Below are 57671 nucleotides of genomic sequence, written 5' to 3' on the forward strand. Positions count from 1 at the left end.
CTCAAGAGCCAAATCAAAAGCCAGAGCCAGAGTCAGAGTCAGAGCCAGCCTATGGATATCGCGGGCAAGCCCGTTCCCGCATTTTAAGAACCGTCTTAATCCAATCCCGGCTTGTCATCGCTACGCTGGCCTTCCCCATCCGTACGCTGACAGGTAGTGCCCATGATCGACAAACAGCTGCGCATTCTTATCGTGGACGCGTTGCATGCCCACGTCCTGCAGATTGAAAAGATGCTCAACCGCATGGGTTATTTCGCGATCGCCACCGCCGGCAGTGCCACCGAAGCGGCTAAGCTGAGCCGTGCCGGGAGGGCACCGTTTGATGTGTTGCTGGCGGCTGATCATCTGGTGCGACGGCCTGAAACGGGGGGTTCCTGGTTTGAGGTCTACGGCATCGAAAACGCGTTTATCTACAGCCGCCCGGCGGACAGCCAGGACGTGCACTTTGTACGCCACGGCGAGCATTACTGGCGCTATGGCTTACCGGAATACCTGATGCTGGAATGGTTTATGGCCCGTTCAAAGCGCAGGGTGCCCGAGGCATTTACAGGTGGCCCGGCGGCGCCTTGCTACTTTGCTTTACCGGTCGATCACTGTGGCAGGGGGCTAGCCCCCGATAGCGGCGCGTCCGTTAATTAATTTAGTGACTGACACACTGCCATCGGGAGCAAGCCCCCTCCCACATTTTGAGCGGTGTTCATCCGATAAAGCTCAGTCGTTTGATAGGCCGTCTTCGCGAGCAAGCCCGCTCCCGCAGTGGAAGGTGGCACAACGGTTATTGCCAGCCACCGCCCATGACTTTGTACAAGGTCACGCGGTTGCTTTGTTCGGCCAGGCGCAAGGTAATCAAGTCCTGCTGGGCGCTGTACAGCGAACGTTGTGAATCCAGGGCTTCGAGATAGCTTTGGTAGCCCCCACGGTAAAGCGCATCCGACAGTTCAAAGCTCTTTTGGCTGGCATCGGTCAACGCCTGCTGCGCCGCCAACCGCTGGTCCAACGTGCTACGCACTGCCAACGCGTCCGCCACTTCCTTGAATGCGGTTTGCAGGGTCTGCTGATAGGTCTGCACCTGAATCTCCTTCTCCACCTTCGCCGCATCCAACGTGGCGCGGTTACTGCCGGCGTCGAAGATCGGCAGGCTGATGCTCGGCGCAAACGTCCACGCCCCACTGCCGGCCTTGAACAAACTGGAGAGCGCCGAACTGGCCGAGCCTGCATTCGCCGTCAAACTGATGCTGGGAAAGAACGCCGCACGGGCCGCGCCGATGTCGATATTGGCCGATTTGAGGCTGTGTTCTGCTGCCAATACATCCGGACGCCGCTGCAACAAACTCGAGGGCAATTCGGCCGGCACCTGCACCAGTGCGGCGGCCGATTGCAGGCGCGTGCCCGGCAGCAAGGCATCGGGAATGTCACTGCCCACCAACAGGCGCAAGGCGTTGCGGTCTTGCAGGATCTGGCTTTGATACTCCGCCACATCAACCCGCGCCGACTCCACGGTGGTTTTCGCCTGGGCCACGGCCAGGGCCGCCGAACCGCCCAGGGCATGGCTGCGCTGGGTCAGCTCATAGGTGGCTTGCTGGCTGGCCAGGGTGTCTTCGGCCAATTGCAGGTGCTCGTTGTCGGCGGCCAGGGTCAACCACGCAGTGCCCACTTCGGCCACCAGGCTGATCTGGGTGCTGCGCTTGGTTTCGGTGAGGGCCAGGTAGGCTTCCAGGGCTTCGTCTTGCAGGTTTTGCACCCGACCGAACACGTCCACTTCATAGCTGCTAAGCCCCAACTGGGCGCTGTAGTCGTGGGTGGTGCCGGTGCTGGCGGTGCGTGTGTGGGTACCGCTGACGCCTGCATCAATTGTCGGAAACGCCGCCGCACGCTGGATGCGGTATTGGGCCTGGGCCTTCTCGATATTCAGGCTGGCCAGGCGCAGGTCGCGGTTGTTAGCCAGGGCCAGGGTTTGCAGCTGCGCAAGGCGGCTGTCGGTGAAGAACTGCTTCCACTGGATATCGGCCGCCACGTCGCCGCTTGCTGTGGCTTGCCATTCAGTCGGCACCGGGGCTTCGGGCTGCTGGTAGTCCGGTGCCAGGTTGATACAGCCACTCAGGGCCAATGCGGCCAGGATCGGCCAGGTAAACCTCATCATGCGTCACCTTTCTGGACGGTTGGGGTGGCGGTGCTTACGCGGCCAAAACGGCGGCGGATCAGCACAAAGAACAGCGGAACAAAGAAGATCCCCAACACCGTTGCGCTGAACATGCCGCCCAGTACGCCGGTTCCAATGGCACGCCGGCCAGCGGAACCTGCGCCGCTGCTGATGGCCAGGGGCAGTACACCAAACATGAACGCCAGGGAGGTCATCAGGATCGGCCGCAGGCGTTGGCGCACAGCGGTGAGTGTGGCGTCCCGTAGGCTGGCGCCCTGCTCTTGCAGGTGCTTGGCGAACTCCACGATCAGGATCGCGTTTTTCGCCGCCAGCCCCACGGTGGTCAACAGCCCGACCTGGAAGTACACATCATTGCTCAGGCCGGTGAAGCGCGTGGCCAAGACCGCACCAACAACCCCCAGCGGCACCACCAGGATCACCGAGAACGGCACCGACCAACTCTCGTACAACGCCGCCAGGCACAGGAACACGAACAGCACCGACACCCCGTACAACAACGGTGCTTGGGAGCCGGACAAACGCAGTTGGTAGGACTGCCCGGTCCACTCATAACCAATGCCCTGGGGCAGTTGCTTGGCGATGGCTTCTACCGCATCCATGGCATCGCCGGAACTCACGCCGGGGGCCGGGTCGCCCACCACTTCCAGGGAGGCGCTGCCGTTGTAGCGTTCCAGCAACGGCGAGCCATAGCTCCACGAACTGCTGGCGAAGGACGAAAACGGCACCATCTCGTCATTGCTGTTGCGCACAAACCAATGGTCCAGGTCGGCCGCCTGCATGCGCGAATCGGCGGCGCCCTGCACGTACACCTTCTTCACCCGGCCCTGGTTGAGGAAGTCATTCACATAACTGCCGCCCAAGGCCGTGGACAAGGTGGTGTTGATGTCGCTGGTGGTGAGGCTCAGGGCACCGGCCTTGCGGTCGTCGATAGTTACCTTCAGTTGCGGCGTATCGTCCAGGCCATTGCTGCGCACGCCCAGCAGGCGCGGGTCTTGTTTGGCCAGTTCGATAAATTGCTCGCGGGCCGCCACCAAGGCGTCATGGCCCAGGCCGCCGAGGTCCTTGAGTTGCAAGTCGAAGCCGGAGCTTTGCCCCAGGCCACGCACTGCCGGTGGCTGCATGACGAACACATCGGCATCGCCAACGCTTTTCAGCGCCAGGGTGGCACGCTGGGCAATCGACGCCGCGTCCTGGCCGCTGGCGGAACGCTCGCTCCAGTCCTTGAGACGGATAAACGCCCGTGCGGTGTTCTGGCTGTTACCGCCCATGCCCAAGCCGGTGATGCTGATCATCGCCTCGACTTCGGGCTGCTTGAGCATGTAGTCCTCGAACTGCGCCATCACCGCCTGGGTGCGGCTGTCGGTGGTACCCACTGGCAGTTGGATTTGGGCCATGAGGATGCCCTGGTCTTCATCCGGCAAAAACGAGGTGGGCAGGCTGGCGTAACCGGCCGCCATGGCCAAGGCCACCAACGCGTACACCAACAGGCTGCGGCGACCGCGTTGCAATACCGCGCCGACCAGACCTTCGTAGCGCGCCGAGCACCGTTCAAAACTGCGGTTGAACCAGCCAAAGAAGCCGCGTTGGGTGCCGTGGGCGTCCGAAGGTTTGAGCAGCGTGGCGCACAACGCCGGTGTCAGGGTCATGGCCACCAGCACCGAGAGCACCATGGCCGAAACGATAGTCACGGAAAACTGCCGGTAGATGATCCCAGTGGAGCCGCCGAAAAACGCCATGGGGATAAACACTGCGCTGAGCACCAAGGCGATGCCGATCAGCGCGCTGGTGATTTCCGCCATGGATTTACGCGTGGCCTCAAGGGCTGGCAGGCCCTCCTCGCTCATCACCCGTTCGACGTTTTCCACCACCACGATGGCATCGTCCACCAGCAAGCCAATGGCAAGCACCATGGCGAACATGGTCAGGGTGTTGATCGAATACCCAAACAGCGCCAGCACCCCGAAGGTGCCCAGCAATACCACCGGCACGGTAATCGCCGGAATCAGCGTAGCCCGCAGGTTTTGCAGGAACAGGAACATGATCAGCACTACCAGCACGATGGCCTCGCCCAAGGACTTGACCACTTCCTCGATGGACAGGCTTACGAACGGCGTGGTGTCGTAGGCGATTACGTTTTTGAGCTGCATTTCAGTGGGGTAGTACGGTTGCATTTCCTTGAGCTTGGCCTTGACTGCCTCGCCCACGTCCAGCGCGTTGGCGCCCGCCGCCAGTTGCACGCCCATGGCAGCGGCCGGTTTGCCGTTGAGGGCTGAGTTGACGTCGTAGCTCTCGCTGCCCAGCTCTACGGTCGCCACATCCCCCAACAGCACCACCGCGCCGTCGCTGGTGGACTTGACCACCACTTGGCGAAATTCCTCGGCGGTTTGCAGTTTGCTGCGAGCGGTGATGGTGGCGTTGAGTTGCTGGCCCTTGGCGGCCGGTAACGCGCCAAGCTGGCCGGCGGAGACTTCGGTGTTTTGCGCTTCCAGGGCGGTACTCACGTCCGAGGGCATCAGCGCGTACTTTTCCAGCAACCCTGGGTCGAGCCAGATGCGCATGGCATAGCCGGAGCCCAGGGTTTTGACTTCGCCTACGCCGTCAATACGGCTGATGGAGTCGAGCAAGGTACTGGAGATGTAGTCACCGATCTGGGTGCCGGTAACGCTGGGATTGTCCGAGGCCAACGCGGCGATCATCAAAAAATCCGAACCGCCCTTGGTCACCGTCAGGCCTTCGCTCTGCACCGATTGGGGCAGGCGTGATTCGGCCTGTTGCAGTTTGTTTTGCACCTGCATCTGCGCCACGTCCGGGTCGGTGCCGGCGCCAAAGGTCAGGTTGATACTGGCGCTGCCCGCCGAGCTGCTGGAGGACGACATGTAGGTGAGGTTGTCCAGGCCGGTGAGCGCCTGCTCGATGACCTGGGTTACCGAGTCTTCCACGGTCTTGGCCGACGCACCGGTGTAGGTGGCCGAGATGCGCACGGTAGGCGGTGCGATATCCGGGTACTGCTCAAGCGGCAATTGGCTGATGGACAACGCGCCGCCGAGCATGATCACGATGGCGATCACCCAGGCAAAAATCGGTCGATCAATAAAGAAACGCGCCATGTTCAACCCTCCTTCGCCAATGCACCGGCATCCACCGCCTGGGTTTGCACCACGGCGCCCACCCTAACTTTCTGCCCGCCTTCGACGATCACTTGTTCACCGGCCTGCAAACCGGCGGTGACCCACCATTGGTTGCCGATGGTGCGGTTGACGGTAATCACGCGTTGTTCAACCTTGCCATCGACCACCAGCAATACCGAGGTCACGCCGCTGGCGCTGCGGGTCACGGCTTTTTGCGGGACCAGGATGGCCTGGTCGTCGCGGGCCTGTTCCAGCTCGCCACGCACGTACATGCCCGGCAGCAACAGGTGATCAGGGTTGGCAAATACCGCACGCAGGGTCACGGTGCCGGTGCTTTGGTTGACGCTGACGCCGCTGAATTTGAGGCGACCTTCCTGGTTGTAGGTGCTGCCGTCATCCAGCTTGAGGCTGATGCGCGCTTCGCCGTCGCTGTTGGCCTGCAACACGCCGCTGGCCAGGTCGCGTTTGAGGCCGAGCAATTCGCTGGTGGATTGGGTCACGTCAACGTAGATCGGGTCGAGCTGCTGCACGGTGGTCAGCGCGGTGTCCTGGTCGGCCACCACCAGGGCGCCGGGGGTGACGGTGGAGATTTCGATGCGCCCGGCCACTGGCGAGCTGATGCGGGTGTAGGCCAGGTTGATGCGAGCGGTCTCCACATCGGCCTGGGCCACTTGCACGTCGGCGGTGGCCGTCAGCAAGGTGGCCTGGGAATCTTCGAAGGTCTGCTGGCTGATGGCGTCGATCTTTACCAGTTGCGCGTTACGCGTGGCGGTGGTCTGCGCCGATTTCAGCGTGGCGCGGGATTTACTCAACGTCGCCTCGGCCTGGGCCAGTGCCGCTTTATAAGGGGCAGCGTCCAGTTGGTAGAGGGCCTGGCCGACCTTGACCTCGGCACCTTCTTCAAACAGGCGCTGCTGCACAATGCCGCCGACCTGGGGGCGGATCTCGGCGACCATAAAGGCCTGGGTGCGCCCCGCCAGTTCGGTGGTGAGCACCTGGCTTTTCGGTTGCACGGTCAATACCGTCACCTTGGGTGTGGCGACCTCGGGGGCCGGATCGCCGGCCGAACAGCCGCCGAGCACGGCCAGGATGATCACGGAAAGCAAAACCGCGGCGGTTACCAGGTATTTGGCGAAGAATTTGGTCGACATATCTGCCTCTGCAAGACGGGGTGGCGCAAGCCTTACCCTTATGCTGCGAGGCAAATGTGCAGGAAAATTGAAGATTGCCCGGCTGGGTTGAATCTTTCGCGCCTGGGGGCCTAAATGGGCGGGTCCACTTATTACGGCCTGTGTGTTCATGAAGCTGAGTATTTCCACCAAGTTGTTTGTTGCCGTGCTGGCCGGTGTGTTGCTGGTCATCCTCAGCATGGGGCTGGCTACCAGTTGGAGTTTTGGCCGGGGGTTCCTGGGCTATATCAACGAGCAGGCGCTGGAGCGCATGGCGCCGGTATTGCCGCGGCTGGCCAGCGTTTACGAGCGTGAAGGCAGTTGGGAGTATTTTCGCAACCAGCCCGACCGCTGGTTTGAAGTGATGCGCCCGGAGCCTGGCGAGCAACAGGCGGTGCGCGACTTGCGCACGCCACAGATTTCCGACCTGACCGGGGCACTGTTCCGTATCGCCCTGCTCGATAAGGACAAGCAACGTGTCACCGGCTACCCCGCCATCAGCGACGACGCCTTGGCCCTGCCGATTGAGGTCGCAGGTGAAACTGTCGGCTGGTTGGCTGTGACGCCGTTCCAAAGCGTGACCGAGGCCGGTGGCGAGCGTTTCCAGCAGTACCAGTTGCGCACCAGCCTGGTGATGGGCGTGTTCTCCCTGCTGCTGGCGATGCTGATTGCGTGGTGGGTCGCCCGCACCTTGCTCGGACCGGTCAAGCGCGTGGCCGCAGCCACTCACCGGTTGGCCAGTGGCGACTACAGCAGCCGGGTGGCGGTGGCGTCCAACGACGAAGTGGGCCAATTGGCCCGCGACTTCAACCAGTTGGCCTACACGCTGGAACGCAACGAGAAAATGCGCCGCGAATTCATGGCCGACGTGTCCCATGAACTGCGTACACCGCTGTCGGTGCTGCGCGGTGAATTGGAGGCAATCGAGGATGGCGTGCGTACCCTCGACCAGAACGCCATGAAGTCGCTGCAAGGCGAAGTCAGCATGCTCAGCCAGTTGGTGGATGATTTGTATGAATTGAGCCTGGCCGACATCGGCGCCCTCACCTACCGCAAAACCCCATGCGAGCTGACTGACTTGCTGGAAAACAGCGTGGCGATGTACCAGGAACGCTTCAGCGCACGGCAATTGCAGGTGCATCTGGATCTGCCCCCTCAGCCCGTGGCAGTGCTGGCAGATGCCAACCGCCTGCAACAACTGTTCTCCAACCTGCTGGAAAATGCCGTGCGTTACACCGATGTGGGCGGCACCTTGCGCATTAACGTTGGGCTGGAGCGGGACGCGGTGCGTATCGACTTTCTCGATTCCGGCCCCGGTGTCTCGGCCAGTCAGTTACCGAAACTGTTCGAACGTTTCTACCGTGGCGAGTCCTCTCGCAATCGCGAGAGCGGCGGCGCGGGCCTGGGCCTGGCGATCTGTCGCAGCATCGCCCTCGCCCACGACGGCAGCCTGCAAGCCGACCACTCACCCCTGGGTGGCCTGTGGCTGTCCCTGCGCCTGCCCCGGAGCCTGTAAGCCATGCACGACGAACGTCCGATCCTGATCGTCGAAGACGAACCCAAGCTGGCCGCGCTGATGCAGGACTACCTGGTCGCCGCCGGTTACACCACCCTGTGCCTGGACAACGGCCTGCAAGTGGTGCCGGCGGTACGCGCCCACGACCCCAGGCTGATCCTGCTGGACCTGATGCTGCCCGGCCGCGATGGCATGCAACTGTGCCAGGACCTGCGGGGGTTCAGCGCGGTGCCGATCATCATGATCACCGCCCGCGTTGAAGAGGTGGACCGCCTGCTGGGCCTGGAACTGGGCGCGGACGACTACATCTGCAAACCCTTCAGCCCCCGTGAAGTGGTGGCCAGGGTCAAGGCGATCCTGCGTCGCAGCCCGCAACTGCTGAGTGCGACAGCGCCGCGCCTGGTCATCGACGAGGCGCAATACCTGGCCACCCTCGACGGCATCGCCCTGGACCTGACGCCCTTGGAACTGCGCCTGCTCAACACCTTCGCTCGCAGCCCTGGCCGGGTGTTTTCCCGTGATCAATTGCTCAACCAAATCTACTCCGACCACCGCGTGGTTACCGACCGCACGGTGGACAGCCATATCCGCAACCTGCGGCGCAAGCTGGAGCAGGCATGCCCTGGGGAAACACCGATCGAGTCGTTGTATGGGGTGGGGTACCGGTTCCAGCTGTAAATACAAGAACCGCTCTAGCCCAAGCATTACAGATGACTTTACAGATGAAAGCCTTTAGGATTCGCGGCGCATAGCATCACTTCGCTATCACGCGTATCAGATCGTCAAAGGGAATTAATTGCTTGAATAAAGTCAGCGTTTTTGCAGCCGTCGCCCTCAGCGTGGCCCTGCTCAGTGGTTGCGCCGCAGCCAAGAAAGTCACCTCCAAACTCGACTACAGCACCGGCACCTATGTGAGCCAGCAGCAAGTCGATGCCTTCCAGAAAGGCAAGACCCGCCAGGCCGACGTAATTGCCGCCATCGGCAACCCGCCGCAGAAAGCCGAGATCATGGGTAAGGAAGTGTGGACCTACACCTACACCCTGATTCCGGCAATGCCGTTCCAGCCGAACAAGTTTGAAAACACCGTAGTGGAATTCGACAAGAAAGGCGTGGTGGTCAATGCCTACAAGTCCGGTGGTACGCCTGGGCAGAGCGGCAACCCGCTGATCAACGCCGCCGGCCTGTAAGACCAGCGCTGTCCCCCTGTGGGAGCGGGCTTGCTCGCGAATGCGGTGCATCAGTCACTTAATGAGTCGACTGACCCACCGTATTCGCGAGCAAGCCCGCACATTTTGACCGCGCTCGGTCACACCATTGGGGTGCTGCTAACGACGCGTAAAGCCAGCCCCTCATACGCATCCAGCGTAATCGTGAACTCGCCCTCAGCGGTTAAATCCCCCTCCACCCGTTCATTGATGATGTCCACCACCAACCCAGCGGCAATGTCGGGCAGCTGCAAGGTTTCGGTGATCGGCGTGGCACCGAAATTCAGTGCCGTGATCTGCGTGCCCTTGCCCGCAGGCAATTCATGCACCATCACCAACAGCCCTGGATGCTCAACGTCCGGCACTAAAATCTGGCGACTGGCAGCGATGTCATAGGCGCGGCGCACGGCAAGGATTTTCTGCAGTTGCGAGGCAAAAGAATCCGGGTCCTGAAGCTGGCTGTTCAGGCTGCCATACAGGGTTCGCGCGCGGGGCATCTGCCCGGCAGACAATTGGGCGTCGGGGTTTAAATCCACCAGGTCGTAGGCACCGCGATGAACCCAGCGGGTATCGCCGTCCTGCATCAAATGCTCCACCTCGTCGGCCGCCAACGGCAGCGCACCTACCAAGTCCCAACCGGACAAGGCAAACACCCCCGGCTGCATGGCGTTGTACATCACCAGCAGCAGGTGGATCTGGCGGATCTGCTGGATATCCGCTGAGGTAATCGCCTCCAGGTCACGAATCCCCAACGCTGCCGTGATGATACTGGCGGTGGTGCATGACACCCCATTGGTCACGAACTTGAGGTTGTACGGGGCATGCTCACCGGCCAGGCGCTCGTACATCTGCTCGCGAATGTGCTCGCGCAGGATATTGCCGGGGAAGGTTTGGCCCTGGTACAGGAACGTGTCATGGGCGTGCAGGGTCCAGAAGTGCACCAGTTCCAGGGTCAGTTCATCGTGGTTCTGCAACGCGTGGATCAACGACCCAGGGTCGATACCCAGGCTGTGCATCTGGCGCAGCATCAGCCGCAGGAACTCGGTATCGCCCATCAGCAACGCGTGCTGATAGGCCGGCCGAGTGATGAAGTCATAGGACAGGTCGGCACCGCCGTGGGACATGGCGGCGATGTCGTCCACCGTGAGGTTCAACTCCTGGAAACTGAAACCACCCGCTTTGCGGATCGCCCCGCCAATCAGCTGGTTGCCGGTGATCGACAGCGGATGGCTCTCCGACCAGGCCGTGCCATCGAGCTTGCGCTCCACACCCAGAAAGCCGTTGGCGTCCAGGCGCAGGATCTTCGCGCCCATCACGTCAATGGCGTGCAACGCGTCGCCGATGATCATCTGCTGCGCAGCGAAGGTGGGGTCCAACCAGTTCAAGGAGGGCTGGCCTTCCTTGAAGTAATGCAGGTACACCCAGCGCCGGGGCTTGCCGTCTACGCCGATCACGATGGGGGTGGTGCTCCAGTCGGTTTCCTTGACCCCCGGTTCGAAGAAAATCACCCGCTGCAGTTGGCCGACGATGTAGTGCTTGTCCCGCAACGCATCCACCTGCAACGGGGTGAGGTTCTGCGCGTCACGACCTTCGACAACGTCCGGCAACAATGGCCAGTCTTCTTCACGGATCTCCACCATGTGGTACAGGCCGGGGTAATCCTCGTAGGCCATCTCGGCCAGGCGAAAATCTGCGCCCTTGCCGGTGTGGGACGGGATCACATCGTCGATGATCACCGCATTGTGGGCCGCCGCCATGCGGGTCATGGCCTGCAACTGGGCTTCGGTGCCAAGTGCGGGGTCGATCTCGAAGCTGATACGGTCGAAATTGCCGTCGATGGTCGGCGTGTGCCGCGTACCGCTCAGGCCTCCGGATTTTTTCAGTGGGCCATTGTGAATGCCCTGGATGCCGATCTTCGACAGCGCATGCCACAGGCTTTCATCCCCCAGGGCCTCCAGCACCGTACCGCCGTCGCGGGTCACGATCGACGCCGGGTACGCGGTGAACCACACCGACGATAACGCCGTGGCATCCCGAGGCCGGGTCTGTGCGTAAGGCTGCTGCCACAACCGGCCCTGGCCCGAATACAGCTTGGCGCGCTGGCGTGCCGCGTGGAGCATCGATTGCTCCACCAGCCAGTTCACATGGTTGTTTTCAGCCGCCGTCATAAGCCCTGTCCCCTGGTCGTGAAAAAGTTGCTTGTAGACATATGAGGGGCGCGGGGGCTAATCGTTGCATCGCACTGCATCTGGGGTGAGAGAGCCTGCCCTCTCATCCCAGGTGAGGCAGGTCAGACTTGCTGTTGACCACCGTCAACGAACAACTCGATGCCGTTGACGAAACTTGCATCATCCGACGCCAAGAACAGCGCGGCGGCGGCGATTTCTTCGGGTTCACCCACGCGGCCCATCGGGATTTGCGACGCCAGGTAGTCGAGCAAGCCTTGCTGCTGGGCGGCGTCGGGGCCGGCCAAGTCCACCAGGCCCGGGGTGCGGGTGGCGCCGGGGCTGATGGTGTTGATGCGTACGTGGCGGTCCTTGAGGTCGAGGATCCAGTTGCGCGCAAAGGAGCGCACGGCGGCCTTGGACGCGGCGTACACGCTGAACGCTGGGGTGCCGGCACTGGCGGCGGTGGAGCCGGTGAGGATCACCGAAGCATTCTTGGCCAGCAGCGGCAGGGCTTTCTGGACGGTGAACAGCACGCTTTTGACGTTGCGGTCGAAGGTGGCGTCGAAGTGCTCTTCGCTGATCTCACCCAGGGGCAGCATCGAACCGCCACCGGCGTTGGCGAACAATACGTCGAGGTGGCCGTGGCTGCCTTGGATCTGTTCGTACAGGGCATCCAGTTGATCCAGTTGGGTCGAGTCCACTTGTACGCCGGTGGCGTTGCCGACCAGGGCGACGGCGGCGTCGAGTTCGGCGCGGCGGCGGCCGGTGATGTAGACGTGGGCGCCTTCAGCGGCGAAGCGTTGGGCGGTGGCCAGGCCGATGCCAGTGGTGCCGCCGGTAACCAGTGCGATTTTGCCTTCGAGTTTGCGAGCCATGATGGTGTCCTCTGTTTCGTTAGGTAAGTAAGTTGTTGCGGTGTGGGAGAAGCATATCGACGGCTCGCTACTTACAAAATAGAATCATCTGAAACTCATCATTGCAGATTTGAAATGAGCAAACTCCCGGATTTCGAAGGCTTGGCCATGTTTGCCAAAGTGGCAGAGGAAGGTTCGTTTGCCGCGGCGGCGCGGCTGATGGGCGTGTCGGTGCCCACCGTGTCACGGGCGGTGGCGCGTTTAGAGGAACGCCTGGGTGGGCGCCTGTTCAACCGCACTTCGCGGCAACTGGCGTTGACCGAGTTCGGCATCAGCATGGCGGCCAGGGCTGGGGAGGTGTATCGCCAGGCCGAAGAAGTGGAAAGCGCGGCCCGCGAATTGTCGGTGCAGCCACGCGGCCATGTGCGGCTGGCGGTGCCGATGGCGTTTGGCTTGCGTTGGGTGGCGCCGTTGTTGCCCAAGCTGATCCAGCAGTATCCGGAGCTGACGGTGGACCTGCACCTGTCGGACGCCTCGGTGGATTTGATCGCCGAAGGCTTCGACGCCGCGCTGCGGATCGCCACCCTGCCCGACTCGTCCCTGGTGGCGCGGCGCTTGTGTGGCGTTACCCAATACCTGGTGGCGGCACCCGCCTACCTCGATGCCAAGGGTCGCCCCACCCATCCACAGGAGTTGAGCGAGCACCCATGCCTGAGCTATGCCTACCGCGCACGTAGCCAGGTGTGGCGGTTCACCCATGACAACGGCGACGCGCAAGATGTAACGCCCAACGGCCCCCTGCGAGTGACCAACTCCGACGCCCTGCTGCCGGTGCTGCTCGAAGGCCTGGCCATCGCTGAACTGCCGGAATTCATCGCCAGTGAATACCTGGCCGATGGTCGCCTGGAAGTGCTTTTACCGGGTTGGAACATGGCCACGGGCGGCCTGTATTTCGTCACGCCATCGGCCCGCAGCCGGCCGATGAAGATCAAGGCACTCTCGGATTTCTTCGCCGAGCACCTCAGCCAGCCAACATGGCGCTGGCCGGCCCGGTGAGGTAGCCGATAAACAGCCGGAACAGTTCGGCATTGGTGGAGATGTCGAGCCGTTGGTAGATGTTGTGTTTATGCACCTTCACGGTGCCCTCGGAGATCTGCAGCACCGCCGCAATCGAGTGGCTGCTATGGCCTTGCAGGATCAACTTGGCGATGTAGCGCTGGGTTTCGGTCAGTTGCCCCTGGAGAATGTGCACGAAGGCATCCTCGGAGCGGGCATCGGAGTTTGGCGCGCTGGCATAGAAGTCGCTGTGCTTGAGCCGGCAATGCAGCTCCAGCAATGCACTGATCACCGGTACCAGGGTTTCCAGGGCCTTGATCTCGCTGGACAGAAACGCGCCATTGCTGAGGTTGCGCATCAGCGAATACACCACCGCCACGCGTGCGTGCAGGGGCACGATAAAGCCGATCTCCTCGATTTGCGTGCCATGTTCGGATGACACGCAGGGGTGCAGGTCCGGGGAAATGGCAAAGCCTGAAGAATAGAAACAGTCCGGTGCCAGGTCGCTCATGCGCCACACACCGGCGGGGTGATCGTTGATACAGGCCACATAGAACGGGTCCAACAGGTAGCCGCCACGCAGGTAGGCACACAGGGTCTTTTCCGGCACCGAGCGGTTGTAGCCGTTGTGGATCAGCAAGGGCGACTGGTTGAAGCGAAACAGGTAGCCGCAACTCATATCGAAAGCCACGGTGCTTCGAAGCGCTGTATCGATGCACGCACCCAGGCGATCGGTGCCGACGGCACCGATCAGGGTCGAGAGCATCTTCGCGTCTGCGTCTCTCATGGTTGCCACACTTCTTGTCAGGTTGGTTCGGGCGTGCCCTCGGGCAACCGCTGCTGGCGGTCTTGCTCGCCCAATTCGAGGGCCTTGGGCACAGCCAACCAGTAAGCAAGCGCCATGCCGAGCAGACCGCCGCCGAGTTTACCGATAATCAGCGGCAGAATCAGCGAGGGCTGGAAGTTGGCGGAATAGGCCAGGTGGTCACCGAAGGTGAACGCTGCGCACACCGAAAACGCGATCACCAGCACCTTGTCCTTGGGCGGCATGTCCTGCACCAATCGGAACATCGCCAGGATGTTGGCCGACGCGGCCAGCAGGCCTGCTGCACCCACCGCAGACAACCCAAGCAAGGCAGCCGCCTTTTCGATGGGCCGCGAGAGGAAACGTTTGATCAGATACACCATGGGGAAGGCCCCGCACAGCATGATGCCCACGTAACCGGCGATCTCCAGCGCGCGGAACTGGTCCTCCTTGTCGGCAATGATCGGCGCAAAGCCCCACGTCCCGAACACCGAGCTGAAGAACCCGGTGAAGTATTCAACGATGGAGGCCACCAGGACCAAGGTCACCGCGCCATACACCACTTGGCCCAGACGCAGGAAAATCTGCACCATCAGGTTGGGCAGGTAACGCAACGCAGCGGCCAGGGCGAAACAGAACAGGATCAACGGCATCAGGTTGCGCACCAGCATGGCCAGGTCGAAATGCAACGCCTGGGTCGGTGCACCAAAGGTGGCGATGTCCGGGCGTACGCCCAGCCCGAGAAACTCGATGCCCATGGCAATCATGATGATGCTGATGGGGATGCTCAGCAGCCCGGCCATGATGCCCAGGGCCATGTACTTGTGATCGGCCTTGGCCAGCATCGCCAAACCGACCGGAATCACGAAGATCACCGTGGAGCCGGACTGGAAGCCGGTGATCAAGCCGAGAATCCAGCCCTCGGGGCTTTGGGACAGCGCATGGGCCAGTTGGTAGCCGCCCAGGTCGGCCGCAATGAAGATCGGCCCGGCAATGCCCGCGTCCGAGCCCATCGCCAGGAAGATCGGCGCCAGTAGCTGGGTGATGAAACTGGTGATGAAGGGGATGGCGGCCATGATGCCCGCAACGGGCAGGAAGATCGGCCCGATGCTGTGGATGCCGGCGTTGAACTCCTTGGCAAGCTCGGATTCGGCGCTGAACACCGATGCCAGCCCGCCAATGACGGCGCACACCATGATGACGTAAATGACATACGTGCCTATATGTTCCATTGCAGCCTCTGCGTTTTAGAAAGTTATTGTTGGGCAGATGGGTGTTGCAAAAGGTGTTCTTGGTGATGGTCAGTTATCTGACTCAGAGTGCGGTGTAGCCGTTGTCGACAAACAGGTGGGTACCATTGACGAAACTGGCATCGTCACTGGCCAGAAACAGCGCGGCCTTGGCCACCTCGGACGGCTCGCACAAGCGGCCTTGCATGGCGCTGATCGCCTCGTCGGAGGCATCGACGCCCAGGCCACGCAGCAAATCCAGTTCGCGCTTGCCATGGGCCGTGGCGATAAAGCCTGGGCACAGGGCATTGCTGCGGATATTGCGATCACGGAACTCCACCGCGATGGCCCGCGCAAACATATGGCAAGCGCCTTTGGTGGTGCAGTACAGCACTTCCATCGGCGTGCCTGCCACGGCGGAGATGGACGAGGTGGAAATGATGCTGCCACCGCCCGCCTCGATCATGCCGGGCAGCACGGCTTGGGTGACCAGGAACATGCTTTTGACGTTGATGTTCATCAAGCGATCCCAGTCCGACTCGGCGGTTTCCAGGAACGGCCCGGCGGCGATGGTGCCGGCGTGGTTCATCAACACGGTGATCGCGCCTAAGCGCTGTTCGGCGAGCCTGACCGAGCGGTGCACCTGGTCGGCGATGGAGACATCGGTGGGCAGGAAGTACGCAGTGCCGCCCTCGGCGTTGATGCTGGCGGCGACGGCTTCACCGTCACTGCTGGGCAGGTCGAGAATCGCGACCTTGGCCCCTTCCTTGGCAAATAATTGCGACACCGCCAACCCGCAACCGCCTGCCCCGCCACTGACCAATGCCACTTTGCCCTGTAGTCGCCCCATGGGTCGCTCCTCGTTGATTACCTTGGTAAATCCTGAGGGGCAAAGCTAAACGAGGGGGTTGCCAATGGTCCATATACCAGGCGGTATAGAGCGGGCTGGAGGGGCGCTTGCCCCTCGCACCTTTACACAGGGATCGGTCTCACGTGGCCCGATATTGCCTCGGGGTAAACCCGGTGGAAGCCTTGAACTGGCGACTGAAGGCACTGTGGTCGGTATACCCGCACTGCAATGCCACCTCGGTAATCGGCAAGTGGTTGTGCAGCAGCCGACGAGCGTGTTCCAGGCGCACTTTCTGGATCATCTGTCGGGGCGTGAGGTGGAAGACACGCTTGCAGTAGCGCTCCAGTTGCGCCACCGAAATCCCGGCGATGCGCGTCAGTTCACTGAGCGTGATGCGGCGGTTGAAGTGGGCGCGGATGTGCGCGTCCACGGCGGCCAGGCGCTGGTACGCGGGATGGGTTTCGCTGGCCGATTGCAGATCGACTGAAATTCCCGCCAGGCCAATGATGGCGCCCGCGACGTTGTACAACGGCCACTTGTGAGTCAGGCACCAACCCGGTTCACGGGTGCCGTAGAGGTGCAGTTCCAGTTGATCTTCAAGCACCAGCCCCTGCTCCAGCACACGGCAGTCCTGCTCGGTGTAGCCGGGGCCCAGTTGCGCGGGGAAGACTTCTGCGCTGGTCTTGCCCAGCAAGGGTTGCAAGGCTTTGAGGCCGCAGCGCTGCACCAGGGTGCGGTTGGCGAGCAGGTAGCGTGCCTGGGTGTCCTTGATGAATATCGTGGCCGTGGGGATCACGTCCAGCATGGGCAATAACTGCAGCACTGCAGCCACCAATTGCTCGATGTGCTGCGGGCGATTCGCCTCGCTCCCACCGCAGAGGGTCGCAAACGCGCTGTACATCATGGCTGTGTTTCCCGTGCTGATCCCTGGACGCCAAGCAGATTGCACCATGCCCCGTGCACTGTCGAGCAGCCACAACTGTGCCGATTTCGTCATTGCTGCCCTTAAAAACCCTCAATCGCTGCGCCCTCCAGCAGCGCACTCTAGGCCCCTACATGCCTGCCCACCCGTATGGAGCGTTTTATGAAGCGACTACATGTGATCGACTCCCACACTGGCGGCGAACCCACGCGCCTGGTGCTGACCGGCTTTCCGCAATTGGCCGGCATCACCCTCGCCGAGCAACTGCACAGCCTGCGCACCGACCATGATCACTGGCGCCGCGCCTGCCTGCTGGAGCCTCGTGGCAACGATGTGTTGGTGGGCGCGCTGTATTGCGCGCCGGTTACGCCGGGGGCCACCTGCGGTGTGATCTTCTTCAACAATGCCGGTTACCTGGGCATGTGCGGCCACGGCACTATCGGGCTGGTGGCGTCCTTGTTTCATTTGGGGCGTATCGAGCCTGGCGTCCATACCCTCGACACGCCGGTTGGTGCTGTCACCGCCACCTTGCACGATGACGGCTGCGTCACGTTGGGCAACGTGCCCGCTTACCGCTATCAGCAGCAGGTCGCCGTGCAAGTGCCGGGGCACGGCGTGGCCGTTGGCGATATCGCCTGGGGCGGCAACTGGTTCTTCCTGGTGTGGGAACACGGCAAACGCCTGGAAATGGACAACGTCCATGCCCTCACCGATTACACCTGGGCCATGCTCCAGGCCCTGCAGGAGCAAGGCATCCACGGCGCCGATGGCGCGCTGATCGACCACATCGAACTGTTCGCCGACGACGCCCATGCCGACAGCCGCAATTTCGTGATGTGCCCTGGCAAGGCCTACGACCGTTCCCCCTGCGGCACCGGCACCAGCGCCAAGCTGGCCTGCCTGGCTGCCGATGGCAAGCTCAAGCCCGGTGAAACCTGGGTGCAAGCCAGCATTACCGGTAGCCAGTTCGAAGGCCGCTATGAATGGGATGGCGAACGCGTTCGGCCGTTCATCACCGGCCGCGCCTACATCACAGCCGAGAGCACCTTGCTGATCGACGAGCAGGACCCTTTTGCCTGGGGCATCTAAGCCTCTGGTTACCTGATCCTTCCTAGGAGCCAACACCATGAGTAACCCCATTTTTACCGGTTGTATCCCCGCCCTGATGACCCCCTGCACCCCGCAGCGCACGCCGGACTTTGACGCACTGGTGGCCAAGGCCCGCCAATTGATGGCGGCCGGCATGAGCGCGGTGGTGTATTGCGGCTCCATGGGCGACTGGCCGTTGCTCACCCAAGCCCAGCGTCAGGAAGGCGTGGCCCGCCTGGTGGCCGCTGGCGTGCCGACTATCGTTGGCACCGGTGCGGTCAACAGCCGTGAAGCCGTGGCCCATGCTGCCCACGCGGCGAAGGTCGGGGCCCAGGGCTTGATGGTGATTCCGCGCTTACTCTCCCGTGGCACCAGCGCCACGGCGCAAAAGGCGCACTTTTCGGCGATCCTCGACGCCGCGCCAAACCTGCCGGCGGTGATCTACAACAGCCCCTACTACGGCTTCGCCACCCGTGCCGAACTGTTCTTCGAACTGCGTCGCGAGCACCCGAACCTGATCGGTTTCAAAGAGTTTGGCGGGGGTGCCGACTTGCGCTACGCCGCCGAACACATCACCTCCCAGGACGACAACGTGAGCCTGATGGTGGGCGTAGACACCCAGGTGGTGCACGGTTTCGTCAACTGCAACGCCACGGGCGCCATCACCGGCATCGGCAACGCCCTGCCCCATGAGGTGCTGCAACTGGTGGCGCTGAGCACGCAGGCGGCCAAGGGTGACGCCAGGGCCCGTCGCCTTGCACTTGAACTGGAGGGGGCGCTGGCGGTGCTGTCGTCGTTCGATGAAGGCTGCGACCTGGTGCTGTATTACAAGCACCTGATGGTGCTCAACGGTGAGACCCAATACAGCCTGCACTTCAACGAAACCGACGTGCTCAGCCATGCCCAACGTCGTTACGCCGAAGCCCAGTACGCGCTGTTCCGCCAGTGGTACACCCACTGGTCGGCTGAACAGCGCGGCGCTTAGCCCATGTCCGAGCCCGATATCGTTGTGGTCGGCGCCGGTATTATCGGCGTGGCCTGCGCCTTGCAACTGGCCCGCCAAGGCAAGCGCGTGGTGGTGCTGGACCCACAGGCGCCGGGCATGGGCGCGTCCTATGGCAATGCCGGGCACCTGGCCACCGAGCAGGTGTTTCCCATTGCCGACGTGTCGATCCTCAAGCGCCTGCCGGCCATGCTGCTGGACCCCATGGGCCCCCTGCGCCTGGACTGGCGATACCTGCCCCGCGCCCTGCCCTGGTTTATCCGCCTGCTGTTGAACCTGCGCCCGGCGTATTACCAGCGCACGGTGAGCGGTATTCGCGCGCTCAACGAAGACAGCCTGGGTGCGTGGCAACGGCTGTTGCGCAGCATCGAGCAACCGCAGTTGCTGCGTGAGGACGGCTCACTGTTGGTGTTCGAGCGCACCGAGTCCCGCGCGGGCCTCGACGCCTTGCAACACCGTATGCGCCAACAGCAGGTGCCGGTGGACTTCTGGTCGGGGGACGCTGTGCGCCAGGCCGCGCCGCAACTGAGCAATGGTATTCAAGGGGGGCTGTTCTTTCCGGCTACCGGACACTTTCTCGATCCCCACCAGGTGGTGTGCGAACTGGTCAAGGCGGCGAAGGCCATGGGTGTGCAATTTCTACGGCACCGGGTGCTGGATGGGCGTGTCGGCGAGCAGCGCGTGTGGCTGACCACCGATCAAGGCCCCGTCCAGGCGAGCCAGGTGCTGATTGCCTGTGGCGCCCACTCGGCCAGGCTGACGGCTGCTCTGACCGGTAAAAAAGTGCCGCTGGACACCGAGCGCGGCTACCACCTGACACTACCCAATGAACACAATCGCCTGCCCTTTGCCGTCACCTCGCTGGAGCGAAAATTCATCATGACGCCCATGACCTGCGGCCTGCGCCTGGCGGGCACGGTGGAATTTGCAGGCCTTGAACAACCCGCAAACATGGCCCGCGCCTGGCAGCTGCACCGGTTGAGCCAGGGGTTGTTCCGTGAGGATTTGACGGCAGAGGGTGCAATGCCGTGGATGGGGTTCAGGCCTTCGTTGCCGGACTCGCTGCCAATCATTGATCGGGTGTGCGATGGCAAGGTGCTGCTTGCGTTCGGGCATCAGCACCTGGGGTTGACGCAGGCGGCGGTGACGGCGCAAATGGTGGCGCGCCTGGTATCCTCCGTAAGCATGCGTACGTCCGGCGAGTACTCCCTGAGCCGATTCAAATAAAACCAGAAGCGTCTTACACCTTCTGTAGGACGGTCTCTGCGAGCCCACTGGCATGCTGGTTAACGCTGTCGGCGGTAGCTCAAGTAAACATTGCGTGACGATTCCACCCGACGCCCACGAAAAGCGACCTGATAAAACCCAAGGCGGCCACTTCTGCACGAGACCGCTATCGTGAATAAACTGCCTTCTCCCCCCATCTCCGGCGCCTGGTTCTGGGTTGGCAAGCTGACTCCGCCGTTGACCTTGCTGACGTCGCTGCCCCGACCGTCGCTGCTGGAGTCCTTTCAACAGCGGCTCAAAGGTCCGTTGGTATTGATGGTGGCGCCCGCCGGTTTTGGGAAGACCACACTGATGATGCAGTGGCGGCAAACCCTGCTCTCTCAGACAACCCCAACCATTGCTGCCTGGCTTTCACTGGATGGAGCCGACAGCGACCCCAACCGTTTCCTGTCTTATTTGATCCTTACCCTGGACCACGCGGGGCTGCATCTGGGGCATTTGCCGCGCCTGGCGCAAACCCAGGCGCTGGACGCCCAACCGCAACGCACCCTCACTGCGTTGCTGCATGCACTTGCCCGGGAGAACCGTCGTGTCACGTTGTTTATTGACGACTACCACTGTGCGGCCAACCCGCAACTGGACACGCTTGTACAGGCGTTGCTGGAGCAGGCCGCGCCCTGGCTAGAATGGGTGGTGTCGACCCGTATCCGTCCGAGTTGGCCGCTGGCGCAGTGGAAAGCCAATGGGTGGGTGCACGAAATGGCTGCACACGCGCTCAAACTCACAGCGGCGCAAACCGCTGCCATCCTTGGTCCTGACCTTTTGCCTGGCGAACTCGAACACCTGTATCGAACCACAGAAGGCTGGGCAGTAGCCGTGCAGCTGGCACGTTTATGGCGGGCCAGCGGCGACGCTTCGTTGTATGGGCTCACCGCGTTTTCTGGGCGGGTCGCCGATATTGCCGATTACCTGACCGGGCAAGTCGTCCAGCGCTTGCCTGCTGAATGCCAGACGTTCCTGCGTGATATGGCGCTGCTGGAGCGCTTCAACGCCGAATTGGCCGATGCGGTGCGCGGACGCAACGACAGTGCGCAATTACTGGTGCAATTGGCCCATCAGGACGCCCTGCTGGTGCCGTTGGATGCCGGGCGCCATTGGTTCCGCCATCACCGGCTGCTGCAAGACTTTCTCAACCAGGGTATCGATGCCAGTGCAGCGCGGAATATCCACTACGCCGCAGCGCTGTGGCTGGCCGAACAGAACGACTGGGCACAAGCCATTGCCTATGCACTGCGCGCCCGTGACACACGTCTGGCAGTAACGTTGGTAGTGCGCGCCGGCAGTTGGGAGGTGGTGCTCTACAACGGCATCCGTTATGCGCAAAGCCTGTTGCAACAGTTCGACGAGAAGACCCTCAGTGCAGAACCCGACTTGCTGCTGCTCCAGGCCTATTTGCACGCCAAGCTTGGCGAACATGCCCTTGCCAGCCAACTGCTCGACCTGGCCTGGGGCCGGGTTCAAGCTGATTCACGCCTGACACGGGATTTCCAGGTCATCCAGACGTTGGCCCGCGCTTATGTGGATAGCTTCGACACCACCCCCACAGTCGCTGCCACAGACTGCGACCTGCTCGCCGCTGCCACACTCGAATGCGTTCACGCCCTCCAGGCATTGACCCTGGGCGAACTACCGGTGGCGTTGCAAGCCGTGCGTTCGGCGCACATCAAGATGCGCCTGGTTGCCAGCCCACGCGGTGAAACCTATTGCCGGGTCCATGAAGCGCAAGTCCTGGCATTGACCGGTGATCTTACGGCCTCCTCGCAGTTGGTCGAGGACGCGCTGGCCGTTGCCGATCGCCAGTTTGGCAGTGAAAGCTCGGTAAGGGCGCTGGTGGGATGCCTCAAGGCACAGCATCTGTATTGGCAAGGCGACTGGGCCGAGGCGACCCCTTGGTTCCGGGATGGCTGGGCCTCGCTCAAGCACACCGATGGCTGGCTGGATATCGCCGCCGTCGCCGCCGAGGTGGCGTGGCGAACCTCCCTGCGCACCCTGGGCCTGCAACCGGCGCTGCTTGAGCTTGAGCATGTAAGGCAATTGGCCGATGCGCGCAACTGGCAGCGCCTGGCACGCTTGGCCAGCGCTTGGCGCGTCGACCTCCTGGTACAAGCCGGCTCGTTGAACCAAGCCCGTCAATCTGCGCTCATCGCGAACCTGGAGAGCGCCGCCGACAACCCTGAAGACTGGCGCAACCAGGAAGCCGCGACGTTGGCGCTGGCCAGGTTGCAGTTTGCCACGGGCGCCTCGGGTGCTGCGCTCAACCGCTTGCTGCTGGGCATCCGATCATTGCAACAACGCGGTTTGCATCTCCCTGCGGCGCGCCTGCAGGTCCTCACGTTGACGGCCTTCGGCAAAGGCTTTCCCATGACGCCAAACGACACGCTGGCAACGATCCCACCGCCGGCCCTGCCCGGTTTGCTACTGGAAGCCGGGCCCGGTGTACTGCCGGCACTGGAGGCATGCACCAGCACCCATACCGCCTTGCACTCGATTGTCACGCGCTTGCGCGGCTGGCGCGCTCACCCCGTTCGCCCGCGCCTGCCCTTCAGCCCCAAAGAGATGCAAATCCTTACGCTGTTGGCCGAAGGTCAGTCGAACAAGGCCATTGCCCAAGGCATGGATATTTCGGAAAACACCGTGAAATTTCATCTGAAACACATCTTCACCAAGCTGTGCGTGGATAACCGCACCGCTGCCATGGCGGCCGCCGTGCGCCTGGGCCTGGTGAGCCCCATGCGCTGACCCACCAACCCACCCGTATGGGTAGTCGACCACCCGCTAACCGCCACACCTACCCGCCCTGTCGATGGCGGCTGCCGCACAACGCCCCCTAGCATTGCCCACGTCAGCAAGAGGCGCTGCGACGGCGTCGACAACCCTGAAACAGGAGATGCCCTGTGGGAATGTACGGTAAGAAAACAGTACGCGTAGCCACCGACGTCGGAGGCACTTTCACCGACCTTGTGTACTTCGAGAACGATTCGGCCACTGGCGAACAAACAATTCGCACAGCCAAAGTCGACACCACCCCGCCCAACTTTGCCCAGGGTGTGCTCAACGTCATCCGCAAGGCCGACGTGAGCCTGGAAAACGTGGACTTCCTGGCTCACGGCACCACGGTGGTGATCAATGCCCTGACCGAACGCCGAGGCGTCAAAACCGGGCTGATCACCACCCAAGGCTTTCGCGATGTACTGGAAATCGCCCGCGCCAACCGTCCCGACTACTTCAACCTCAAATGGGTAAAGCCCGCCCCATTCGTACCGCGTTACTTGCGCCGGGAAGTGGCTGGCCGCCTGCACACCAATGGCCAGGAGCGCCAGCCGCTGGAGCTTGCGCAGATCGCCGAGATCATCGAGGCCTTCCGTGCCGACAACGTGCAAGCCATCGCTATCTGCCTGTTGCATGCCTACGCCAACCCTGCCCATGAGCAAGCGGTGCTGGCTGAAGTACACCGGCTCTGGCCGCAGGTGTCGGTGGTGGCGTCCCACCAGATCACCCGCGAATGGCGTGAGTACGAACGTTCCAGCACCACCGTGCTGTCGGCCTACGTGCAACCCATCGCCGCCCGCTACCTCGACGACCTGGCCTGCGGCCTGCGTGACAATGGTTACAAAGCCCCGTTGTACATCATGCAGTCCAACTGTGGTGTGGACAGTGTGGAGCATGCGCGGGAAACCCCGATCACCATGGTCGAATCCGGGCCCGCCAGTGGTTTCTGGGCGGCGGCTGAACTGGGCCGCCTGATTGATGAGCCAAACCTCTTGGGCCTGGACATAGGCGGCACCACTGCCAAGTGCGCATTGATCCGCAATGGCCAGGTGTCGATCAAGACCGACTACTGGATTGAGCGTAACCGGATCAACGCGGGCTACCCGATCATGGTGCCGGTGGTTGACCTGGTAGAAATCGGCAACGGGGGTGGCTCCATCGCTTGGGTCGATGACTTCGACAAACTGCATGTTGGCCCTCAATCGGCGGGCGCTGTGCCGGGGCCCGTTGCCTATGGCAACGGCGGAACGCAGATCACCACCACCGACGCCAACTTGATACTTGGGCGTATCAACCCGGACTATTTTTGCGGCGGTGACGTGGTCGCCGATCTGCCTGCCGTTTCACGGGGCCTGGATGCCCTCGGCCAACGCCTGCAACTGCCCGTGGATGAGATCGCGCGGGGCATCGTGCGCCTGGCAAATGACAATATGGTCAATGCATTGAAATTGGTGTCATTGAGTCGTGGCCATGACCCACGGGAACTGACCTTGATGGCGTTTGGCGGCGGCGGCGCGATGCATGCCGTGGCCCTGGCCCAGGAGTTGGGCGTAAAAAAGGTCATCGTGCCCCGCAGCGCTTCGGTGTTTTCTGCCTGGGGCATGACCCTCTCGGACCTGCGCCGCGACCTGTTTATCAACCGCTTCGTCGAGACAACGCAATTGCACAATCTGGAGCAGGCCCAACTGTTCCTGGCAGGACTGACGTGCTCCGCCCGCGAGCAATTCGTAGACGAGGCCGTGGCGCCAACGCAAGTCGAGCTTCTCGTGCACTGCAAGTTGCGCTACCAGAACCAGGAGCATTCGGTGGAGGTGACGCTCAACCCTGACGAGCGCCTGGACGCGGACTGGCCTGCGATAGAGCAACGCTTCCACAGCCTCTACGAACAGCACTACACCTACTGCCTGCAGGCACCTGTGGAAATCATCGGTTTTCACTTGGTAGCCGTGGCCCAGATCGGCAAGTTGGCGCCCCAGGCACTGCCGGTCAGTGGCCGCATGGTCAGCGAGGCATGCAAGGGCACCCGGCGCGTTGACTATGCCCAGGACGGCATCCATCAAGCGAGTCTGTATGACTACGACCTGCTCGAACCGCTGATGACATTCTTTGGTCCAGCCATCGTCGAGGACGCAGGCACCACGGTGGTGGTGCACCCCGGTAATCGCGTGGATGTGGACCGCCTGGGCAACCTGCACATCTTGATCAACGGCTGAAGGAGCACTGCCATGCGTACACTCGATATCTTTACCCGCGACATCATACAAAACTCGCTCCAGGCAATTGCTGACGAGATGTTCAGCGCCATGCGCAACGCCGCCATGAGCCCAGTGATTTATGAAGTGCTGGACATGGGAACCGGCATCACCGACGCCCAGGGCGAGATCGCCAGCTCAGGGGCAGGTATTCCAGCCTTTGTCGGCGTACTGGACAAAGCCGTGAAGAAAATCCTGCTGCATCACCCATCGCCCCACGACATTGAAGACGGCGACATTTTCATCAGCAACGACCCCCATGACGGCGCCGTAACCCACCTTAACGATGTGGTGCTGGCCATGCCGGTGTTCGCCCAAGGCACGTTGGTGGCCTGGACCGCCAATATCGCGCACTGGAACGATGTGGGCGGTTGCGTTCCAGGCTCATTGTCGACGGAGGCTACGGATATCTTCCAGGAAGGGTTGCGCCTGGCGTCAGTCAAGCTGATCAGCAAAGGGCAACCCATCCGTTCGGTGTTGCAGATTCTGCGCACCAATACGCGCATGCCAGACTTCATGGAAGGTGACTTGTGGGCCGGGGTGGCGGCAGTACGGGGTGGCGCGACACGCTTGCGCGAACTGACCGAAAAATACGGCACTCACGTGTTTGTGCAAGCCATGAGCGATTTCATGGACCTGGGCGAAAAAGTCTCGCTCAAGGCCCTCGCCGAGTTACCCGCCGGGCAGTTTCACCTGGAGGAACAGCAAGACGACGGTAGTCTGTTCAAGGTGCGGATCGATATTCGCGACACCGAGTTGGTCGTGGACCTGCGGGACAATCCCGACCAATGCCATGGGCCGACCAATCTCAGCCGCGACGGTGCAGTGGTGGCGGCGCAGATGGCGTTCAAGGCGCTGACGGCGCCACAAGGCATCACCAACGGCGGCACGTTTCGCCCACTGCGGGTACTGACCCGGCCGGGCTCGTTGTTCGACGCCCAACTGCCGGCAGCCGAAGGCTTCTACTTCGAGAACCTGATTCGGGTGCAGGACCTGATCCTGTGCTGCCTTGCCCAGCAATTTCCACAGCGCTTGCCCGCCGGCAATTTCGCCTCGGTGTGCGCGACCATCATTGGCGGCGTTCACCCAGACACCGGTCGCCTGTTCACCCTGGTGGAGCCCGAAATTGGTGGCTGGGGTGCCGAGCCCGGTCGCGACGGCAATAACGCTGTGTACTCCGGTCTGCATGGAGAAACCTACAACTGCCCCGTTGAGGTGTGTGAAGCCCGCTACGGGCTGTATGTGGAACAGCTCGCACTCAATGACGAACCTGGTGGCCATGGCCAGTACCGGGGCGGTCGGGGCGTGTGTATCGACTATCGGATTCGCGCCGACGCCAGCTTCATGACGTGTGGCTACACCCGCTCGGTCATTCCACCCTGGGGGTTGGAGCAAGGCGCTGAAGGCACGCCCAACTATGTAGAAGTCATCCGCAGTAATGGCGAACGCCAACGCTACTGCATGGCCAGCGGCGTTTCCCTGAATGCCGGCGACGTGGTCCGTGTGCGCACGGGTGCGGGCGGTGGTTACGGGCCGGCGAGCCAACGCGATCCCGATGCGGTGCGCGATGACGTGAAGAACGGTTACGTGGACGCAACCACCGCGCGAACGGTGTACGGCTTGACGCTCTGACCTACGCACCACGCCTTACAGAACAACAATAAAAAGAGAACACCACCATGAAACTGCAGCACTCATCTCGTTTATGGGCAGGGCCCCTGCTTGCCTTGAGTTTGGGAGTAACCTCCCCGGCGAAAGGCGATCAATTCATCGGCTTTGCCCAGCCGGGGGAACCCGGCAAGTGGGCTCTGGAATCCTTCCCTGTGTTCAACCGCACCGATGATGGCGACGTGCGAGCCGGCAGTAATACGGTGCTGGCGTACTTCTCGGAAACCGGGTTTACCGGCACACAGCGCGACCAGTTGCAGTTCTGGGTCGGTGCCGACGCCGGCTATACCGCCAGCAATGGCTCGCGTAATAACGGCGCCTGGGGCATGGCCTCGCCCAACCTGGGCCTGGCTTATTACTACAACGTAGTCGAACCCACCAGCGCCTACGGTGCCGACGATTTCACTACGTTCTGGGTCAATCCCACCCTGTCCCTGGAGTTCCCCAGCGGAAATGATGAAGGCACCGGTTATGGCGCCTTTGCCAACCGGTATGGCGCCAGTTTCAGCGTGGCTAACTACGTACGGGTAGGCCGGTTTGCCGCCACCTTTACACCGGCCGGTATTCATTACGCATCGCGCAATCGCCATGCAACCGACCTGGGTACGGGCGACCCGGCGAGGCTGCGGGGCGGCATCAGCTTCTGGCTGGCCGATATCGCTGCGGGCTACCTGGTCACCGATGACTTGTGGCTGGGCGTGCACCACTCCTACCACATCAACAATCGCTCGGCCTCGGACTTCAAGGCCTCCCGCCAAGGCAAAGTCGGACCGGCAATGACCTACACCGGTTTCGCCAGCCAGGGGTTCTACGTGTCGGCCAATCTCAACTTCGATTACTACCACAGCGACAACCTGCCTTATTCCAATAGCTTGACCATGGCCCTGGTGAAGTTTTTCTAGGGCCCCTCATTTCTTCTATCGAGGAAGACCGTATGACCCCTTCGCCTTTCAACATCGCACCGCAAGACATTCCCGTCACCGTTCGCTGGCTCAACCCCATTGGCTGCCCAACGTTCGACGAACCGATTGCCCATCTGCTGCACAGCATCAAGCAACCTTGTACCCGAGTTGAAGTAGTGTCCTTTGATATGCCCCATAGCCCTTCGCACCTTGAATACCGGACCTACGAGGCGCTCACCTATGAACGCACCGTACACGTCGCTCGCGACAGTGCCCGTGAAGGCGTGGACGCCTTGGTGATTGGTTGTTTTTACGACCCCACCCTGGAGGACGCGCGGGAAATCTCTGGCGAGACCCTGGTCGTGGCACCCTGCCAGGCAAGCCTGCAAGTGGTGGAGCAGTTAGCCAATCGCTTTTCGATCATCGTCGGGCGTGCCAAGTGGATTGAACAGATGCGCGCACGGGTCCAAGGCTACGGCGCCGCCGACCGATTGGCATCGCTAAGGCCCCTGGGCATGGGCGTGGACGAGTTTCAGGTGGACCATGCCGTTACCCGCCGCCGAATCATCGAACAAGCCCACCGCGCCGTGGAGGATGACGGCGCCGAAGCCATCATCCTCGGCTGCACCATCGAATTCGGCTTTTTCGAAGAGGTGCAGCGCGAAGTCGGCGTGCCGGTGATTGACCCGGTGGTGGCTGCCTTTAAAGTCGCCGAGTCCATGGCCGGCATGAAGCGCAGGTTTGGCTGGCGCCCTAGCCGGGTCGGCAGCTGTGAACCACCGCCAGAGGCGGAAATCGAGCGATTCGGTTTATTCCAGGGGCCCGCGCCCATCGGTAATCGCATCATCGCCTGACGTCGAAAAGGATCGTGATCATGAGTGATATACCCTCGATGCTGCACCCTACCCCTTCAAGGCTTGAAGCGACTATCCACACCTGCAAGGTGGGCGATGTGTTCAAGGATGTCCCGCTGACCCGTACCCACTTACAGTGCTGCCTGGTGTTGTTCTTTGTCTTTGCGATTGAAGCCTGGGAAATGATGATCATCGTCTACACGGCCCCCTTGATTGCCGCAGAGTTTTCACTGGATGCACTGGCCGTGGGGCACCTGATCAGTGCGATGTTCATCGGTATGCTGGTGGGCGCGTTGGGCTGGGGCAAGCTGGCCGAACGCTTTGGCCGCAAGCGCGCAATTATCTGGAGCCTTGGTGCGTACGGACTGATCTCCATGGCCAGCGCATTCGCGGCTGACTACTCGACCTTATATGCCTTGCGACTGCTGTCGGGGATCGCCGCAGTGGGCATGATGGTGGTGACGTTCGCGCACTTTCAGGAGTTGTTGCCGGTCAGCCATCGAGGGTCATTGACGGTGTATCTCGCGGCGGGATGGCCCATTGGCATGCTCCTGGCCCTGGGCGCCACAGTGTGGTTGCTGCCCTACGGATGGCGCGCGATTATCGTGCTCAGTTCCCTTGGCGGGTTATGGGCGATCGCGGTAGCCCGTTGGGTGCCGGAGTCGCCCTATTGGTTGGCCTCGGTCAATCGGCAAGCGCAGGCCAGGGCGGCCATTGATGTGTTGAGCCAAGGCGCGGTTCGGGTACCCAACGACCTTGCGTTGCAGGTTGATCACAGTGTTTCAGGTGCACAACGCGAGCTGTTCGGCCGTGCCTTGCTAAAAGTCAGCTTGCTGCAAATCACTGTAAACTTTACGTTCTCCTGGGGGTACTGGGGTTTGCAGACCTGGCTGCCCACGTTGTTGCAACAACGTGGTTTGAACCTGCCGCAGAGCTACGGTTTTATAGCGCTGTCGGCACTGTGCATGATCCCGGGTTATATGGTGGCGTCATACCTGACCGGGCGCCTTGGGCGTAAAAAAGTCATCGTCGGGTTTATCAGTGCATCGGTATTGGCCGGTTATGGATTCGCCAATGCACACACCCTGGAGATGCTTTACCTGAGCAACTTCGCCCTGGCGTTTTTCAGCCTTGGGGCGTGGGGCGTATGGGGCGCCTGGATTGGCGAGCTGTACCCGACACCCTTGCGCACTGTCGGCTATGGCTGGGCAATCTTTGCCCAACGTGTGGCAAACATACTGGCGCCGTCGCTGATCGGGGCACTGATCGCGTATGGCTCCTCGTTCAACCTGACCACCACCATCATCAATGGCTTTTTGTTGGTGACGGTGGTGCTGGCGGTGTTTATTCCAGAAACGGAGGGCGAGGCGTTGCGTTAAGGCTGGCAGATTTGATTGCCAAGTCCGACCACTACCTGCGTGTGCTACTGGCAGTCAACGCCAGGTAAAACCGGCTGAATGGGGCTGGGCGCATTCCCTTGTGCTTGGCAGGGCTCACGACTTGTCGCGAGCCCTGCCCCCCTACGAAAATGGAGTTTTCATGGACAGTAAACCTGTACCGGTTACGTTGACGTTCACCATGCAGCGCGGCCCATTCCAGAACAATGGTGCGTCGCCCTGGTATTGCATAATACCGCTTGGAACCCCTGCCCAACCGCTGAAGTTCTCACTCGATTCAGGTACGAACATCAGTTGGGTAACCTCGACACTTTGCCCCGCAGACCAGTGCACGCACTACGCTGCCGGGCGGTTTGATGTCCAGGCCTCCAGCAGCTTTGCCTTCACTGACTGCCTGCGACGACCCTACAGCTTCGGGCCATGGGGTACCCTGCAGGTGGAGTCCGCCTCCGACGTCCTCACAATACCCTCGGGTGCTCGCCTCGATACCCGGCTTTTCCTGGCGGCAGCGTATACCGGCGAGCAATTCAAGCAGTTGGACTGGGACGGTGGATTGGGCCTGCCCTGCAGCAGTGCCTATGTGGAGGGGCGCAGTTCCTTCGTGCTCCAGACGTTAATGTGTGAAGGCCAACTCGACCCGACCTATCCGTTTGTAGCGTTTGATTGGGATGCCCAACAATGCAGCGGCACCTGCCAGATGGGGATCGTCGATCCATCAAAGACCCAGGCGCCTGGCTTGTTCTTGCCGTGGAACGTCTACAACGCTTTGCCCGGTGTGGAGTACATCTGGTCGACTGAGTTGAAGTCCTTTTCCGTCGGCGGCGAAACGCTGGCAACCCAGATCAAATTCGCCGTCGATTCGGGCTCATCTCGCTTCAAGGGTGACGATGAGCTGATGCGTCAAACTCTGGCCCGTATTGGCCGGGGCGGCCGACCCGAAATTGTGCTGCAGTTTGCGGAGGGTGAAATCACTCTGGGAGCAGACCACTACAGCGCCCTGATTGAGGAAGGCCCGCAAAAAGGCCAGGTGCTGCCTCAATTCGAACCGCTGGGCTTAAAGGACTTGATACTGGTGGGATCCGTAATCATGGAGCACTGCTACACGGTGTATGAATACCAAGTGGTTCGGTGCAGTCACGAGGTTTACTCGTTGGCGCCCGTGGGCATCTGGCTATTCAATCGCCCTGAAGGACCGCAGATCATTACTCGATCGTCGTCAAGGCCCTTCGTACCTGGAGCAAGAGCGCTACTGGATGGAAAAACCAGCCTGCCAGCCCCGCAGGCTGAAAACGCCTGCATTGCAGGAACATGGACGAATGACTACGGCTCAATCATGACGCTGGAGGTTTGCGGACAGCACATCAGCGGTCGCTATCAATCCTCAACCGGGTCAACCGGCCACTACTCAGTCACAGGATGCCTGAGTGGCGCAGCGGCTTCCCGCGCCAGGAATCAGCCGCTGGCGTTGGCCATCCAATGGCACGACCTTGGCGACAGTGCCCCAGACCCCAGTTGGAACTGGGTCTCCGGCATGAGCGGACAACTGCGCGTGACGGACCAGGGGGATGTGCTGACGCTGTCCCATCTGCTGGTTGCCTCCAGTGATTTCCCACAACTTGCACAGCGCGGTACCTATATCGACAAGTTGGTGTATCGACGGGTTGAAAAACAATCGCTGCTGGCGTCCGGTGCCGATAGTCGCCCTGTGCCGATCGAAAACACACTGACAGGCAAGTGGATCGCCAGTGATGGGTGCTCATTGGTGTTGGCTGTATGGAGCGATAGCGCTCGGCGAGTCGGTGCTGTTCGAGGTACGTTCACCTGCGCGGGTACGAGTTGCGAGTTAACGGGGTTCACAGATATCAACACGGTCGGTAGCAGACTGAAGCTGCAGTCGGTGAGCCTCACCTTTTCCACTACTGAACCTGCGAGTGCTAGTGCAGTGTGTGGCGTATTGGATCTCACGGATGACAACCTGAACCTGATGGTATTGGCAAGCGCTGCCGTTGCTCCCGCAAATGGCTACTTGGCGACGCAGATCTCATCCATGCGATTCAGCCGGGCTGATTGAGCGTTAGTGGGCTACAGGGGGATGATACAGGTGATACAGAGGGTGCCTGGGCCAACGCTATAGGGGGCAAGCCCCCTCCCACAGATTGATCTTCGACGGTGCGACAAACACTGTGCCTACTTGACCAACCGCTTCTCCTTGGAGGGACGATAACCAAAATAGGCGCTGTAGCACTTGCTGAAATGACTTGGCGATACAAACCCGCACGCCACCAGCACTTCCACTTGTGACAGTTCGGTGTGCTGCAACAAGCGCCGCGCCTCGGTAACGCGCAACTCCATGTAGTAGCGCTGTGGCGTGGTGCCCAGTTGTTCCTTGAACAGGCGTTCCAACTGACGACGGGAACGACCGGCGTAGACGGCGAGTTGGTCCAGTTCCAGGGGCTCTTCGAGGTTGGCGTCCATCAGCTTGACCACTTCGCGCAGGGGCGCGCTGACGCTGACGTTTTCAGTCGGTTTGATGCGCCGGTAGCGCGACTCTTCAAAGGCCAGGATGTCCTCGATGCCTTCGACCAGGGCTTTGCCATGCAGGCCCTTGATCCAGTCCAGGGCCATGTGGAAGGCACCGGAGGGGCTGGAGGCGGTCAGGCGGTCGCGGTCGATTACGTAGGGTTCGCTGGTGACCTGGGCGCCCTTGGACACTTCTGCCAGCGCCGGGCGATGTTCGGGGTGGATGGCGCAGCGGTAATCCTGCAATAGCCCGGCGCGGCCCAGGAACCACGAACCATTCCATAGCCCGGCCAGACTGATGCCCTGCTCGGCAGCGCTACGCAGCAGTTGGATAAAATCTTCACCCGCCTTGAGCTCGGTACGAAAGCCACCACAGATCACCAAGAGGTCCAGGTCGTGCAGCGCAGCCGCGTCGAGGCGCGCGTCGGGACGGATGACCAGGCCGAGGTCGCTGATGACTTCATCTGCGCCGCAGCCAAAGGTGCGCGAGGCAAACAGGTCGGGTCGCAGTAGATTGGCGGTGACCAGGGTGTCGAGGGTCTGGGTGAATGCGGGCAGCGAGAAGTGTTCCAGCAGCAGGAAGCCGACGCGGGTGACCGACGCCGGTTGCTGGGTTTCGTTGAGGTAGCGCAGGTTCTTGCCCTTCATGCCACCGCTGAATTGACGTCTTTCCATCGAGGGTCAGCCCACTTTTATTGTTGATGCAGTGGGCGCCATCTTAGAGGATCGGCGCCCCAAAACGGCGAAATCGTGGCATCCAGTGATCCAGGATCTGCGCCGACGCGAGAATATGGTGCGCGTGCCCGATCAGCAACTGGCGCGGCACAAAGCCGATGTAGCGCGAGTCGGCACTGTTGTCGCGGTTGTCCCCCAGCATGAAGTAGTGGTCGGCGGGCACCACCAGTGGGCCGAAGTCTCGGCGCGCACGCACCTTGGGCATGAACTGCACTGTGCGCTGGCTCGCGGCCGTTTGCTCGGTGAGCTTGATGCCCTGGATGAATTGGCCCGGAGCGACACGCTCGCTGATGGCCTGTGCATCTAGGTAAGTGGCGGGCACGCCGTTGACCCACAGCACTTCGTCTTTCATTTGCAGCGTATCGCCAGGGATGCCGACGATGCGCTTGATCAAGCGCACGCCGTCTTTGGGCGAGGTGAACGTCACCACGTCGCCACGTTGCGGGTCGTCCAGCTTGACCACTGAGATGTCGGTGAGGGGCAGCTTGAGGTCGTAGGCCACACGGTTGACCAGCACCACATCGCCTTCGAGCAGGGTCGGGCGCATGGAGCCGGACGGGATCGGGTTCCAGTCCGCCAGGGAGGTACGGAACATGCCGAAGCACAGCCAGAAAAGGATGGCGTAACGGTATTTGCTCAACCAACGTTGCATATGTCCTCGCACTACGGAAGCGGCCCGGTAGGCAGATTACAGGTTGTTGGGCCTTACACAACGACTTAAACACCTGAAAACTTGGCTGATCTTTAGAAACCCGCCTCCTTGTACACCCCCAGCCCTGACAGTTGCGGGTACATCTGATACGGTTTTTTGATTGCTATCTGCGTCTGTATTGAATTGTGCCTTGGACGGACAATAGGGCCATTCGCGACGCTCTTGTCGCCCTTCCCTTCGGAGGCCTTATGACCAAGATGGCACTTTTCCTGTTCGGTTTTTTGGTATTGACCATCGGCATCGGTTTGCTGGCGACCATTTCGCCGGTCTGATACTCAACCGGCAAATTTGTGGCGTTAGGGTTTCTGCGTTTTTTTCACAAACCTTTCACAGACGATGGCCTAGGGTAGACCCAGCTCCTAATGAACATCCTTTTAGCCCGCACGCCCCATGCGGGCTTTTCTTTGCCCGCGATTTATCCCAGGCAAAAAAAAGGCAAGCCACTTGCCGTGGCTTGCCTGCCTTGCCTATCAGTAGCGCGGGCCGCCACCACCACCGCCGCCACCACCTTGGCCGTGACCGCCACCACCGTGGCCACCACCTCCACCACCACCGGGTGGCATGAACATCCAGCAGCCCGACAAGGTCGACAACAGCGCGACAACAACGGCCGCCTTGGTTAGGTAATTCAACTTCATGACAACGCTCTCTACTTGACGAGATTAACTTCTCGCTAGGTATGACAGCGCAAACACGGGGGCGTCACGGCTTTCGTGTAACGCGTTGGTAGGGTTTGTATGAATAGCGTTACAACGGAGTCAATCCTTCAGCCAAGGATGATCCTCCTCAAGTTGTTTAAACAACGGTCCCTGGGTTTTGCGTAGCTCGCGATAAAAGTCCAAACAACGCGAAGGTTGCTTATGCGCCAAGCTCGATGCGATGCCGTCCAACGTTGTTAAACCCGGGCCGAAATGAATTGCCTTCTGAGACTCAGTACCAAACGCCCGATAATCGATGCCCGGCTGTGCAGTACATGCCACACGCGCATCTTCAATCAATTTTTTCTCAACCTCAGTGTACGCAGTAAGGTCCACGCGGCTGATCATCAGCACATTAAAATCAGCCTGAGCGTTCGCCTCATCCTGATTGAAAGCGTGACTGGAGGTCAGAACGTCAAATAGAGAGGCGACCGTAAGAACCGACGAAAATAGCGTCGCCCACGCGCTTGGGTTAGACCCTATCCCTTCCCACGTTAAAACTGCGTAAGAAATTGAAAGGCCGGCGGCTATAAAAGCAAGCGCGCTCCAATATCGCTCAGCGAAAGCGGCAGCTATTGCAAGGGCCACCGCTATAACAAACATCACAATGGCAACTACAACTCGGAGAGTCCACATACATATTCTCTGGATAAATTATTATCACTGAACCGTAAAAGTCTGCACGAACGATTGCGCAAACCTGTCTTTTCAACAGGCAATAAAAAACCCCGTAGACGTTAATCTACGGGGTTTTCAAGAGTGGAGGCCGAGGTCGGAATCGAACCGGCGTAGGCGGATTTGCAATCCGCTGCATAACCATTTTGCTACTCGGCCTCAAACGATCAATGTCCAAACTGCTGACACTTACCGCATAAAAACTTGAGTGGGCTATAAACCCTGCCTCTACTCTAACTCATTGAATACATTGAAGTTTTTAATGCTTCGTTGCGTTCGATGGGCGCCATTATGTACGTATTTGCCAATGCGTGCAACCCCTTGATTTCAAAAATATTTCGTATTGGCATCAAGGGGTTGCGTGGTTGCCCTACTCCTTGATCCGCTGCTCGTTGTAGTGCGGATCGGCCTTGATCTGGGCTTCGGTAAAGGGCAGCGGGCTGAGTTTTTTCTGGGAGAAGGCCTGGGTCTGGTCCTTGGCGTGTTCCGATGCGGGGTTGCTGGACAGGGAGAACGCCAATACACCTTGGGCATGGGGGCCGTCGTTGTCGAAGGTGACGATTTGCAAGTAGCTGCTGCCACTGACGACTTCACGCTTGCCATCGGCACGGGGCACGGTTTGCATGGCGTTGTAGATGCCAAGCGCCTGCGGCCCGCCGTGGATGGGCGTTTGGCCGCTGACCTGTATCTCGCCCCAGGTGCTCTTGGCAGTAAGGCCAAGCTTGGCGACATCGGCGGTGGACGCCAGCATGGCGTCACGCAGGGCCTTGGCTACCGGCTCCCGGTCAATGGCCACGCCGCGCGGGGTGGTAAGTGGGTTGGCGGGGTCGAAGGCCACGCGCCAGGCATCGGGGGTTTCCTGCAGGTGATCCATGAGGTTGATGAAGTGCACCAGGCCCAGGCCGCTGTCGAGGTTGGCGTGCCGGTCCCAGTTCTTCAGGCTGGTGCACAGCGGCTGCAAGGCGGTGGTGTCGGTGCCCAGTTGCTGGGCGCAGAAGTCCAGCAGGTCGGGCATCACTTGGCCGGCCAGGTACACCTCGTTGTCCATCACCATGTGCTGCAGGTCAGCGACGCTGATGGGGTGCTTGTCCAGGGATTGCAACCGTTGCAGGGCGAACCGCGCACGGGCGCCAAGGCCGATATGGTCCTGGCTGATCACCGGGGAGAACCCGGTCAGCGGCGCCTTGGGGTTGGCCAGCCAGGCGGAGTCGTTGGAGTGCTGCACGTAGTCTGTGCGCTCCAGTTGCGGCAATTGCTCGGCCGGGAAGATGCCCGCCTGGGCCGCACGCGGGTCGACGTCCCAGGCGCAGGCGCTGTGGGCGCCGTCCAGCAGGATCATTTGCAGGCCGGCACGCGGGTCGCTGCATTGCGCCAATTTTGCCGCGCTGACGTTAGGCACCACCGACAGGTTCATATACAGGCTCTGCCCCTGGTCATCGGCCGCCAGGGTGTTGACCCACGGGATGCCTTGCAGGGTGTGCACCGAGGTTTGCAGCTCCTTCAGGCTGGCGGCGCGGTTCATGGCGTACCATTGTTGCAGCACACGGTCGTTGCCCAGGTTGGCGTCACGCAGACTGAATGCGTAGTGACTGTCCCAGTCCAGCTTGCCGGGCCATTGCACCACCGGGCCGAATTGCGAACTGTAGACCGTGTGGGCTTGGGCCTTGAGGCTGCCGTCGGCTTGCTTGACCTGCACGCTCACCGAGGTTTTTTCCAGGGGGATGGACTTGCCATCGAGCAGGTAACGCGTGCTGTCCTTGGGGTCGAGCGTGAGGCGGTACACCGTGAAGTGCTTGGACGTGTCCACTGTATGGGTCCACGCCACGTGCTGGTTAAAGCCGATATTGATCACCGGCAATCCCGGCAGCGCGGCGCCCATCACGTCCAGTTGGCCGGGGATGGTCAGGTGCATCTGATAGAACCGCATACCGCCCACCCACGGAAAGTGCGGGTTGGCCAACAACATCCCGCGCCCATTGAAGGAGCGATCACGGCCCACCGCCACGGCGTTACTGCCACGGTCGAAACTGAAGCGCTGTTGATTGGCAGCAGCCAACGCGAAGGACTTGGCATCAGGCTGTACGCTGGCAGTCGCCTGCGGGGGTTTGGCCCCCACCAGGGCTTCGGCGAATTGCCCGACACCGCCCTCCACCAAAAGCCTGCGGGTCAACTTCACCAAATCCTCAGCCACCAACGGCCTTACCCAGGCCGCCTGGCATTGCGCCGGCGCGCCCTGCTCTGTCAGATAACGGTTGTAGCCGGCCACGTAGCCTTCGATGCGCTGGCGGATCTGTGGGGGCTGGGCCTTCCAGAACGCTGCAACGGCGTCTGGGGTGTTGAGCCAGGTGAAGAACAGGTCGCTGGCCAGATTATTGCGCTCTTCCAGGGTTGCCTGTTCCGGGCCGAAGTAGCGTGCGCGCTCGCCATTCACCGTGACCACTTCATTGGCCAACAGGCATAAGTTGTCCTGGGCATAGGCGTAACCGATGCCAAAGCCAAGGCCACGCTCATCGCTGGCACGGATATGGGGCACGCCAAAACTGGTACGACGGATATCCGCCGAAGCCTGCGCCACCTGCTCCCGCGCCGAGGCGCCCAGGCTCAGCCCCAGCAACACCCCTGCCACACATACCCTGGACAACCCTTTGGAAATAATCACGCCCACTCCACAGTCAAATTGAACATCCTCACCAGGGGCAACTACCCCACCGTAAGGACGCAAAAAACCGGGAACAATTTAGCGACGACGCAGGTTTATTTGAGGCGATCAATGTGTGACAAAACCGATACCGACAAAATTTCTACATCCATCACTTCATGATTTTGCTCGCTCGTTCGTCTTATTACTCAAGAGCGCTCATTTTTTTCCTGATCAGGCTCTGATAAGGAGTTTTTTGCATGTACAACCCGCAAGTGCCCACGGATGGACATTCCCCGGCCGTCGATGCCAGTTTCGGCAGCGACGCACAAGCGTTCGGCAAAGCCCCCGAACAAGGCAACCAGCGTATTCGGCATTTGCTCAAATGCTTTGGCTTGCGCACCAGCCTGATTCGGCTGAAGGTCATCGACGCCCTGCTCACCGCTGCCGACAATCAGCGCACCCTGGGAGTTCGGGGTGTGCACAGCCATTTGCTGGACCTGGGCATTCCGTTGTCGTTTCTCAGCGTGCGCGAAGTGCTCAAGCGCCTGTGCAGCGAGGGCGTGATCACCCTCAACGCGGATAAAAGCTACAGCCTCCATGAAGAGGCTGCCAAGGTACTCGAAGGTCGCGACTGACGTCGACGTCAGAGCTTGACCTTGCGACGCATGATGCCGTTGATCACCACAACCACCACGGCGACCGCAATGGCGATGGTCTGGAATGTTTTCTCACTGATCACTCCGGTGTTCTGCAAATAGGACAGGCCAAACATCGTCGCCAGTACTGCCAGGGCGATCAGAATCGAATATTTCAAACGTTGCTTTTGTGTCATGACGGGTTCCTGAACCTGATAAATATATTCACTGTGTATCAAAGAGCCTGTCCAGCACTGACTCAGTGAGGGCAATGGAGAGGCGTCGGCAACGCCCTATGTTACAGGCGATTAAATGCTTTGGCTTGTCCCCCGCCTGAACGCTGCCGTCGCCAGCCGGAAAAACACACGGCGTTTGCAACCTTGACGAAATGACCTACCAGCACTGAATTTTTTGCTCATGCTTGGCGGGCTGCTCTGCGGGAACGGCTGTCGCAGATCTGCACACCCATTAGTGCGCTTAACCGGTGCTCAAACGTGCATTTCAGACAGGTAACCACAAGTGATTGCATTGAATAACTTGCCCTCTCTCGTTCATTCGCCCAGCCATTCCGACCCAACCACCCCTTCACGCGCCCTTCAACTTCAGCCCGTTTCCATTACCCCCCTTGCGCCTGAAATACCGCTTGCGGACGGACGCCTGGCGCTGAGAGTCTCCCTGGCTGACCGCCGTGACTTGCAAAAACTTGCCCAGGCACTTCACGCCGCCGCTGAAAAACTTCCAGAGGATTCGGGACCGGCACAGGTAAGCGTCGCCCTGAAAGAAAATCGCGTCGGAATCGATCCCCAGTCATCGTTCCATAGCACTCAAAAACTGAGGCAATCGAGCGTCAGTCTCGAAGTATTCATACAGACCAAGGGCTCTTACATGCCCACGTCAAAGGAAGATCTTCGGGATCTGGCTGACGCATTGATCGCTCATTCGAAGGCCCACCCCTTGGGCAATTTCGCAGGTGCCTTGTCATGGCCATTGCCCCTCAGCGAACAAAGTCAACGCACAGTGCTTAACGAAGTTGCCTGCAATGAAAGCCGCCTAGAAGGCTTGCCCCTGAGCAACCCTCGCGCAGGCGCATTGGACTATCTCAGCGGCGCAGTGTCACTTTCGCCGGACGAATTGCACGATCCCGCAAAGGCCATGGAGAAACTGCTCGACACACCCAGGGCTCAAGTGTTGGGCGAGGCAATCCAACGCAACCTCGACAGTATTCCCACGGACCGTAGCGTCAACGATTATGTATTGGCCGCCATCCACCTGGGCCTTGATCCCGAATCCATCAACCACCCGGTGCGCAACCATGTCGCCGGTTTCAACCTTGCTGCCGACACTTTCTGGAGCAAGCCGCCCGCCGACGTTGTAACGGCCCTTGCAGAGCACCTGAAAACACGCACCTCGACGCCAGAACTGGGGGCCCGTCTGCTGCTGGGGCGCATCGCGCCGCAGTTTCTGGTCAAGGACATCCCCGCCAGTATCAATATTGGTAGCTTGGCGTGGGCAAACCTGTGCCTGGCGGTAGCGAGGATCGAAGCCGACAGCCCTGGGAAAGCTGCCCTGATGAGTTTCAATGACGTCATGAGCACGGCGCAGGGCAAGCCACAAGCCAGTGACTCGGTACAAAAAGCGGTGCTGATCGACTGGGCAATTGCCAATCAGGTGCTGGCTAAAGACACCGACGAGAGCTACAGCCCTCAGAACATCGAATACGCACGCACCGCGTTCAATCAGCAGCAAAATGACTTGATATCAGCGTCTGAACTGCTCGACGTCCCCATGCCCGATCGCAAAAAGATGGCCTTGGACCTGCTAAAAAAAACGTTCGGTGATGGCATCGACTTTGAACAAAAAATACTGCGCATCAACTATGGGCCAGAGTCTATCGGTGCACGGTTCAGCGATCCCTATTCGATTCTGGATATCACGATGCAAGGCCTGAAACTCAATGAAGATTGGACAATGTTTGGTGCAAGCCCATTGACTATCAACGCGCTCATCAGGTTTTCCAACAGTGCCGCATTCAATATCCCCGCGACGTTCGATAACGCCTTTGAAACTGTCACTAAACAGTACAAAGACATCAAGCAAAACCTGATGATGAATGCCATTACCCAATTGCCTTTGGAAGATCGAGACAGGCTCAATTTTGGCGAGCTCAGGTTTTTCAAGGAAAACAGCTACAGGCGCGCCTGGTTTCCATTAGTGGGTGACCGTTTGTTCCATTCCAGTACAACGATAAGAGTGCAAACCCAGCACAACGGAAAAACCCAGTCCTATGCATTCGACACCGCCAACGGCAGCATTCAAAAAGTCCCGGCGCATCTGGAAGACCGGAAAAATGAATATGTCTCTAACGAAGTGACCAGGTTCGAAGAGTTTTCCCCCGATGCCAACTGTAGATTCGTCGAGAGGGAAAGTTGGGATAAATACGGCCCCAACCACTTTCGCAACCCAAGGATTCGGGATGTCGCCGCAACGGTCGTCAAAGGGTTGGAGATTGACAGCGACGCCGTCAAACGCCAAGCAGCAGGCAGGACAGCGGCTGAACACCGTGTTGAGGCCCTCGACACAGTTGGCAATTTTCTACTGGACCTCATCCCGCTCAAATCGGCGATCACCCACCTGCAAAACGGCAACTATAAGGACGCCGCTGTCGATTTGGCATTTGATGTATTCGGACTGCTTAGCGCAGGCGTGGGCACGGCAACAAAACTGACGAACAAGGCTGGCTCTGCCCTGAGCAAATTGCTACGCGCTACGCGGGTAATCGGGGCGGACACGTTGAGCGCGCTTAATCCTTTGGCCGGCGTAGGCGATCTGGCCACGGGAGCAGGCAAGCTTGCCTTGACGGGGGCGCAGGCGACCAAAGACGGTGTCCAGCGGGTGCGAGGTGTGTTCAGGCAAAGCGACCTGGCCAGCGCCAGCAGCGGCTTTGATAACGCGAGCATTGGTGTATTCGAACAGAGAGGCAAAAAACTTGAAGTCGGCGCCATACAGCACAACGGCAAGTGGTACGCCGTCGATGAGGCCACGCTACTACCTTATGGACCACCGCTGGAAAAATTTTCCCCCAACGACACCCTGATGCCTAAAAGCCTCGTTCGTGAGCATCCCCGAGCCGTACCCTATCGTCGTCCCGGCAGCGATACTTCTTCGACAATGGAACCATTGCCTCAAGGCGATTATGTCGAAAGCACCAAGGGGAAACTGAAATGGTCGCACTTCGCTTTTGAAGATAAAAAACAACAAACGGTCCAAAAGTTCCAGAGCGAAATGAATGCCCACTATACGGGCATCGATAACAAGACCAAGAAACTGCCAGAACGGCCCGGCATTCCTGAGTACCCCAGTACCATAAACACCGACAAGTTGATCAAGGATGCCCTGGCCAAAGCCCCTGGCATCGTGTTCGGCGAGTCTCACTCCGAGATGGCCAGTTTCAGGTTGCTCTTAGAAAAGGCGCCCCTGTTGCAGGAGCAGGGGGTAAAAAAGGTGTACCTCGAAGGTGTGATTGACTTTCCCGGCGTTGGCGCCGTGGATGATGGGCTCGGACTTCTCGGCACTACGCAGCAACTGCGAACTGGCCCCACCTACAGTGAGTTGGTGGCCAAGTTCAAAGCGCACGGTATCGAAGTCGTCCCTCTGGATCACTATTACCTGACGCGGCACAAGGATCAAAAACTACCACCCGCCCGGACTGGACACGGCTCTGTACGAAGACTCAGGGAATTCAACTACTACGCATCCAAAGTCATTCAGTCGGATTCAGGCAACGACAAATGGATTGCACTGGTGGGTCGAAGCCACATGAATACTTCTGAAGGCGTTGCAGGGCTGGCGGAGCAGACAGGGGCGATCGGAGTGGGGGTCTTCAGTTTTAAAACGCCTGGCGGTAAGTCTTTTGGAGCGAGGTTCAAGACCAAGGTGCCGGACCCGAACAAGCCAATACAGCCAGGCGAACACCCTGGTGACCTGCATATTCTCGCCTAGCGCTGCAAGCCAATCCACGGATACCCGCTCCCGCTGAGGCAACTGGCGCTGGGGCGGTTACAGGGCTGACAGGGCCATTTGCGAAACCGCCAACTGCGCCAGCACCTCCACCAATGTCCCCTGTGCCAATTGACGCTTAGCGTGATGGCGCGGGGCCTGGATCATCCCGATTCCCGGCACCACGCAGCGCAAGTACCTGGAAGAGAACGTCGCCGCCCTGTCCCTCCGACTCAGTGTGGCGGAAAAGGCGCCTCCACTTTCTTGCACGTTCGTACCTAAAGCTCCTCCTTGCCAAGCCGATAGCCCGACGAAGCTCTAACAAAGCCGCGTCGACAATAAACGCTTCGTAAGGACGGCCCCATGCCTACACTTCGCTCCATCCAAGCCCGCTACACGCTGTTTCTGGTGCTGTTCGTCCTGGTGTTATTTGTGTTGACGGTGGTCGGCATCGGCCAGTTGGTCGCCCCTACACTGCGCCACACCGAAGAACAGGTAGTGCTCAACCGCATCGGTGAGGTTGCCACACAGATCCAGGGCGAACTGAACAAGGTTCAGGCCCAGCAACGCAGCATCACCCAGACCATCCCATTGCTCGACAGCGATGCCATCGACAAGGTCCTGCCTGGCCTGGTCGACCAATATGGCGAGCTGAAAGTCTTCGGTGGCGGGATCTGGCCGCTTCCAAACCAGCGCACGCCGGGACGTAACAAACACAGCACGTTCTGGCACCGCGACGCGTCGGGCAAGCTCACCGTCAATACCTTCTGGAACAGCGACCCCGCGCCCAATTACTACGACCAGAGCTGGTACAAAGGCGGCCTCGCTTCGCCACGCGGCCAATGTGCCTGGGCGGCCGCCTACAAGGACGACGCCAGCCAGGAGCCCCGTACCAACTGCGCCATGGCCATCCAGCGTGATGGCGCAGCCTATGGCGTCGCCACCATTGACGTGACCCTGGGTTTCTTCAATGACCTGGTGGCCAGCAAGGAAAAAGACATCGGTGGGCAGATGCTGATCGTCGAAGGCGACGGCAAGATCATCAGTAACAGTTCGCGCATCAGCGGCCCGGTGGTGTTGAAGAACATCAGCGAACTGGCGGGCACCTCGGCCTTCGCCGCTCAGGTCAGCAAAGCCCTGGCCCAGCGTGATCAAGCCCTGCAGCGCAGCGAATTCGACAATGGCGGCGTGGCCAGCACCTTTTACATGCGCCCCATCGAAGGCACGCCATGGTTCCTGGCAACCGCCCTGCCCACCTCGTTGATCACCGCCCAGCGCGATGACGTCCTGGGCACCCTGGCCCTGCTGCAAATCCCCATGGTGTTGTTGCTGGTACTGCTCGCAGCCTATGCAATCCGCCAACTGGTGCAGCGCATGAAATCGCTGAAAACCAATATTGACGCGCTGTCCGCCGGCGATGCCGACCTGACGCGACGCATCACCATCCGCGCCGAAGACGAGCTGGGCGCCATCGGCCATTCGGTGAACCGCTTTATCGTCTACCTGCAGAACATGATCGGTGAAGTGACCCAGGCCACAGGCGCCATGTCCACGGGGCTTGAGCAGTTGCAGCAGACGTCGGCGCAGACCAATCGCATTCTCGTGCGACACGCTTCAGAGACCGATCAAACCGTCACAGCCATCACCGAAATGAGTTCCACCGCCGATACCGTTGCGCAAAATGCTGCCGAAACCGCTGCGTTTACCCAACGCGCCAATGAGCATGCCGACCGCTCCCGTGTGGTAGTGGGCGAAGCTTCTAACAGTGTCAGCGCGCTGATCGGCGAAGTGTCCAGCGCCACCCACACCGTTGAAAACATGCGCCAGGACGCCGCACGCATCACCGAAACCCTGGGCGTGATCGGTGCAATTGCCGGCCAGACCAACCTTCTGGCGCTAAACGCCGCCATCGAAGCCGCCCGCGCCGGCGAGCAAGGCCGTGGCTTTGCGGTGGTGGCCGATGAAGTCCGCGCACTGGCCGCGCGCACCCAGGCCAGCACCTCGCAGATCAACGAGATGCTGGCGCGCCTGACCACGGGCGTTAGTTCGTCGGTGGCCGCCATGGAAAATACCCAGGCCAGTTGTCAGTCGGCGGCAGATGCCACGGCGCGAGTGAACACCGGGCTGGACGAAATGGCCGGCTCCGTCAGCCATATCAATAACCTCAGCACCCAGATCGCCACGGCCGCCGAGCAGCAAAGCGCCGTGACCGAGGAGATCAACCGCAGCATGGTGCAGATCCGACAAATGGTCGAAGAGCTGGTCGAGAGCGGCCACGCCACTCAAACCAGTACCCAAAGCCTGTTGGAGGCCAACGGCCGGGTGATTGGATTGATGAGCCGATTCAAGGTGCACTGATAAATGGCTGAAACACTCCCGTGCAATGTGCGGGAGTGGGACTATTCTGACAGCTCCTAGTCGCGACACAGGAGGTGTGCCATGCGCGCAGCCGAGCAATCGGTCCGCTTGGAGCGGATCAGTCAGGAACGCTTCATCAAAGCCCCTATCGATGCCGTCTATGACTACGTGACGCAGCCTGACCGCTGGCACGAATGGCATCCTACATCCCTCAGCGCCGAGACCGGCACCACCGGTTCACTGCCCGCCGGCACCCGTTTTACCGAGTTCATCGACCTGCTGGGCGTGCGTGTGCCCATGAGTTATCGCGTGCAGATCGCCCGGCGCCCTGGGGAATTCAAAACGGTGTTCACCTCCCTGGCCGTCGATGGTTCCATTCATTACTTCCTGATATCCCATCAAGGCGGCACGCTGTTCAAGCGCGTATTGATCTACGAAACCGAGTTGCAACTGGCCACCCTGCATGAGCGCATGATCGAGTTGTCGGCCATCGCCCTGGACCAACTCAAGCACCGTCTGGAAAACCCACTCTTCGTATAATTTTGAAACATTCCACCCCTGTGGGCGCTGGCTTGCCTGCGATGACATCGTCATGATCGCGCCGTCCCGACGATGTTATCCCACCTGCGAGCCCCACCATGAAAACCCCATTGCGATTGGCCCTGCTTTCAGCCCTGCTTGCGTCTACCCTGGCGCAGGCTGCCGACCTGATCCCCATCGACGTGCACCGCGATGCCAACTGCGGCTGCTGCAAGAAATGGATCAGCCATCTGGAAAGCAACGGTTTCAAAGTCAATGACCACGTAGAAGCCGACATGAGCGCCGTCAAGCAACGCCTCGGCGTAGCGCCTCGGCTGGGCTCGTGTCACACCGCGGTGATCGACGGCAAATTTGTCGAAGGCCATGTGCCCGCCGAGCAGGTCATGGCCCTGCGCAAGCGCGACGACCTGCTCGGCATCGCCGCACCAGGCATGCCCATGGGTTCCCCGGGCATGGAGGTGGACGATCGCAGCGAGGCCTATCAAATTATCGGCCTGACCCGTGAGGGCAGCGATGTGGTGGTGGCCGACTATCCGGCGCACTGATCGGTGCTGATGGGTTACCTGGGTTTGTTCGTCGCGGCGTTTGGCGCCGCGACCTTACTGCCCCTGCAGTCAGAAGCCGTGTTGGTGGGCTTGCTGCTCAGCGGGGATTACCACCTGTGGTTGCTGCTGGGCGTCGCTACCCTGGGTAATGTGCTCGGTTCGCTGGTGAACTGGTGGCTGGGGCGCTGGGTGGAGCACTTCAAGGCTCGGCGTTGGTTTCCAGTGAGCGACAAGCAGCTGCACAAGGCACGCAACCACTATGCGCGCTGGGGGCACTGGACCTTGTTGCTCAGTTGGGTGCCGATCATCGGTGACCCGCTGACCCTGGTGGCCGGCGTGATGCGTGAGCCGTTGTGTCGGTTCCTGTTATTGGTAACCCTGGCCAAGAGCCTGCGTTATGGCGTCCTCGCGGCATTGACCTTGCAGTGGGCGTTAATCCCCACTTAATCCCCTCCCAACAGCATCCGGGCACACCTTTCGGAGCGCTGTCGATGTCTCTAACCCGTGCCTTTTGCATTGCCGGCCTGCTGACGGCCAGTGCCACCCCTGCCTTAGCCGCCTCCTACGGCCCCGAACTGCAGGGTTTCCAGTACCCCTACCCCGTTGAACACTTCCAGTTCCAATCCCAGGGCAAACCCCTGCAAATGGGCTACATGGACATCCCCGCCAAAGGCCGCGCCAACGGTCGCAGCGTGGTGCTGATGCACGGCAAGAACTTCTGCGGCGCCACCTGGGAGGATTCGATCAAGGCGTTGAGCGACGCCGGCTACCGCGTGATCGCGCCCGATCAAATCGGTTTCTGCACCTCCAGCAAGCCCGAGCACTACCAGTACAGCTTTCAGCAATTGGCGATCAACACCCACCAACTGTTGGAAAAACTCGGCATTCAAAAGGCCACGATTGTCGGCCACTCCACCGGTGGCATGCTCGCCACCCGTTACGCGCTGCTTTACCCCACGCAAACCGAGCAGCTTGCACTGGTGAACCCCATTGGCCTGGAAGACTGGAAAGCCCTGGGCGTGCCCTATCGCAGCGTGGACCAATGGTACGAACGTGAGCTGAAACTAAGCGCCGACGGTATCCGCAAATACGAACGAAGTACCTATTACGTTGGCCGCTGGAAGCCTGAGTACGAACGGTGGGTGCAGATGCTGGCGGGCTTGAACAGCGGCGCCGGCCACACCCAGGTGGCATGGAACTCGGCACTGATTTACGACATGATCTTTACCCAGCCGGTGTACTACGAGTTCAAGGACTTGCAGGTACCCACCCTGATGCTGATCGGCACCGCCGACACCACCGCCATCGGCAGCGATATCGCGCCACCGGCGGTCAAGGCGAAGCTGGGTCACTACGAGGTGCTGGGCAAGCAAGTGGCCAAGCTGATCCCCCATGCCACCCTGGTGGAATTCCCAGGCCTTGGGCATGCACCGCAGATGGAAGAACCGGCCCAGTTCCACAAGGCGCTGTTGCAGGGTTTGAACGCGCTTTAATCCAACCTTTTTCGAGGCACTCGTGAATGTCGCTACAGATTGCAGTCATTGATGATTGGCAGAACGTTGCTCGTGGCGTAGTGGATTGGTCAGCCCTTGACGCGGTGGGTCAGGTGCAGTTCCTGCACGATTACCCCGCAGACACCGCCACGATGATCGAACGCTTGAAGGGCTTTGACGTGATTTGCCTGATGCGCGAGCGCTCCACCTTCGACAAGGCGCTGCTGCAAGGCCTGCCCAGGCTCAAGCTGCTGGTGACCGGCGGCATGCGCAACGCCGCCGTCGACATCACCGCCGCCAAGGCGCTGGGCGTTACGGTGTGCGGCACCGACAGCTACAAGCAGGCAGCGCCGGAGTTGACCTGGGCATTGATCATGGCCTCGACCCGCAACCTCCTGGCCGAAGCCAATTCGCTGCGAGCCGGCGGCTGGCAGGTGGGCCTTGGGGGCGATCTGTATGGCAAAACGCTGGGAGTGCTGGGGCTGGGCAGCATCGGCCAGAAGGTCGCGCAGTTCGCCCAGGTGTTTGGCATGCGCGTGATTGCCTGGAGCGAAAACCTCACGCCAGAGCGCGCAGCACAATCGGGCGTAACCTGGGTGAGTAAACAAGCGCTGTTTGAACAGGCCGACATTCTCACTGTTCATTTGGTACTCAGCGAGCGCAGCCGTCACCTGGTGGATGCACAGGCGTTGGGCTGGATGAAACCCAGCGCGCGCCTGGTCAATACCTCTCGCGGCCCCATTGTGGATGAGCAGGCACTGGTATCGGCACTGGAAAGTGGCCGCCTGGCCGGGGCAGCCTTGGATGTGTTTGCAGAGGAACCGTTGCCGGTGGACCACCCGTTCCGCCGCTTGTCCACGGTGTTGGCCACACCTCACGTGGGGTATGTGAGCGAGCAGAACTTCCGGCAGTTTTATGCCCAGATGATCGAAGACATTCAAGCCTGGGCCGACGGCACGCCCATTCGCATGCTTGCCTGACGCACCACTGTGGCGCAATGCCCCTGTCGTGAGCGAGCTTGCCCCGCGCTGGGGCGCAGCCGCCCTAAACCTGCCACCACCATGAACCAGATACACCACGGCGTCTGTGTTAGGGCGGCTTCGCCCCCCAGCGCCGGGCAAGCCCGCTCTCTACAGTCGCGCATAATCCTCAGCGTGTTTTTAAAGCTGCATATGGTTACAAGTTTTTTGTCCTACAAAATCTTCTCACAAACCCTACAGGCTCTAGGATCTGTCCTAGACTCATGACCGATGGGTCCGATCGAAAACAAAAACCCCGCAAAAAATCGAAACTTTCCAACTCTGCCGTAGGTCCAGTTTTAAGGTAAGGCGAGCACCCGCCATTTTCGGCAAATGCCCGTCCATCCAATCTTTTGACGCTAAACGTGCAACTGGCATACGCCTTGCCAGTTTGTACTGTGCTTGTGCGCCTGGCCGCAGGATGCGGTCATCGGAGCTAATGGCAGCGGGCCATTAGCCGACCAACATGTGGGAGAGAACTATGATCAGTGCCGCTGTAGATATTCAGGGAGAGCGTGTCAGTCAGCCGGTAGGGGGGCCTTCGTTGGTCGACCTGCCCACCACTGTGCGGCCGATCGTGAGTCAGAACCCTAACCGCAAGAAAGTCCTGTTTGTGACCTCCGAATTCGCCGATCTGGTCAAGACCGGCGGCCTGGGCGATGTGTCTGCCGCCCTGCCCCGCGCCATGGCGCATCTGCACGATGTGCGGGTGTTGATCCCCGGTTACCCGCAGGTGATGGAAAGCGACAACCCGATCCACATCATCGGCGAACTGGGTGGCCACGCAGCGCTGCCGCCGTGCAAGATCGGACGCATGGACCTCAAGGACGGCCTGGTCATCTACGTGCTGATCTGCCCTGAGCTCTACGAGCGTGAAGGCACGCCCTACGGCGCCAATAACGGCCGCGACTGGCCGGACAACCATATTCGCTTCGCCCGCCTGGGCCTGGCTGCCGCCGACATGGCTGCCAACCTGGCGCAGATTCACTGGTGCCCAGACCTGGTGCACGCGCATGACTGGCCCGCTGGCCTGGCCCCGGCCTATATGCACTGGCGTGGGTCACGTACGCCGACGCTGTTCACCATTCATAACCTGGCGTACCAGGGCGTGGTCAGCCTAGCCTCTACGCCGGAACTGGGCATCCCGCCCCATGCCCTGCAACAGGAAGGCATGGAGTTCTACGGCAAGATGTCGTTTCTAAAGGCCGGCATGGCGTACTCCAGCCATATCACCACGGTGAGTGCCACCTACGCCCAGGAAATCACCACACCGGAATTCGGCTGTGGTCTGGATGGCTTTCTTGCCAGCAAGACCCAGCAAGGCCTGCTCAGTGGCATCCCCAACGGCATCGATGAAAGCTGGGAAACCTCCACTGACACGCACCTGCAACACAACTTCAATATTGGCGACTGGGAAGGCAAGGCTGTCAACGCCGCCCATGTGCGCGAATTGTTCGGCTTGCAGGAATCCACCGGGCCGCTGTTCGCGGTGGTATCTCGCCTGGTTTATCAAAAGGGCCTGGACCTTACCGAAGCCGTTGCCGGCTTTATCGTCGAAAATGGCGGCCAGATCGCGATTATTGGCCGTGGCGAGCCTGAAGAAGAACAGGCCATGCGTGAACTGGCCCTGCGCTTTCCTGGCCGTGTGGGGGTGCGTATTGGCTTCAATGAGACCGACGCCCGCCGGATGTTTGCCGGCAGTGACTTCCTGCTGATGCCTTCGCGCTATGAACCCTGCGGCCTAAGCCAGATGTACGCACAGCGCTTTGGCTCGTTGCCGATCGCGCGCAATACCGGAGGCCTGGCAGACACCATCGAAAATGGCGTCACCGGCTTTTTGTTCAACGAATCCACCGTACAAAGTTACGAAGAAGCCCTGGGCCGCGCGTTCAAAGTGTTCGCCTACCCCGGCTTGCTCAACGCCATGCGCAGCCGCGCCATGACCCAACCCTTCAACTGGTGCCAGGCGGTGGAACCCTACGCCGAACTGTATGAACAGCTGGTGGTTAAAGCACAGGGGAAATCCGCTAAATAATCAAAGGGAGGTCTCTGTAGATGCCGTCACGGACTCTGGAAACCTGGCCCCACGGCGCAATCATGCTGGACGCGCAACACACGCGTTTTGCCTTGTGGGCGCCAGACGCGTTTTATGTCAGCGTTGAATTGGAAAACGGCAAGTCCATCGCCATGCTGCCCCAGGCAGACGGCTGGTTTGAAACCGAACTGGCGTGCCCGGCGGGCACGCGCTACCGCTTCAATATCGACGGGGAAAAGGACGTCCCCGATCCGGCGTCCAGGGCCCAGGCCTCGGACGTGCATGGCTGGAGCCTGGTAGTCGACCCGCTCGCCTACCCCTGGCGCCACAGCCAATGGCAAGGCCGCCCTTGGCACGAGGCGGTGATCTACGAGGTGCACGTCGGCGCGCTGGGAGGCTACGCCGGGGTAGAAAAACACTTGCCGCGCCTGGCTGAGCTGGGCATCACGGCCATCGAGCTGATGCCATTGGCACAGTTCCCTGGCGAGCGTAATTGGGGCTACGACGGCGTCCTGCCCTATGCGCCCCAGGCCTCCTACGGTACGCCCGAACAGCTCAAGCACCTGATCGACAGCGCCCACGAACACGGCCTGGCCGTGATCCTGGACGTGGTCTACAACCATTTCGGCCCCGACGGCAACTATCTGGGCCAATACGCCCAAGGCTTTTTCCGCGAAGACGTGCACACGCCCTGGGGCGCCGGCATCGACTTCGACCGCCGTGAAGTGCGCAATTTCTTCCTCGATAACGCCCTGATGTGGCTGCTGGAATACCGCTTCGACGGCCTGCGCCTGGACGCCGTGCACGCCATCGATAACCCCGGTTTTCTCAAGGAACTGGCCCAGCGCGTTCGCCAACAGGTCGATATCGGCCGCCACGTCTGGTTGGTGCTGGAAAACGAATTCAACCAGGCCAACCTGCTGGGGCAGGATTTCGACGCCCAATGGAATGACGACGGTCATAACGCCCTGCATGTATTGCTCACCGGCGAAACCGACGCGTATTACAGCGACTTCGCCGCCGACACCACCGCCAAACTCGCGCGCTGCCTGGGCGAAGGTTTTATCTACCAGGGCGATACCACTCGCCATGGCCATGCCCGTGGCGAACCCAGTGCGCACTTGCCGCCCAGTGCGTTCGTGCTGTTTTTGCAAAACCATGATCAGATCGGGAACCGCGCCCTGGGCGAACGGCTGCACCAACTTTGCTCGCCCCAGGCACTTGCAGCCGCCACCACCTTATTGCTGATGTCGCCGATGATTCCGCTGATGTTCATGGGCGACGAGGTCAACGCCAGCGAGCCGTTTCTGTTCTTCACCGACCACCATGGCGAATTGGCCGAAGCGGTGCGGGAAGGCCGGCGCAACGAGTTTGCCGACTTCGCGGCGTTCCACGATCCCGAGCGGCGCGAACGCATCCCCGACCCCAATGCCTTGCCCACCTTCCAGCAGTGCGCGCCGTCCTTTGCCGACAACGCCCACACCCAGCTTTACCGCCAGCTGCTAAGCCTGCGCCACCGCCACATCGTGCCCCATCTGCCCGGCAGCGTGGCCCTGGGCGCGCAGGTACTGGCCGAGGGCGCGGTCACGGCGCGTTGGCGCCTTGGCGACGGCAGCCTGTTGCAGATCGACCTGAACCTGGGCGCCACAGCGCTTGATCATCCAGCGTCCGCGCACCTGTTATTCGAAACGCCTGCCGGCCAAAGCGCACAGCTGCCGCCCTACAGCGCACGCGTTACCCTATCCCCTGTTGGAGAGCACCCTTGAGCGAAGCGAACCTGGAAATCCTCGCCAGCCGCGCGGGCCTGGCCGTCGATTGGATCGACGCCAACGGCCGCCCGCAACGTGTAGCGCCCGACGCCTTGCGCGCCGTGCTCAAAGGCCTGGGGCACCCAGCCGATGACGATGCACAGATCAACGCCAGCCTGCTGGAACTGGAGCAGGCCCAACAAGACAAGCACCTGCCGCCCCTGCTGACCATCGACAGCGGTGAAGGCCTCGACCTGGCCCGCTACTTCGAGCCCGACACCCAGTGCCGAGTCAACCTCGAAGGCGGCGAAACCCTGGAGTTGCGCCTGGACAGCGACGGCGTGCTGCCCGGCGTAATCGCCCTGGGCTACCACCAGGTGCATATCAATGACCAGGTCTTCACCCTCGCCGTGGCCCCCACCCACTGCTATAGCGTGGCCGAGGCGGTGGACAGCCAGCCCGCCCGCGCCTGGGGCCTCAGCGCTCAGTTGTATGCCCTGCGCCGCCTGGGCGATGGCGGCTTCGGCGATACCCTGGCCCTGGAACACCTGGCGCGTTCAGCCGCCGAGCGCGGCGCCGACGCCCTGGCGATCAGCCCGATGCACGCGATGTTCAGTGCCGACACCGGACGCTACAGCCCGTACTCGCCCTCCAGCCGCCTGTTTCTCAACAGCCTGTATGCCTCCCCCGGCTGCATCCTGGGGGAGCGCGAAGTGCGCAACGCCATCGAGGCCATCGGCCTCACGGATGAGTTGCATACCCTGGAGCAGAACACCCTGATCGACTGGCCGGCGGCAGCCCAGGCCAAGCAGCGCCTGCTGCGTGCGTTGTATGAAGACTTCCGCCACGGCCAGCATCCACAACACGCCGATTTCCAGAGCTTCCGCCAGGCCGGCGGCGAAGCCCTGGAAAACCACTGCCGTTTCGAGGCCGTACAAAGCCTGCGCGCCGCCGCCGGCGAGGACCTCGACTGGCGCCACTGGCCCGAAGCCTGGCGCACGCCGCAAAGCCCGGCACTGAGCCAGTTTGCCCAAGAGCACGCCGATGAGATCGGCTACTTCGCCTTCACTCAATGGTTGATTGCGCGCTGCCTGGAACGTGCGCAACAAGCCGCCCGTGGCAGCGGCATGGGTGTCGGCCTGATCGCCGACCTGGCGGTGGGCGCCGACGGCGGCGGTAGCCAGGCCTGGAGCCGCCAGGATGAATTGCTCGCCGACCTTACCGTGGGCGCCCCGCCAGATATCCTCAATCGTTCAGGACAAGGCTGGGGCATTTCCGCGTTCTCCCCGGAAGGCCTCAAGCGCAACGGCTTCCGTGCCTTTATCGAGATGCTGCGGGCCAACTTCGCCCACGCGGGCGGCTTGCGCATTGACCATGTGATGGGCCTGCAGCGCCTCTGGGTCATCCCCATGGACGCCTCGCCACGGGAAGGTGCGTACCTGTATTACCCGGTGGACGACCTGCTGCGGTTGCTTGCGCTCGAATCCCACCGCCACCAGGCCATTGTGCTGGGTGAGGACCTGGGCACGGTGCCCGACGGCCTGCGCGAAAAACTGATCGGCCGCTCGATCCTGGGCATGCGCGTGCTGCTGTTCGAACAAAACCACGAGGGCCAGTTCAAGCCGATCCTCGACTGGCCGGACAACGCCCTGGCCACCACCAGCACCCACGACCTGCCAACCCTCAACGGTTGGTGGCACAGCCGCGATATCGAATGGAATATCCAACTGGGCCTGATCGACGCGCCCACGGTGGAGCAATGGAGCGAACACCGCCTGCGCGAGCGCCAGGCCTTGCGCCAGGCGCTGAGCCAGGACCCGCAGAATTTTGTCGATGAGATCCGCAATGACACCGACCACATGATCGACGCCAGTGTGCGTTACCTCGGGCATACCCGTGCGCCGTTGGTATTGCTGCCCCTGGAAGACGCACTGGGCATCGAAGAGCAGGCCAACCTGCCCGGCACCCTCGATACCCACCCCAATTGGCGGCGGCGCCTGCCCGCAGAAGCTTCTGCCCTGCTCGACCATGACAGCGCGGCGCGCCGCCTGGAATTGCTCGCCGTCGCACGCAACCAAGCCTTTGAGCGTGACCGATGAAGACACTACCGTTACGGGCCACTCAACGCCTGCAATTTCACAAGGGCTTTACCCTGGACGACGCGGCGGCGCTGGTGCCGTACTTCGCCAAGCTGGGGATCAGCCATCTGTACGCCTCGCCGCTGCTCAGCGCCCGCGCCGGCTCCATGCATGGCTACGACGTGGTCGACCCCACCCGCGTCAATCCGGAACTGGGCGGTGAGCCTGCGTTGCGTCGCCTGGTCAGCGCACTGCGTGAAAACGATATGGGGCTGATCCTCGATATCGTCTCCAACCACATGGCGGTGGGCGGTGCCGATAACCCCTGGTGGCTGGACCTGCTGGAGTGGGGTCGTTTGAGCCCCTACAGCGAATTCTTCGATATCCAGTGGCACTCGCCCGATCCGTTGCTCAAGGGCCAATTGCTGATGCCGTTCCTGGGCAGTGACTACGGCGAAGCCTTGCAGACCGGCACTGTGGCGCTGCGGTTCGACGCCACCCACGGCACGTTCTACGTCGAGCATTACGAACACCGCTTCCCGATCTGCCCACGGGATTACGCCGCGATTCTGGGTCACGATGAATTGCTCAGGCCGCTGTCCGAGCGTTTCAGCGCCCTCGCCTACCAGGACGACGCCTACCACGAAGCCGCGTGGCTCAAACAAGCGCTGGCCGAGCGGGCGACCGAAGACGAGGTGCGCCACGCCATCGAGCAACAAGTGGCGGCGTTCGACTTTGACCGCCTGCATCGATTACTGGAACAACAGGCCTACCGCCTCGCCAGCTGGCGTACGGCAGCGGACGATATCAACTGGCGGCGCTTTTTCGACGTCAATGAACTGGGCGGCCTGCGGGTGGAACGCAGTGCGGTGTTCGAGGCCACCCACGGCAAGATCTTCGAGTTGATCAGCGAAGGCCTGGTGGACGGCCTGCGCATCGACCACATCGACGGGTTGGCCGACCCGCGTGGCTATTGCCGTAAGTTGCGCCGTCGGGTCGACGCATTGTCACCGCAACGGCACTTGCCGATCTTCGTCGAGAAGATCCTCGGCGAAGGCGAAACCCTGCGCGACGACTGGCAGGTGGATGGCACTACCGGCTACGAATTCATGAACCAGTTGTCGCTGCTGCAGCATCATCCCGACGGCTTCGAACCCTTGGCCGACCTATGGACTCGCCACAGCGAACGCCCGTCGGCCTTTATTGAAGAGGCTCGGCTGGCTCGCCAGCAAATCCTCAATGGCTCCCTGGGCGGCGACTTTGAAAGCGTGGCCCAGGCGCTGCTGCAAGTGGCCCGCGACGATGTGATGACCCGCGACCTGACCCTGGGCGCGATCCGCCGGGCCTTGCAGGCGTTGATCGTGCACTTCCCGGTGTACCGCACCTATATCAGTGCCCGTGGCCGCAGCGCCGCCGACGAAAAACTGTTCCAGCAGGCCATGGACGGGGCGCGCACCACCCTGGGCGAAGGCGACTGGCCGGTGCTGGACCACCTGGCCAACTGGTTGGGCGGCCAACCGTGGCGTGATCGCCCGGTGGGCCGTGAACGCAAGATCCTCAAGCATGCCTGCGTGCGCTTTCAGCAATTGACCTCGCCTGCTGCCGCCAAGGCGGTGGAAGACACCGCGTTCTATCGCTCGGCGGTGCTGCTGTCGCGTAACGATGTGGGGTTCAGCACCGAACAATTCAGCGCGCCGTTGGCCGATTTTCATGCGGTCAACCAACAGCGCCTGCAGCACTTCCCGGATAACCTGCTGGCCACCGCCACCCACGATCACAAGCGCGGCGAAGACACCCGCGCACGCTTGGCAGTCCTCAGTGAGCACGCGCCTTGGTTTGTCGAACAGGTAGAGCACTGGCGTACGCTCGCGGCCCCCCTGCGTACCGAGGGCAGCCCATCGGCCGGCGACGAATTGATCCTGTATCAAGTGTTGCTGGGCAGCTGGCCGTTGGACCAGGGCAATGAGTTCGAAGGCTATCAACAGCGCTTATGGCAGTGGCAACAAAAGGCCCTGCGCGAAGCCAAGCTGGACAGCAGTTGGAGCGCGCCCAACGAGGCGTATGAGCAAGGGGTGCAAGCGTTCCTGTCACGCCTGTTGCTCCGCGACGAAGGCCTGGCACTGCGTACTGCCATCGGTAAAGCCGCCCACGTCATCGCCCCGGCCGGTGCGCTCAATGGCTTGGCGCAAACCTTGCTTCGTATGACCGTGCCGGGTGTGCCGGACCTGTACCAGGGCGATGAGTTCTGGGACTTCAGCCTGGTCGACCCGGACAATCGGCGGCCGGTGGATTACGCGGCCCGGCAACAGGCATTGGATACGCCGCCGGACATTGGCGAACTGTTGGTCAACTGGCGTGACGGGCGCATCAAACAGGCCTTGATCGCCCAGGTGCTGGCCTTGCGCAAGGCCCATCCTGAGGTGTTTCGCAGGGGTGCCTACACACCGTTGCAAGTGGTCGGCGAACACGCCGAGCGGGTGGTCGCATTCTGTCGCGAACACCAGGGCCGATACCTGTTGGTGGTGGTGCCACGCTGGCCCCATCAGGTGCTGGAAAAGGGTGTAACTCCCCACATCAATGCGCAGGTTTGGGGCGATACACGGGTGAAATTACCGTTCGCCGTGCCAACACAAAACTGGAAGGGACTTTTTCATACAGGCGCAGTCACACCAGACAAGGAGTTGTTGGTCAGCACTGCCCTGGGGGATTTCCCGGTCAATGTCCTTATCAATCCTGATGATCAAGAAAGCTGAACATTTTCTGTGAGGAGCATTGCGATGAGTACTGAAGACAAACGCATACGCGAGTTAGCGCATCAGATCTGGGAGTCAGAAGGCAAACCCCATGGCGAGGATGCGCGGCACTGGGAGATGGCGCGCAAGCTGGCGGAAGCCGAAGCGCTGACGCCGAGCAAATCCAAGGCGGGCGCCAAGCCCAAGCCCGCCGCCAAGCCGGCTGC

43 protein-coding genes, 1 tRNA gene and 1 pseudogene (1 of these 45 running past the window's edge) are annotated in these 57671 nt (G+C 60.9%); 29 read left to right on the top strand and 16 right to left on the bottom strand.

The window, feature by feature from the left end; translation table 11 throughout:
* Window positions 1-162 precede the first annotated feature (162 nt).
* A complete protein-coding gene (locus DYL59_RS12790; protein ID WP_135289505.1) occupies window positions 163-639 on the top strand; it encodes a response regulator in 477 nt (158 codons plus the stop codon).
* Window positions 640-775: 136 nt separating this feature from the next.
* On the opposite strand, the gene DYL59_RS12795 is transcribed toward DYL59_RS12790, so the two are convergent.
* Genes DYL59_RS12795 through DYL59_RS12805 form a run of 3 tightly spaced genes read right to left on the bottom strand, consistent with a single transcriptional unit; the run spans window position 776 to window position 6440 of the window.
* Complete coding sequence (locus tag DYL59_RS12795) at window positions 776-2140, bottom strand: efflux transporter outer membrane subunit (protein ID WP_135289506.1); 1365 nt, start codon at window positions 2138-2140, stop codon at window positions 776-778.
* Window positions 2137-5268 carry an efflux RND transporter permease subunit gene (locus tag DYL59_RS12800; RefSeq protein WP_135289507.1) on the bottom strand — a complete coding sequence of 1044 codons (3132 nt, stop codon included), beginning with the start codon at window positions 5266-5268 and terminating at the stop codon, window positions 2137-2139. The genes DYL59_RS12795 and DYL59_RS12800 overlap by 4 nt, the downstream gene beginning before the upstream one ends.
* Window positions 5269-5270: 2 nt before the next feature.
* Window positions 5271-6440 (bottom strand): efflux RND transporter periplasmic adaptor subunit, encoded by a 1170-nt coding sequence (locus DYL59_RS12805; RefSeq protein ID WP_135289508.1) that lies wholly within the window; start codon window positions 6438-6440, stop codon window positions 5271-5273.
* A gap of 148 nt (window positions 6441-6588) precedes the next feature.
* Here DYL59_RS12805 and baeS point away from each other — a divergent pair, with 148 nt between their 5' ends.
* From baeS to DYL59_RS12820, 3 genes are all read left to right on the top strand, one after another.
* Window positions 6589-7974: a sensor histidine kinase efflux regulator BaeS gene (baeS, locus tag DYL59_RS12810; protein ID WP_135289509.1), complete on the top strand. Its 1386-nt coding sequence runs from the start codon at window positions 6589-6591 to the stop codon at window positions 7972-7974.
* Between the two features lie 3 nt (window positions 7975-7977).
* Window positions 7978-8652: a response regulator gene (locus tag DYL59_RS12815; protein WP_135289510.1), complete on the top strand. Its 675-nt coding sequence runs from the start codon at window positions 7978-7980 to the stop codon at window positions 8650-8652.
* Window positions 8653-8774: 122 nt separating this feature from the next.
* Entirely contained in the window at window positions 8775-9161 is a 387-nt protein-coding gene (locus DYL59_RS12820) for an outer membrane protein assembly factor BamE (protein ID WP_167496680.1), read from the top strand.
* 119 nt (window positions 9162-9280) lie between these two features.
* On the opposite strand, the gene treS is transcribed toward DYL59_RS12820, so the two are convergent.
* The gene (treS, locus tag DYL59_RS12825) at window positions 9281-11347 is read right to left on the bottom strand and encodes a maltose alpha-D-glucosyltransferase (protein WP_135289512.1); all 2067 of its coding nucleotides are present in this window, start codon (window positions 11345-11347) and stop codon (window positions 9281-9283) included.
* A 122-nt stretch (window positions 11348-11469) separates the two neighbouring features.
* Window positions 11470-12222, bottom strand: coding sequence for an SDR family NAD(P)-dependent oxidoreductase (locus tag DYL59_RS12830; RefSeq protein ID WP_135289513.1), 753 nt, complete (start codon window positions 12220-12222; stop codon window positions 11470-11472).
* Between the two features lie 114 nt (window positions 12223-12336).
* Here DYL59_RS12830 and DYL59_RS12835 point away from each other — a divergent pair, with 114 nt between their 5' ends.
* Window positions 12337-13257, top strand: a complete 921-nt coding sequence (locus DYL59_RS12835; RefSeq protein WP_135289514.1) for a LysR family transcriptional regulator — start codon at window positions 12337-12339, stop codon at window positions 13255-13257.
* On the opposite strand, the gene DYL59_RS12840 is transcribed toward DYL59_RS12835, so the two are convergent.
* From DYL59_RS12840 to DYL59_RS12855, 4 genes are all read right to left on the bottom strand, one after another.
* On the bottom strand, window positions 13223-14044 hold the full coding sequence (locus DYL59_RS12840) for a helix-turn-helix transcriptional regulator (protein ID WP_135289515.1): 822 nt from the start codon (window positions 14042-14044) through the stop codon (window positions 13223-13225). The two genes, DYL59_RS12835 and DYL59_RS12840, sit on opposite strands and share 35 nt — an antisense overlap.
* A 17-nt stretch (window positions 14045-14061) precedes the next feature.
* On the bottom strand, window positions 14062-15294 hold the full coding sequence (eutH, locus tag DYL59_RS12845; protein ID WP_135289516.1) for an ethanolamine utilization protein EutH: 1233 nt from the start codon (window positions 15292-15294) through the stop codon (window positions 14062-14064).
* Between the two features lie 82 nt (window positions 15295-15376).
* Window positions 15377-16141 carry an SDR family NAD(P)-dependent oxidoreductase gene (locus DYL59_RS12850; protein ID WP_135289517.1) on the bottom strand — a complete coding sequence of 255 codons (765 nt, stop codon included), beginning with the start codon at window positions 16139-16141 and terminating at the stop codon, window positions 15377-15379.
* A gap of 139 nt (window positions 16142-16280) precedes the next feature.
* Complete coding sequence (locus tag DYL59_RS12855; protein ID WP_135289518.1) at window positions 16281-17045, bottom strand: AraC family transcriptional regulator; 765 nt, start codon at window positions 17043-17045, stop codon at window positions 16281-16283.
* 180 nt (window positions 17046-17225) lie between these two features.
* Between DYL59_RS12855 and DYL59_RS12860 the strand changes: the two genes are divergently transcribed.
* The 10 genes from DYL59_RS12860 (at window position 17226) to DYL59_RS12905 (ending at window position 32355) form a co-directional block, all read left to right on the top strand.
* Window positions 17226-18152 carry a 4-hydroxyproline epimerase gene (locus DYL59_RS12860; protein ID WP_135289519.1) on the top strand — a complete coding sequence of 309 codons (927 nt, stop codon included), beginning with the start codon at window positions 17226-17228 and terminating at the stop codon, window positions 18150-18152.
* Window positions 18153-18189: 37 nt separating this feature from the next.
* Window positions 18190-19137, top strand: a complete 948-nt coding sequence (locus DYL59_RS12865; protein ID WP_135289520.1) for a dihydrodipicolinate synthase family protein — start codon at window positions 18190-18192, stop codon at window positions 19135-19137.
* Between the two features lie 3 nt (window positions 19138-19140).
* Window positions 19141-20382, top strand: a complete 1242-nt coding sequence (locus DYL59_RS12870; RefSeq protein WP_135289521.1) for an NAD(P)/FAD-dependent oxidoreductase — start codon at window positions 19141-19143, stop codon at window positions 20380-20382.
* Window positions 20383-20553: 171 nt separating this feature from the next.
* Entirely contained in the window at window positions 20554-23181 is a 2628-nt protein-coding gene (locus tag DYL59_RS12875; RefSeq protein ID WP_238340676.1) for a winged helix-turn-helix domain-containing protein, read from the top strand.
* A gap of 161 nt (window positions 23182-23342) precedes the next feature.
* On the top strand, window positions 23343-25424 hold the full coding sequence (locus tag DYL59_RS12880) for a hydantoinase/oxoprolinase family protein (protein WP_135289522.1): 2082 nt from the start codon (window positions 23343-23345) through the stop codon (window positions 25422-25424).
* A gap of 12 nt (window positions 25425-25436) precedes the next feature.
* A complete protein-coding gene (locus tag DYL59_RS12885) occupies window positions 25437-27095 on the top strand; it encodes a hydantoinase B/oxoprolinase family protein (RefSeq protein WP_135289523.1) in 1659 nt (552 codons plus the stop codon).
* A gap of 47 nt (window positions 27096-27142) precedes the next feature.
* Window positions 27143-28033, top strand: coding sequence for a hypothetical protein (locus DYL59_RS12890; RefSeq protein WP_135289524.1), 891 nt, complete (start codon window positions 27143-27145; stop codon window positions 28031-28033).
* Between the two features lie 32 nt (window positions 28034-28065).
* Window positions 28066-28887 carry an aspartate/glutamate racemase family protein gene (locus tag DYL59_RS12895; protein WP_135289525.1) on the top strand — a complete coding sequence of 274 codons (822 nt, stop codon included), beginning with the start codon at window positions 28066-28068 and terminating at the stop codon, window positions 28885-28887.
* Between the two features lie 20 nt (window positions 28888-28907).
* The gene (locus DYL59_RS12900; protein WP_135289526.1) at window positions 28908-30266 is read left to right on the top strand and encodes an MFS transporter; all 1359 of its coding nucleotides are present in this window, start codon (window positions 28908-28910) and stop codon (window positions 30264-30266) included.
* A 160-nt stretch (window positions 30267-30426) separates the two neighbouring features.
* Window positions 30427-32355: an avidin/streptavidin family protein gene (locus DYL59_RS12905; protein WP_135289527.1), complete on the top strand. Its 1929-nt coding sequence runs from the start codon at window positions 30427-30429 to the stop codon at window positions 32353-32355.
* A gap of 116 nt (window positions 32356-32471) precedes the next feature.
* Here DYL59_RS12905 and DYL59_RS12910 read toward each other — a convergent pair whose 3' ends face one another.
* The 6 genes from DYL59_RS12910 to pvdQ all read right to left on the bottom strand — a co-directional run bounded on the left by DYL59_RS12910 (window position 32472) and on the right by pvdQ (window position 38283).
* Window positions 32472-33452 (bottom strand): GlxA family transcriptional regulator, encoded by a 981-nt coding sequence (locus tag DYL59_RS12910; RefSeq protein WP_135289609.1) that lies wholly within the window; start codon window positions 33450-33452, stop codon window positions 32472-32474.
* A gap of 70 nt (window positions 33453-33522) precedes the next feature.
* A complete protein-coding gene (gene lepB / locus DYL59_RS12915; protein ID WP_135289528.1) occupies window positions 33523-34191 on the bottom strand; it encodes a signal peptidase I in 669 nt (222 codons plus the stop codon).
* Between the two features lie 530 nt (window positions 34192-34721).
* Entirely contained in the window at window positions 34722-34889 is a 168-nt protein-coding gene (locus DYL59_RS31380; protein WP_167496681.1) for a hypothetical protein, read from the bottom strand.
* Between the two features lie 120 nt (window positions 34890-35009).
* Window positions 35010-35585 carry a hypothetical protein gene (locus DYL59_RS12920; RefSeq protein ID WP_135289529.1) on the bottom strand — a complete coding sequence of 192 codons (576 nt, stop codon included), beginning with the start codon at window positions 35583-35585 and terminating at the stop codon, window positions 35010-35012.
* Between the two features lie 124 nt (window positions 35586-35709).
* A tRNA-Cys gene (locus DYL59_RS12925) sits at window positions 35710-35783 on the bottom strand.
* A gap of 211 nt (window positions 35784-35994) precedes the next feature.
* Complete coding sequence (gene pvdQ / locus DYL59_RS12930) at window positions 35995-38283, bottom strand: bifunctional acylase PvdQ (protein ID WP_135289530.1); 2289 nt, start codon at window positions 38281-38283, stop codon at window positions 35995-35997.
* A gap of 239 nt (window positions 38284-38522) precedes the next feature.
* On the opposite strand from pvdQ, the gene DYL59_RS12935 reads away from it, so the two are divergent.
* Entirely contained in the window at window positions 38523-38900 is a 378-nt protein-coding gene (locus DYL59_RS12935) for a fe2+ zn2+ uptake regulation protein (protein WP_135289531.1), read from the top strand.
* Between the two features lie 8 nt (window positions 38901-38908).
* On the opposite strand, the gene DYL59_RS12940 is transcribed toward DYL59_RS12935, so the two are convergent.
* Window positions 38909-39097, bottom strand: a complete 189-nt coding sequence (locus tag DYL59_RS12940; RefSeq protein WP_010210250.1) for a hypothetical protein — start codon at window positions 39095-39097, stop codon at window positions 38909-38911.
* A gap of 322 nt (window positions 39098-39419) precedes the next feature.
* Here DYL59_RS12940 and DYL59_RS12945 point away from each other — a divergent pair, with 322 nt between their 5' ends.
* The 13 genes and pseudogenes from DYL59_RS12945 to DYL59_RS13010 all read left to right on the top strand — a co-directional run.
* Complete coding sequence (locus DYL59_RS12945) at window positions 39420-42899, top strand: membrane-targeted effector domain-containing toxin (RefSeq protein ID WP_135289532.1); 3480 nt, start codon at window positions 39420-39422, stop codon at window positions 42897-42899.
* 148 nt (window positions 42900-43047) lie between these two features.
* Window positions 43048-43218 (top strand): annotated as a pseudogene (locus tag DYL59_RS32055) (hypothetical protein); the annotation flags it as partial.
* Window positions 43219-43259: 41 nt separating this feature from the next.
* Window positions 43260-45254, top strand: a complete 1995-nt coding sequence (locus DYL59_RS12960) for a methyl-accepting chemotaxis protein (protein ID WP_135289533.1) — start codon at window positions 43260-43262, stop codon at window positions 45252-45254.
* Between the two features lie 81 nt (window positions 45255-45335).
* Window positions 45336-45794 (top strand): SRPBCC family protein, encoded by a 459-nt coding sequence (locus tag DYL59_RS12965; protein ID WP_135289534.1) that lies wholly within the window; start codon window positions 45336-45338, stop codon window positions 45792-45794.
* A gap of 98 nt (window positions 45795-45892) precedes the next feature.
* Entirely contained in the window at window positions 45893-46339 is a 447-nt protein-coding gene (locus DYL59_RS12970) for a DUF411 domain-containing protein (protein WP_135289535.1), read from the top strand.
* Window positions 46340-46342: 3 nt separating this feature from the next.
* Window positions 46343-46786 carry a YqaA family protein gene (locus tag DYL59_RS12975; RefSeq protein WP_193557549.1) on the top strand — a complete coding sequence of 148 codons (444 nt, stop codon included), beginning with the start codon at window positions 46343-46345 and terminating at the stop codon, window positions 46784-46786.
* A 44-nt stretch (window positions 46787-46830) separates the two neighbouring features.
* Window positions 46831-47832, top strand: a complete 1002-nt coding sequence (locus DYL59_RS12980; RefSeq protein WP_135289537.1) for an alpha/beta fold hydrolase — start codon at window positions 46831-46833, stop codon at window positions 47830-47832.
* Between the two features lie 26 nt (window positions 47833-47858).
* Window positions 47859-48812 (top strand): D-2-hydroxyacid dehydrogenase family protein, encoded by a 954-nt coding sequence (locus DYL59_RS12985; RefSeq protein WP_135289538.1) that lies wholly within the window; start codon window positions 47859-47861, stop codon window positions 48810-48812.
* A gap of 520 nt (window positions 48813-49332) precedes the next feature.
* Window positions 49333-50886: a glycogen synthase GlgA gene (glgA, locus tag DYL59_RS12990; protein WP_135289539.1), complete on the top strand. Its 1554-nt coding sequence runs from the start codon at window positions 49333-49335 to the stop codon at window positions 50884-50886.
* A gap of 20 nt (window positions 50887-50906) precedes the next feature.
* Window positions 50907-52652, top strand: a complete 1746-nt coding sequence (treZ, locus tag DYL59_RS12995; RefSeq protein ID WP_135289540.1) for a malto-oligosyltrehalose trehalohydrolase — start codon at window positions 50907-50909, stop codon at window positions 52650-52652.
* Window positions 52649-54733, top strand: a complete 2085-nt coding sequence (gene malQ / locus DYL59_RS13000) for a 4-alpha-glucanotransferase (protein ID WP_135289541.1) — start codon at window positions 52649-52651, stop codon at window positions 54731-54733. Before treZ ends, malQ begins: the two co-directional genes overlap by 4 nt.
* Complete coding sequence (locus DYL59_RS13005) at window positions 54730-57465, top strand: malto-oligosyltrehalose synthase (protein ID WP_135289542.1); 2736 nt, start codon at window positions 54730-54732, stop codon at window positions 57463-57465. The genes malQ and DYL59_RS13005 overlap by 4 nt, the downstream gene beginning before the upstream one ends.
* Window positions 57466-57489: 24 nt before the next feature.
* Window positions 57490-57671 carry the 5' portion of a DUF2934 domain-containing protein gene (locus DYL59_RS13010; RefSeq protein WP_135289543.1) on the top strand. Its footprint extends 88 nt past the window's final position, so the window shows 182 of its 270 coding nt (coding positions 1-182); the start codon lies at window positions 57490-57492; its stop codon lies beyond the right edge, outside the window.

Source organism: Pseudomonas kairouanensis (assembly GCF_004682055.1).
GTDB lineage: Bacteria > Pseudomonadota > Gammaproteobacteria > Pseudomonadales > Pseudomonadaceae > Aquipseudomonas > Aquipseudomonas kairouanensis.

Coding starts and splice junctions, on each gene's coding strand:
- DYL59_RS12790 (WP_135289505.1), top strand. CDS start 163: ATGATCGACAAACAGCTGCGCATTCTTATCGTGGACGCGTTGCATGCC.
- DYL59_RS12795 (WP_135289506.1), bottom strand. CDS start 2,140: ATGATGAGGTTTACCTGGCCGATCCTGGCCGCATTGGCCCTGAGTGGC.
- DYL59_RS12800 (WP_135289507.1), bottom strand. CDS start 5,268: ATGGCGCGTTTCTTTATTGATCGACCGATTTTTGCCTGGGTGATCGCC.
- DYL59_RS12805 (WP_135289508.1), bottom strand. CDS start 6,440: ATGTCGACCAAATTCTTCGCCAAATACCTGGTAACCGCCGCGGTTTTG.
- baeS (WP_135289509.1), top strand. CDS start 6,589: ATGAAGCTGAGTATTTCCACCAAGTTGTTTGTTGCCGTGCTGGCCGGT.
- DYL59_RS12815 (WP_135289510.1), top strand. CDS start 7,978: ATGCACGACGAACGTCCGATCCTGATCGTCGAAGACGAACCCAAGCTG.
- treS (WP_135289512.1), bottom strand. CDS start 11,347: ATGACGGCGGCTGAAAACAACCATGTGAACTGGCTGGTGGAGCAATCG.
- DYL59_RS12830 (WP_135289513.1), bottom strand. CDS start 12,222: ATGGCTCGCAAACTCGAAGGCAAAATCGCACTGGTTACCGGCGGCACC.
- DYL59_RS12835 (WP_135289514.1), top strand. CDS start 12,337: ATGAGCAAACTCCCGGATTTCGAAGGCTTGGCCATGTTTGCCAAAGTG.
- DYL59_RS12840 (WP_135289515.1), bottom strand. CDS start 14,044: ATGAGAGACGCAGACGCGAAGATGCTCTCGACCCTGATCGGTGCCGTC.
- eutH (WP_135289516.1), bottom strand. CDS start 15,294: ATGGAACATATAGGCACGTATGTCATTTACGTCATCATGGTGTGCGCC.
- DYL59_RS12850 (WP_135289517.1), bottom strand. CDS start 16,141: ATGGGGCGACTACAGGGCAAAGTGGCATTGGTCAGTGGCGGGGCAGGC.
- DYL59_RS12855 (WP_135289518.1), bottom strand. CDS start 17,045: ATGATGTACAGCGCGTTTGCGACCCTCTGCGGTGGGAGCGAGGCGAAT.
- DYL59_RS12860 (WP_135289519.1), top strand. CDS start 17,226: ATGAAGCGACTACATGTGATCGACTCCCACACTGGCGGCGAACCCACG.
- DYL59_RS12865 (WP_135289520.1), top strand. CDS start 18,190: ATGAGTAACCCCATTTTTACCGGTTGTATCCCCGCCCTGATGACCCCC.
- DYL59_RS12870 (WP_135289521.1), top strand. CDS start 19,141: ATGTCCGAGCCCGATATCGTTGTGGTCGGCGCCGGTATTATCGGCGTG.
- DYL59_RS12880 (WP_135289522.1), top strand. CDS start 23,343: ATGTACGGTAAGAAAACAGTACGCGTAGCCACCGACGTCGGAGGCACT.
- DYL59_RS12885 (WP_135289523.1), top strand. CDS start 25,437: ATGCGTACACTCGATATCTTTACCCGCGACATCATACAAAACTCGCTC.
- DYL59_RS12890 (WP_135289524.1), top strand. CDS start 27,143: ATGAAACTGCAGCACTCATCTCGTTTATGGGCAGGGCCCCTGCTTGCC.
- DYL59_RS12895 (WP_135289525.1), top strand. CDS start 28,066: ATGACCCCTTCGCCTTTCAACATCGCACCGCAAGACATTCCCGTCACC.
- DYL59_RS12900 (WP_135289526.1), top strand. CDS start 28,908: ATGAGTGATATACCCTCGATGCTGCACCCTACCCCTTCAAGGCTTGAA.
- DYL59_RS12905 (WP_135289527.1), top strand. CDS start 30,427: ATGGACAGTAAACCTGTACCGGTTACGTTGACGTTCACCATGCAGCGC.
- DYL59_RS12910 (WP_135289609.1), bottom strand. CDS start 33,452: ATGAAGGGCAAGAACCTGCGCTACCTCAACGAAACCCAGCAACCGGCG.
- lepB (WP_135289528.1), bottom strand. CDS start 34,191: ATGCAACGTTGGTTGAGCAAATACCGTTACGCCATCCTTTTCTGGCTG.
- DYL59_RS31380 (WP_167496681.1), bottom strand. CDS start 34,889: ATGAAGTTGAATTACCTAACCAAGGCGGCCGTTGTTGTCGCGCTGTTG.
- DYL59_RS12920 (WP_135289529.1), bottom strand. CDS start 35,585: ATGTGGACTCTCCGAGTTGTAGTTGCCATTGTGATGTTTGTTATAGCG.
- DYL59_RS12935 (WP_135289531.1), top strand. CDS start 38,523: ATGTACAACCCGCAAGTGCCCACGGATGGACATTCCCCGGCCGTCGAT.
- DYL59_RS12940 (WP_010210250.1), bottom strand. CDS start 39,097: ATGACACAAAAGCAACGTTTGAAATATTCGATTCTGATCGCCCTGGCA.
- DYL59_RS12960 (WP_135289533.1), top strand. CDS start 43,260: ATGCCTACACTTCGCTCCATCCAAGCCCGCTACACGCTGTTTCTGGTG.
- DYL59_RS12965 (WP_135289534.1), top strand. CDS start 45,336: ATGCGCGCAGCCGAGCAATCGGTCCGCTTGGAGCGGATCAGTCAGGAA.
- DYL59_RS12970 (WP_135289535.1), top strand. CDS start 45,893: ATGAAAACCCCATTGCGATTGGCCCTGCTTTCAGCCCTGCTTGCGTCT.
- DYL59_RS12980 (WP_135289537.1), top strand. CDS start 46,831: ATGTCTCTAACCCGTGCCTTTTGCATTGCCGGCCTGCTGACGGCCAGT.
- DYL59_RS12985 (WP_135289538.1), top strand. CDS start 47,859: ATGTCGCTACAGATTGCAGTCATTGATGATTGGCAGAACGTTGCTCGT.
- glgA (WP_135289539.1), top strand. CDS start 49,333: ATGATCAGTGCCGCTGTAGATATTCAGGGAGAGCGTGTCAGTCAGCCG.
- treZ (WP_135289540.1), top strand. CDS start 50,907: ATGCCGTCACGGACTCTGGAAACCTGGCCCCACGGCGCAATCATGCTG.
- DYL59_RS13005 (WP_135289542.1), top strand. CDS start 54,730: ATGAAGACACTACCGTTACGGGCCACTCAACGCCTGCAATTTCACAAG.